Annotated in this window: 46 protein-coding genes and 1 other RNA gene (1 of these 47 running past the window's edge); 30 read left to right on the top strand and 17 right to left on the bottom strand. The window is 48.8% G+C overall.

Annotated elements, in window-relative coordinates; all coding sequences use genetic code 11:
• The 8 genes from B160_RS0118900 to B160_RS0118865 all read left to right on the top strand — a co-directional run.
• A protein-coding gene (locus B160_RS0118900) for a Smr/MutS family protein (RefSeq protein ID WP_018629493.1) crosses the window boundary here: on the top strand, positions 1-972 show its 3' portion. 51 nt of this gene lie to the left of the window's left edge; only the last 972 of its 1023 coding nucleotides appear in the window; its start codon lies beyond the left edge, outside the window; its stop codon occupies positions 970-972.
• 107 nt (positions 973-1079) lie between these two features.
• Positions 1080-1506: RNase P RNA component class A (gene rnpB / locus B160_RS30800), an RNA gene on the top strand.
• Between the two features lie 326 nt (positions 1507-1832).
• Positions 1833-2990, top strand: a complete 1158-nt coding sequence (locus tag B160_RS0118890; protein WP_026309867.1) for an esterase-like activity of phytase family protein — start codon at positions 1833-1835, stop codon at positions 2988-2990.
• A 5-nt stretch (positions 2991-2995) separates the two neighbouring features.
• The gene (locus tag B160_RS0118885; protein ID WP_018629490.1) at positions 2996-3817 is read left to right on the top strand and encodes an SGNH/GDSL hydrolase family protein; all 822 of its coding nucleotides are present in this window, start codon (positions 2996-2998) and stop codon (positions 3815-3817) included.
• A gap of 79 nt (positions 3818-3896) precedes the next feature.
• Positions 3897-4757 carry an SPFH domain-containing protein gene (locus tag B160_RS0118880; RefSeq protein WP_018629489.1) on the top strand — a complete coding sequence of 287 codons (861 nt, stop codon included), beginning with the start codon at positions 3897-3899 and terminating at the stop codon, positions 4755-4757.
• A 10-nt stretch (positions 4758-4767) separates the two neighbouring features.
• Positions 4768-4959: a type II toxin-antitoxin system antitoxin gene (locus B160_RS0118875; RefSeq protein WP_018629488.1), complete on the top strand. Its 192-nt coding sequence runs from the start codon at positions 4768-4770 to the stop codon at positions 4957-4959.
• A 234-nt stretch (positions 4960-5193) separates the two neighbouring features.
• Positions 5194-7644, top strand: coding sequence for a penicillin acylase family protein (locus B160_RS0118870; RefSeq protein ID WP_018629487.1), 2451 nt, complete (start codon positions 5194-5196; stop codon positions 7642-7644).
• Positions 7645-7703: 59 nt separating this feature from the next.
• Positions 7704-8048, top strand: a complete 345-nt coding sequence (locus B160_RS0118865; RefSeq protein WP_018629486.1) for a hypothetical protein — start codon at positions 7704-7706, stop codon at positions 8046-8048.
• A 171-nt stretch (positions 8049-8219) separates the two neighbouring features.
• Here B160_RS0118865 and B160_RS30785 read toward each other — a convergent pair whose 3' ends face one another.
• From B160_RS30785 to B160_RS0118850, 3 genes are read right to left on the bottom strand one after another with little or no spacing between them, the layout of a single operon-like run.
• On the bottom strand, positions 8220-9650 hold the full coding sequence (locus tag B160_RS30785) for a M56 family metallopeptidase (RefSeq protein WP_018629485.1): 1431 nt from the start codon (positions 9648-9650) through the stop codon (positions 8220-8222).
• Positions 9651-9661: 11 nt separating this feature from the next.
• Entirely contained in the window at positions 9662-11656 is a 1995-nt protein-coding gene (locus tag B160_RS0118855) for a M56 family metallopeptidase (protein WP_018629484.1), read from the bottom strand.
• A 3-nt stretch (positions 11657-11659) separates the two neighbouring features.
• Complete coding sequence (locus tag B160_RS0118850) at positions 11660-12031, bottom strand: BlaI/MecI/CopY family transcriptional regulator (protein ID WP_018629483.1); 372 nt, start codon at positions 12029-12031, stop codon at positions 11660-11662.
• Positions 12032-12275: 244 nt separating this feature from the next.
• Between B160_RS0118850 and trhO the strand changes: the two genes are divergently transcribed.
• Both trhO and B160_RS31790 read left to right on the top strand, forming a co-directional pair.
• Complete coding sequence (gene trhO, locus B160_RS0118845; protein WP_018629482.1) at positions 12276-13304, top strand: oxygen-dependent tRNA uridine(34) hydroxylase TrhO; 1029 nt, start codon at positions 12276-12278, stop codon at positions 13302-13304.
• Positions 13305-13395: 91 nt separating this feature from the next.
• Positions 13396-13581 carry a hypothetical protein gene (locus B160_RS31790; protein ID WP_157558131.1) on the top strand — a complete coding sequence of 62 codons (186 nt, stop codon included), beginning with the start codon at positions 13396-13398 and terminating at the stop codon, positions 13579-13581.
• A 73-nt stretch (positions 13582-13654) separates the two neighbouring features.
• Here the strand turns inward: B160_RS31790 and B160_RS0118840 are convergent, their stop codons facing one another.
• A complete protein-coding gene (locus B160_RS0118840) occupies positions 13655-14071 on the bottom strand; it encodes a nucleoside-diphosphate kinase (RefSeq protein WP_026309866.1) in 417 nt (138 codons plus the stop codon).
• A gap of 132 nt (positions 14072-14203) precedes the next feature.
• Here B160_RS0118840 and B160_RS0118835 point away from each other — a divergent pair, with 132 nt between their 5' ends.
• The 4 genes from B160_RS0118835 to trxA all read left to right on the top strand — a co-directional run bounded on the left by B160_RS0118835 (position 14204) and on the right by trxA (position 17694).
• Positions 14204-15163 carry a DHH family phosphoesterase gene (locus B160_RS0118835; RefSeq protein ID WP_281163378.1) on the top strand — a complete coding sequence of 320 codons (960 nt, stop codon included), beginning with the start codon at positions 14204-14206 and terminating at the stop codon, positions 15161-15163.
• An 18-nt stretch (positions 15164-15181) separates the two neighbouring features.
• The gene (locus tag B160_RS0118830; RefSeq protein ID WP_018629479.1) at positions 15182-16156 is read left to right on the top strand and encodes an FKBP-type peptidyl-prolyl cis-trans isomerase; all 975 of its coding nucleotides are present in this window, start codon (positions 15182-15184) and stop codon (positions 16154-16156) included.
• A gap of 116 nt (positions 16157-16272) precedes the next feature.
• Positions 16273-17292, top strand: a complete 1020-nt coding sequence (locus B160_RS0118825; protein WP_018629478.1) for an FKBP-type peptidyl-prolyl cis-trans isomerase — start codon at positions 16273-16275, stop codon at positions 17290-17292.
• A 102-nt stretch (positions 17293-17394) separates the two neighbouring features.
• The gene (trxA, locus tag B160_RS0118820; RefSeq protein ID WP_018629477.1) at positions 17395-17694 is read left to right on the top strand and encodes a thioredoxin; all 300 of its coding nucleotides are present in this window, start codon (positions 17395-17397) and stop codon (positions 17692-17694) included.
• Between the two features lie 156 nt (positions 17695-17850).
• Here trxA and folP read toward each other — a convergent pair whose 3' ends face one another.
• Positions 17851-18624, bottom strand: a complete 774-nt coding sequence (gene folP / locus B160_RS0118815) for a dihydropteroate synthase (RefSeq protein ID WP_245562243.1) — start codon at positions 18622-18624, stop codon at positions 17851-17853.
• A gap of 133 nt (positions 18625-18757) precedes the next feature.
• Between folP and B160_RS0118810 the strand changes: the two genes are divergently transcribed.
• Genes B160_RS0118810 through B160_RS0118795 form a run of 4 tightly spaced genes read left to right on the top strand, consistent with a single transcriptional unit; the run spans position 18758 to position 22631 of the window.
• Complete coding sequence (locus B160_RS0118810) at positions 18758-19321, top strand: DUF1599 domain-containing protein (RefSeq protein ID WP_018629475.1); 564 nt, start codon at positions 18758-18760, stop codon at positions 19319-19321.
• Positions 19318-20433 (top strand): BT_3928 family protein, encoded by a 1116-nt coding sequence (locus B160_RS0118805; RefSeq protein WP_018629474.1) that lies wholly within the window; start codon positions 19318-19320, stop codon positions 20431-20433. The genes B160_RS0118810 and B160_RS0118805 overlap by 4 nt, the downstream gene beginning before the upstream one ends.
• A 60-nt stretch (positions 20434-20493) precedes the next feature.
• Complete coding sequence (locus B160_RS0118800; RefSeq protein ID WP_018629473.1) at positions 20494-21540, top strand: ABC transporter permease; 1047 nt, start codon at positions 20494-20496, stop codon at positions 21538-21540.
• A gap of 44 nt (positions 21541-21584) precedes the next feature.
• The gene (locus B160_RS0118795) at positions 21585-22631 is read left to right on the top strand and encodes a hypothetical protein (RefSeq protein WP_018629472.1); all 1047 of its coding nucleotides are present in this window, start codon (positions 21585-21587) and stop codon (positions 22629-22631) included.
• A gap of 859 nt (positions 22632-23490) precedes the next feature.
• On the opposite strand, the gene B160_RS0118780 is transcribed toward B160_RS0118795, so the two are convergent.
• The gene (locus tag B160_RS0118780) at positions 23491-25668 is read right to left on the bottom strand and encodes a 2OG-Fe(II) oxygenase (protein WP_083927732.1); all 2178 of its coding nucleotides are present in this window, start codon (positions 25666-25668) and stop codon (positions 23491-23493) included.
• Between the two features lie 132 nt (positions 25669-25800).
• The gene (locus B160_RS0118775) at positions 25801-26370 is read right to left on the bottom strand and encodes an alpha/beta fold hydrolase (protein WP_018629468.1); all 570 of its coding nucleotides are present in this window, start codon (positions 26368-26370) and stop codon (positions 25801-25803) included.
• Between the two features lie 458 nt (positions 26371-26828).
• Between B160_RS0118775 and B160_RS0118765 the strand changes: the two genes are divergently transcribed.
• From B160_RS0118765 to B160_RS0118745, 5 genes are all read left to right on the top strand, one after another.
• On the top strand, positions 26829-30584 hold the full coding sequence (locus tag B160_RS0118765) for a DUF3857 domain-containing protein (protein ID WP_018629466.1): 3756 nt from the start codon (positions 26829-26831) through the stop codon (positions 30582-30584).
• 437 nt (positions 30585-31021) lie between these two features.
• On the top strand, positions 31022-31426 hold the full coding sequence (locus B160_RS0118760; RefSeq protein ID WP_018629465.1) for a VOC family protein: 405 nt from the start codon (positions 31022-31024) through the stop codon (positions 31424-31426).
• A gap of 110 nt (positions 31427-31536) precedes the next feature.
• Entirely contained in the window at positions 31537-31926 is a 390-nt protein-coding gene (locus B160_RS0118755) for a VOC family protein (RefSeq protein ID WP_018629464.1), read from the top strand.
• Between the two features lie 74 nt (positions 31927-32000).
• Entirely contained in the window at positions 32001-32939 is a 939-nt protein-coding gene (locus tag B160_RS0118750) for a helix-turn-helix domain-containing protein (RefSeq protein WP_018629463.1), read from the top strand.
• Between the two features lie 233 nt (positions 32940-33172).
• Positions 33173-33937: an SDR family NAD(P)-dependent oxidoreductase gene (locus B160_RS0118745; RefSeq protein WP_026309861.1), complete on the top strand. Its 765-nt coding sequence runs from the start codon at positions 33173-33175 to the stop codon at positions 33935-33937.
• Positions 33938-34131: 194 nt separating this feature from the next.
• Here B160_RS0118745 and B160_RS0118740 read toward each other — a convergent pair whose 3' ends face one another.
• The 4 genes from B160_RS0118740 to dcd form a co-directional block, all read right to left on the bottom strand.
• The gene (locus B160_RS0118740; protein ID WP_018629461.1) at positions 34132-36351 is read right to left on the bottom strand and encodes an alpha-L-fucosidase; all 2220 of its coding nucleotides are present in this window, start codon (positions 36349-36351) and stop codon (positions 34132-34134) included.
• Positions 36352-36455: 104 nt separating this feature from the next.
• Positions 36456-37280, bottom strand: coding sequence for a glycoside hydrolase family 16 protein (locus tag B160_RS0118735; RefSeq protein ID WP_018629460.1), 825 nt, complete (start codon positions 37278-37280; stop codon positions 36456-36458).
• 249 nt (positions 37281-37529) lie between these two features.
• Entirely contained in the window at positions 37530-38843 is a 1314-nt protein-coding gene (locus B160_RS0118730; RefSeq protein ID WP_018629459.1) for a dihydrolipoamide acetyltransferase family protein, read from the bottom strand.
• Between the two features lie 115 nt (positions 38844-38958).
• On the bottom strand, positions 38959-39495 hold the full coding sequence (dcd, locus tag B160_RS0118725; protein ID WP_018629458.1) for a dCTP deaminase: 537 nt from the start codon (positions 39493-39495) through the stop codon (positions 38959-38961).
• 196 nt (positions 39496-39691) lie between these two features.
• On the opposite strand from dcd, the gene B160_RS29680 reads away from it, so the two are divergent.
• Positions 39692-40300, top strand: a complete 609-nt coding sequence (locus B160_RS29680; RefSeq protein ID WP_018629457.1) for a 4'-phosphopantetheinyl transferase family protein — start codon at positions 39692-39694, stop codon at positions 40298-40300.
• A gap of 170 nt (positions 40301-40470) precedes the next feature.
• Here the strand turns inward: B160_RS29680 and recN are convergent, their stop codons facing one another.
• The 5 genes from recN to B160_RS0118685 all read right to left on the bottom strand — a co-directional run bounded on the left by recN (position 40471) and on the right by B160_RS0118685 (position 49496).
• Positions 40471-42126 carry a DNA repair protein RecN gene (gene recN / locus B160_RS0118715; RefSeq protein ID WP_026309859.1) on the bottom strand — a complete coding sequence of 552 codons (1656 nt, stop codon included), beginning with the start codon at positions 42124-42126 and terminating at the stop codon, positions 40471-40473.
• Between the two features lie 99 nt (positions 42127-42225).
• Complete coding sequence (locus B160_RS0118710) at positions 42226-42981, bottom strand: zinc ribbon domain-containing protein (protein WP_018629455.1); 756 nt, start codon at positions 42979-42981, stop codon at positions 42226-42228.
• 48 nt (positions 42982-43029) lie between these two features.
• Complete coding sequence (locus tag B160_RS0118705) at positions 43030-44124, bottom strand: Nif3-like dinuclear metal center hexameric protein (RefSeq protein WP_026309858.1); 1095 nt, start codon at positions 44122-44124, stop codon at positions 43030-43032.
• Between the two features lie 240 nt (positions 44125-44364).
• Complete coding sequence (locus tag B160_RS0118695; protein ID WP_018629452.1) at positions 44365-46749, bottom strand: hypothetical protein; 2385 nt, start codon at positions 46747-46749, stop codon at positions 44365-44367.
• Between the two features lie 347 nt (positions 46750-47096).
• Positions 47097-49496, bottom strand: a complete 2400-nt coding sequence (locus B160_RS0118685) for a hypothetical protein (RefSeq protein WP_018629450.1) — start codon at positions 49494-49496, stop codon at positions 47097-47099.
• A gap of 200 nt (positions 49497-49696) precedes the next feature.
• Here B160_RS0118685 and B160_RS0118675 point away from each other — a divergent pair, with 200 nt between their 5' ends.
• The 6 genes from B160_RS0118675 to B160_RS30780 all read left to right on the top strand — a co-directional run bounded on the left by B160_RS0118675 (position 49697) and on the right by B160_RS30780 (position 55936).
• Complete coding sequence (locus tag B160_RS0118675) at positions 49697-50251, top strand: nucleotide exchange factor GrpE (protein ID WP_018629448.1); 555 nt, start codon at positions 49697-49699, stop codon at positions 50249-50251.
• 1 nt (position 50252) lies between these two features.
• Positions 50253-51410, top strand: coding sequence for a molecular chaperone DnaJ (dnaJ, locus tag B160_RS0118670; RefSeq protein WP_018629447.1), 1158 nt, complete (start codon positions 50253-50255; stop codon positions 51408-51410).
• Between the two features lie 132 nt (positions 51411-51542).
• The gene (locus B160_RS0118665) at positions 51543-52394 is read left to right on the top strand and encodes a DUF1835 domain-containing protein (RefSeq protein WP_018629446.1); all 852 of its coding nucleotides are present in this window, start codon (positions 51543-51545) and stop codon (positions 52392-52394) included.
• 9 nt (positions 52395-52403) lie between these two features.
• Positions 52404-52586 carry a DUF4260 family protein gene (locus B160_RS31200; protein ID WP_071597053.1) on the top strand — a complete coding sequence of 61 codons (183 nt, stop codon included), beginning with the start codon at positions 52404-52406 and terminating at the stop codon, positions 52584-52586.
• The gene (locus B160_RS0118655; RefSeq protein ID WP_018629444.1) at positions 52573-55095 is read left to right on the top strand and encodes a DNA gyrase/topoisomerase IV subunit A; all 2523 of its coding nucleotides are present in this window, start codon (positions 52573-52575) and stop codon (positions 55093-55095) included. The genes B160_RS31200 and B160_RS0118655 overlap by 14 nt, the downstream gene beginning before the upstream one ends.
• 187 nt (positions 55096-55282) lie before the next feature.
• The gene (locus B160_RS30780; protein ID WP_018629443.1) at positions 55283-55936 is read left to right on the top strand and encodes an MgtC/SapB family protein; all 654 of its coding nucleotides are present in this window, start codon (positions 55283-55285) and stop codon (positions 55934-55936) included.
• Positions 55937-56302: 366 nt separating this feature from the next.
• On the opposite strand, the gene B160_RS0118645 is transcribed toward B160_RS30780, so the two are convergent.
• The gene (locus B160_RS0118645) at positions 56303-57661 is read right to left on the bottom strand and encodes a Gfo/Idh/MocA family protein (protein WP_018629442.1); all 1359 of its coding nucleotides are present in this window, start codon (positions 57659-57661) and stop codon (positions 56303-56305) included.
• Positions 57662-57671 lie beyond the last annotated feature (10 nt).

The raw sequence follows: 57671 nt of genomic DNA, 5'->3' as shown, positions 1-57671 counted from the left end.
GGTGTGATTGTTGATTTTATCAACGACAAAATGGTAATGGTGGATGTAAGAGGCGTGAAGTTTCCGGTGTACCTGGACCAGATCGATTTTCCCTATTTTAAGAACTTTACGCAGAAAAAGAAACGGCCGCCGGAAAAACCCCGCCGGTTTGTGGATGATCTCAAAAAGGAGAAAGCCACCCCTCCGCGGCAGGAAGACGGCGTGTGGCTGAGCTTTCTGCCGGTTTCAGATACGGATGAGTTTGGCGATGAGGTAGTAGAGTTGCTGAAGGTGCACCTGGTAAACAATACGCGCACCGGTTATCATTTTAAATATGCGCTCGGTTTTTTTGGCGATCCTGAATTTGAGCTGAAAAATACCGTTCTGCCGTTTCAGAACTTTTACATTCATGATGTTCCTTTTGAGGATATGAGCGACAGCCCGTCCTTTGAGCTGGAGTTCTCGCTTTCGCAACCCGATAAACAAAAGGCGACCCACTTTGAAACCTCCGTTAAAATAAAGCCTAAGCAGCTATTTGCGAAGATTGAGGAACTGCGGCAAAAAAACCAGGCTGCATTTTCTTATAAACTGTTTGATACGTACCCTGATAAAGCTCCGGAGGAAAACCCCATGGAGGCATCCCTCAGCAAATTGAGCGAAAAATTTAAAGTATACAATGCAAAGGAGGCCCGCCGGCATCTGGATCCGGCAAGGAGCGTAGTGGACCTGCACATCGAAAAACTGACGGATGATCCTTCAGTGATGAATAATTTTGAGATGCTGACATTGCAGCTGGATACCTTTGAAAAATTCTATAATCTTGCTGTAGCCCACATGCAGCCGATGCTCACCATCATCCACGGCGTGGGTACCGGCAAGCTGCGCAATGAGATCCACGATGCGCTGCGATTAAAAAAAGAGGTCAGCTATTTTGTAAACCAGTACCATCCTTCCTATGGATATGGGGCTACCGAGATTCATTTTAAATATTGACGTATTATGGATATGGCACTACCGGGATCCATTTCAAATAGGAATGTATTATGAATGAATCATTTATAATGAGTTTTTTCATTCTGTGTTTTAATTAACTTTGCAATGTTACAAGCCGGGTTATCGCCTTTCGCCTGGCGAAGGGAGGAAAGTCCGGACAGCGCAGAGCAATACACCGGTGAATAGCCGGGTACCGGTATTCCTGAAAAGGGAAAGCGGTAACAGACAGTGCCACAGAAAATAACTGTGGCGCCATTGGCGCCATGAGGGTGAAAACGTGAGGTAAGAGCTCACGGTGTCCCGTAGTAATACGAGACGCGGGTAAACCTTGTATGCTGAAATACCATGTAAATCCTGCTTTTTAAAACGGGAACCGTTTTAAAATGTGAGCGGCTCGTTCACAAGGGTATATCCTGGCGGGAAGGGTAGGTAGATGGATTCATTGAGGTAACTCTCTGAACAGATAAATGATAACCATTTTGTCATGCTGAGCATGGCAAAGTACAGAATCCGGCTTACAGGCTTGTAACTTTTTTATTCTTCTCTTTCGCCGCCTGATCTGCGCGGCTGCCGCGGGTATTCAGATAATCTGATCCGGTAATATCCGGATATTCAATCAGCCGGAGATTCGCTGATTATTTTCTTTTGCTGTATTCATCTGCGGATCTCGGCCCCGTATTCGGTGAATACGATCCGTCTGTATTTGGATATCAAATTAGCTACAGATTCGCTGATCGTCTTTAACAAATTTTCCCGATATCCGGGTACCGGTCCTGCCAAAAGCAGGCTCTTACTGTGATTAAAAAAAATTAGATTTGTGCCTGTTTCAGGATAATCAGCGAACTCCAAATGATGAATCGATGAAATTTAAGTTGTTGGCTGTTATGGCCTTGTTGTTAGTAGGGTGTGGAGCCTCAAAGAAAACCGGTTCTTCAAAGACCCGTTATGCGCCTTCCACATCCATATCCGGGTTAAAATTTCTGGATGTCTATGAGCTCCCTTTTGAGCTGAAGTATGAAAACACCTGGGTGGGCGGCTTATCCGGTATTGATTACGACCGGCTGAATAACCGGTACTTCATCATCAGCGACGAACGTTCGGCAACCACGCCTGCCCGCTTTTACACAGCCCGGATCCGCATTTCAGGGAATAAGATCGATACAATAGGGTTCACAGGAGTGCAAACGCTGAAAATGCCCGGTGGCAGATTGTTCCCTTCGTTGAAAGAGGGTGCTCTGGAAGCGGCAGATCCGGAGTCGATCCGTTTTAATCCCGGCACCAGCAAGCTGGTCTGGTCCAGCGAAGGCGACCGGGCAGAACGGAATGGCGTTGTCAATATCAAAGATCCCTGGATCTGGGAAATGGATCTGGAGGGAAATTACCTGGATAGTTTTGCATTACCGGCTAACATGCATGTACAGACGGTTGAAAAAGGTCCGCGGGTAAATGGCGTTTTTGAAGGGCTTGGCTTTGCCAGTGATTACCGCCACCTCTTTGTAAGTGTAGAGGAGCCTCTGTATGAGGACGGACCAAGAGCCGATGTGGATTACGCGGGTGCCCCGGTGCGTATTTTGAAGTACGATGCTGTTACCCGGAAGCCTATCGCGCAGTATGCTTATTTGTTAGACGCTGTGGCGCGGAAACCCAACCCGGGAACGGCTTTCCGTGTAAACGGTATCTCTGAGATCATGGCGCTCGATGATCATCGGTTGCTGGTCATGGAACGCTCTTTTTCAATGGGGAACTCGTATTGCACCATCAAGATTTATATCGCTGACCTGAAGCCTGCAACGGATGTGACGGATCTAAGCGGGTTGCATCAGGATAAGCACTACCGGCCGGCTTCAAAAAAGCTGCTGCTGAATATGAATGAACTGGGCCGTTATATCGATAATGTAGAGGGCATTACATTTGGGCCAAAACTGGCCAATGGTCATTACTCTCTGCTGCTGGTCGCAGACAATAATTTCAGCAGGGAAGAAAAGACCCAGTTTTTTTTATTTGAAATAATACCCTGATCGTTATGAAACGGATCCTTCTCCTGGGCATCGTCCTGCTGGCCGCTTACGGCTTCAGCAAAAAAGAATTGAAATGGGTGGCCATTGGCGACAGCATTACGTACCTGAATGACCATCTGAATGAGACCGGTAACCGCGTTACCAAAGGATACATGAGCAGGGTAACGGGAACCTTGCCTTTTGTGCACTATATCAATAAGGGATACAACGGCTGGACGGCAGGGCGGATCGCAGAAAATTTTGATTCGCTGTATGTACCCCGGGCCGATGTTTATACGGTCTTCCTGGGCACTAATGACTGGTGGCAGGGAAGACCCATTGGTACCCTAAAGGACTATGAAACCAATAGCGGTAATCAGACGGTTTTCGGGTCTTTCCGGATCATCATCGATAAATTGAGAACGACCAGCCGGAAGGCCCGCATCATCCTGATCACCCCTATGAAACGCGCCGATTTTGTATATCTGTTTGATCAGCGGAACCACGCGTGGGGCTCTTATAAAGCAAGGAAAGGGCAAACTCTGGCCCGGGTAGCCGCCGCTGTAGTGGCCGTTGGACGAGCGGGCCATACGGAGGTCATTGACCTGTATAACGATAGAGAACTGGCCGAAAAGGACCTGGTGCATTTTAAACGGCTGAAAAACCCGCATACCGGCGCCTACCAGGATTATACCTATCCCGGGTTTCAGCAGATACCGTTTAACCCCGAAACAGACGCTTACCCCTATCCGGCAGCCGCCGTCGATCTTACTTACGACGGATTGCATCCCTCCGACAAGGGTTGCCGGATCATCGCAGACCGGATCGTGACTTTATTGAAAAAATAAAGGAAGACAAAACAAATTTTGGAAGCTGGTGGTTTTCTGTGTAAATTTATGATATCATTTTAATATCAAAATAATAAATATGGAAAAAGTGCTGAAACCCATGTCCGGTTACGTGGCATTGATCATTGCGCTGGCCTCGATAGGCGGCGGTATCTACCTGCTTGTGAATGCTGATCAGCAGATCGCCTCGGTTATTGTAGGCATATTGATGGAATTGCTGGGCGTTTTTTTTATTAAAGGATTGATGATCATACAACCCAACCATTCACGGGTACTGAATTTTTTTGGAAAGTATGTCGGTTCTGTAAAGGAGAACGGATTGTTTTTTGTAAACCCGCTTTACTCCAGCCATAATATCAGTTTGCGGTATCAGAACTTCCAGGGGCAAACCCTGAAAGTGAACGACAAGATGGGAAACCCGATCGAGATCGGAGCGGTGATCGTCTGGCAGGTGGGCGATACCTATAAAGCGGCTTACCAGGTGGCCAATTATATGGATTATGTACGCACCCAAAGTGAAGCGGCCATCCGGCACCTGGCCGTAAGCTTTTCTTATGATAGTATGGAGGACGAGCAGGCGGAGATCACCTTGCGCGATGGCGGGGAGCGGGTGAACAAGATCCTGGAGCAGGAATTGGCAGACCGCCTGGAGCCGGCAGGGATCGTCATCCGGGAGGCGCGTATCAGTCACCTGGCATACGCACCGGAGATCGCCGGAGCCATGCTGCAACGGCAGCAGGCTGCGGCCATTGTGGCGGCCCGTATTAAAATCGTGGAAGGCGCAGTAGGTATGGTGGATCTTGCCTTAAAAAAATTGTCCTCTGAAAATATTGTGGAACTGGATGATGAGCGGAAAGCCGCTATGGTCAGCAACCTGATGGTGGTATTGTGTGGCGAAAAAGCCGCAACTCCTGTTTTGAACGCAGGAACATTGTATTAATAGAAAAGGCATGCCAAAAGACAAGAAGAGTTTTATATTGCGTATAGACCACGGCATTTATGCTTTACTGGAGAGGTGGGCGGCTGATGAATTCAGAAGCGTCAACGGGCAGATCGAATACCTGCTGCAGCGGGCGCTGATCGAATCCGGAAGGAAGAAATCAAAAGGGCATGAGGAAGAGCCGGCAACGGGTAAAAAATAACCGCCACAACAGGTCCGGGTAGCATTACGGCATCCGTGCGCAAACGATAATATCTCTGCCTGGTTATAAATGCAGCCCACAGGTTTCACGCATCTCGCAGAAAGGTTTGGGTGGTTTTGTGGCATCGGTGAGCAAATCATTAATAAAGAACCGCGATTCGTGGATCCATCCGGCCGGCAGGTCTGCTTTTGAAATTGCTTTTTAATGCTTAACTTGCTGATACAAGGTTGATTTATGAGAATAGTTCCTTTCCTGGCCACTGCGGCCATTACAGTGTTGCTGACCTATATGCTGAACAGGCCCCTGGGTGATAAAGTGCCCATGGCGGTAGGCGCCTTTTTGAGCCCGCAGGCCGGTTTTTGGCAAAATGCAGAGGATACGGCTGCCAGCTTTAATGCGTCGCTTTCATTCCCGGAGTTAAAAGGCAAGGTAAATGTGTACTTTGATGAGCGGCTGGTACCGCATGTGTTTGCAGAGAACGATGAAGACCTGTATTTCGTACAGGGCTATCTGCACGCGAAGTTCCGTTTATTCCAGATGGACCTTCAGACAAAAGCTGCGGAAGGCCGGGTGAGCGAGATCGCAGGACCAAAGGCGATCCCGTACGACCGGGAACAGCGAAGGCTGGGGATGAAATTTGCTGCGGAAAATTCGCTGCAGGTAATGGAGAAAGATCCCAGGACGCGTGCCGTGTATAGTGCTTATACGGCAGGGGTGAACGCCTATATCCATACGTTAAAAAAAAGCAGCCTTCCCCTGGAATACAAGATCCTCGGTTTTGAACCAGAAGAGTGGACGAACCTGAGAACGGCCTTGCTGCTGAAAATGATGGCCAAGATGCTGGCATCGGGAACGGAGAAAGATCTCGCATATACCCGGTTACACCAGGTTTTTTCGACCGGTCAGCTTCATGCCCTGTATCCCCAGGTTCCGGACTCTTTAAAGCCCATTGTACCTCCTGGAACCGGTTTTACGCAGCCGGCGGTAGTGCCGGTGGCCCCACAGGGAGCCGATACTGCGTATTTTAAAGATGCCGTTCCGGTGACCGCATTCGAGCAATATCCGCCAGAAAGGGATAACGGCAGCAATAACTGGGTAGTGGCAGGAAGTAAGACCGCAAGCAAAGCGCCGATCCTGGCAAACGACCCGCACCTCGACCTGTCCCTGCCCTCCATCTGGTATGAAATGCAGTTGAGCACACCGCAGAACAGTACTTATGGTGCCACATTGCCGGGCAGCCCCTATGTGATCATCGGTTTCAACGACAGTATTGCATGGGGCGTAACCAACGCGCAGCGGGACGTAAAGGACTACTACGCCATCCGGTTTAAAGACGGCGGGCGGAGCGCCTATTGGTATAATGGTCAGTGGAAGCCGGCACAGCAACGGATAGAAGCCATCCATGTAAAAGGCGGCCCCGTTGTATATGATACGGTTGCCTATACCGTGTTCGGACCGGTCATGTATGATGAAAGTTTCAGGGATACGGTCACAAAGAACGCCGGTATTGCGGTGAAATGGGTGGCTCATCACACCGGCGATGACGGCAATACCTTCTACCTGCTCAACCGTGCAAAAAACTACGAAGATTATGTAAATGCTATCCGGTTCTTTGAATGCCCGGGGCAGAACTTTGCTTTTGCATCAAAATCCGGTACCATTGCCCTCTGGCAGCAGGGCCGGTTTCCGGCGCGGTGGAATGATCAGGGCATGTATGTGATGCCGGGCGCGGACAACAGTTACGACTGGCAGGCCGATATTCCCCAGGCCGAAAATCCACATGCCGTAAACCCGGAACGAGGTTATCTGTTTAGTGCCAACCAACGCCCGGCAGACGCATCCTATCCGTATTATATTCCCGGAGCATACATTACACCCAGGGCCGGTGCTATTGACCATTATCTGGGCTCTATGAACCACATCACGGTTCAGGATATGATGGAGTTGCAAAACAATTACTACAATATTATGGCCCGGGACATGGTTCCCCAGCTTGTTGGTTATACGGCGGTTTCTGAACTCAGCCCCGGGGCACGCAAATATTTTGAGATCATAAAGGGCTGGGACCTTTTTGCAGATCCGGCCTCTCTGGGGCAAACCATTTACCAGACCTGGATGGATTCACTCTCCGCGGGGGTTTGGCGGGATGAAATAAGCGAGGCGGGATTCGGGGTGGAGCTGCCTGCTGAAGAGACGCTGATGGAGACGTTGAAGCACGACTCAACAATTATGGGCTTTGCGGACAACGTGCAGACACGGGAAATAGAGAACATCCGGACGATAGTCACTGCGGCATTAAACAAAACAGCTGCAGCGCTGGAGGCGGCAGAAAAAGAAGGCCGGCTGCAATGGGCGAAATATAAAGATGTAACGGTGTATCATTTGCTCAAAGAGGCGCTGCTGCCCTTTGCGCGCCGGGGGTTGAACGTAGGCGGCTGGGGCAACACGATCAATGCGGTTAAAAAAAGCCATGGGCCCAGCTGGCGTATGGTGGTGCAACTGGGCACACCTACCGAGGCCTACGGTGTTTATCCGGGCGGGCAGAGCGGCAACCCCGGCAGCCGGTTCTATGATAATGCCATTGATACCTGGGTAACCGGACAGTACTACCGGCTGTGGATGATGGACCGGCAGGAGCAGGGAGATGCCCGCATAAAATGGCGCATGGATTTTTCCGGTGGATGATCCCTGTATATTATTTACTGTAACCTGAATCTTAACGGCCCCGTTAATCTTTAAATAACATGAAGTTTTTTGTTAGCATCATAGCGATTGCCTTTTTAGCCTGCCTCTGTGGCGTTTATTTTCCGTGGTGGACCATTGCCCTTGCCGGTTTTCTTATCGGATCATTGTTGCAACAAAAACCGTCCAGCGCCTTTGGATCGGGTTTTATAGCGGTGTTCCTGCTCTGGATGGTACTGGCTTTGCGGATCAATGCCGCCAATGACAGCCTCCTGGCCGGCAGGGTTGCGCTGCTGCTGGGCATAGGGAAAAGTCCGGTGCTGCTGGCGGTCATTACGGGTATTATCGGGGGCCTCGTTACCGGTATGGCTGCGCTTTGCGCCACTTACCTGCGTCCGCGCTTATGAAGATGAAGATAAAGACCAATGGGTTTTATAGGCCGCACAGGTCTGCCGTAAAACTCCTGTTGCTGATGCGGAAGAGGGGCAAATAAATGTCTGCGAAGATCCCTAAAAAAGACCAGCGTCATCTGCGGGAAGTGCTCCTGCAGATGACGCTGGAAAATAAATAAACACCGGTCAGCCCTCCGTTACCTGGAAGGTGATCGGCTGCTTCCGGTAGGCTTTTACATTTTTGCCATTAACAATAGCCGGCTTCCATTTACCCGATTTTTTGATCACCCGCAGGGCCTCTTCGCCCATGCCAAAGCCGGGGTCTTTGATCAGTTTTACATCGCTTACATTTCCCTGAACATCTACGACGAACTGGGCAATCACCTGGTAATTGCCTGGCTTGGCACCATGCTCTACCGGAACTTCGCCGCGAAGGTTTTGCATAAGGTACCGCGCCCAGTCGCCGGGGAAGGAAGCATCCTTTTCTGTTTTGGTATAGATCCCTGGTTCATTTTTTGCGATCTTCGGCGGGGCAAGCCGCTTTACTTCGGGATCTTTTACAACCCTGGGCGGAGCTATTTTTAGCACTTCTGTTACCTGGGGGGAATCCGTTTGGGTATGCGGTTCTGTATTATTCACAGAATTGCTATCCGGTATCACAACATTCTGATCGGGTACAACAGTGGCCGGATCACTGGCTGCTGTATCCGGGTTTTGTTTGTTTTGCTGATCGGCCGACTGGCAGCTGATCATGAACAGAACGGCCGCAACTACAAAGAGCGGCAGGGTCATCCATTGCCTTAAAGAATGATGGCGATTGTTTTTGGCAGTTGTTAACATAGTGATTCTTCTTTTTAATTGGTTATTAAAGAAAGGATGGACCAGGAGCTGCTGTTTGCAGCTGATAGCTTCTGTAATGAGAAGCGTGGCATATTCCAGTTCGTCGGTATCGCCCGCAGCAAACGCGTCTGCAGAAAATTCATGAACGGCCTTGAGTTCGTTCTTCATCAGCCAGAAAAACGGGTTGACCCATACAAGCGCAGTAATGCTCTCTGAGAACAGGACGTCCGCACTGTGACACTGTCGCATGTGGAAGTATTCATGCTGTAATATTTGCCTGCCCCGATCGGAATATTCATCAACACTGCGGGTCCAGAACAGCCAGTTGAAAAAAGAGTAAGGCGCCGCCGGATCGCTGGTTTCAATAATGGTCAAGGAACGCCATTTCTGGATCTTGCTGCCGGTGCGTTTTTTTATAAGCGCCAGGATACTGGAAATGATGCGGGCAAGCAGGAATGCCGCTACACAGGCGTAAAGACCATAGAGAACGGTAATGGCAGCGACCGGCGTATTCTGCGATGAAGAGACCACCACTTCCGGCAACAGCAGTTCATTGTATTTTACCAGGGCCTGGAGGCCGGCCCCGGAATCCTTTGTAAGGGTAATATAATAGGGGATCTTGATAAACGGAACTGCAAGGCTGACAACAAAGCTTCCCAGCAGGTAGCAGCGGTTAAAGGCATGCAGCTTCCGGTCTTTTAAGAACAGCAGGTAGTAGCCATATAGCAGGCCGGAACAAAGCAGCATCTGCAAAAGATACAGGGTAATTGTTTTCATAAAATCGTTATTTATTTTACCTGGAAGGTGATGGGTTGTTTTACAAAGGCATTGATGTCACGCCCGTTTTGTTTTCCGGCGATCCATTTATCGGAAGCGGCTTTCACCACGCGCATGGCTTCTGCGCCCATTCCGTAGCCGGGGTCTTTAATGACTTTTACATTGTGCATGCCCCCTTTCCGGTCGATGATGAACTGAACAATGGCCTGGTAATTTCCGGTAGGTGCTCCGTGTTTCACCGCCACCGTTGCATCCAGGTGCTCAAACAGGAAGGGTACCCAATCGCCGTTAAATTTGGGAGGCACCTCCATCTTGGTAAAGATCTCTTCGTTTTGAGCAATACCCGGGATGGTATCGGCCGGTTTCTTCTCCAGATGGGAAGCGGCGGGGTAGGGCACGATCTTAAAATGGATATTCTGAATGTAGACGGAGCGTACAGCCTTTTTATTCTGCAGGGCCGGCTGCCATCTGCCGGATTTTTTCAGGATCCTCAGGCCTTCCGCCTCCATCCCGTAACCAATGTTGGTTAAGGGTTTTATATTGCTAAGGGTGCCATCTGGCTCTACCACAAACTGGTAAGCAGTACGGTAAGATCCGGGGTGTGCACCGTTCTGCACCGGTATTTCCCCGCGAACATTTTTAGCCAGGAATTGATTCCAGTCGGTATTGTAAACTGCCGGCTGCTCCGTTGAGGTAAAATAGTTGCCGCCGGTAATGCTCAGCGGATCCGGTTCGGGCTGAATAGACACGGGTGCCGCTACAGGCGTCGACCTGCTGTATGCAACCACCACCATTTCAAAGGATCTTATTTTCCCGGGGCTGTTGTTCCGGTCTGCTTCCGGAGATGGCATCAATGCCTCCAGCTTTTTGCTGTGGTATCCCTTTCCAAGGATAACGAGCGCACCCGCGGCCTTACTATGCCCGTATAGTTTTTGTGTGTTTGCTTTGGACAGCACCATTACGGTGGCGATCTTGCTGAATGGTACTTTTTCAAACGCTTCTTTGCTAACTATCTGATCATTGTAGATCCGCAGTGTATCGCCGGGGATGACGGATGATTTTCCTGAAAAGAGATTGGCAACTACTGTTTCTAAGTGCGTGTAGTTGAAGAAGCCGGGTGTATTGGAAAGAGATGCAGTAGCACGGTAAGTAAAGGCAAACAGGCCGGCCATAATAGTGAATAAAGGCAATACCATCACCCGGCGCAGGTATTGAAAAGCTGGTTTTTTTGTTTTCGTAAGCATGGCAATTCTTCTTTTGAGTTGATGAGTGAAAAAGGGATTAATGAGTTTAGGTTGTTTGTGTTGAATGGCCTGTGTGATCAGCAGGCGGGCATAATCGAAAGGATCATCCGGGCCAGCAGCGTGCTGGTCGGCCAGGAATTCGTGAATGGCTTTTATCTCTTTGCGGTACCAGTAAAAAACCGGATTGAACCAGAAAAAACAGAGGAGTATTTCCACCAGCACCAGATCCACACTGTGCCGCTTCTGGATGTGATAAAGCTCGTGCCGGAGTATCTGCTGCCCTTCAGCCGTATGCAGCCGGTTCCTTTTATGCCAGAAAAGCCAGTTGAAAAATGAGAACGGGGCGTACGCATGTTCGGTCACAATAAAAGTGATCTTTCCCATTTTTTCGTTTTTATCTGCGCCTTTGATGCGTTTTATGGTAAGCACGCTCCACAAAAACCGGCAAAGGAATAGAAGAGGCAATAGAAAGAACAGACCTGTTACAAGCTGCTCCCAGCTGAGGCCATAGGTGTTTTTTACAGCAACGGCTACCGCTATATTCCCCGGGGAGACCACAACCTGTTCAATTGTCTGGGTTATCTTATTTGCCCCGTCGACCGGTACGGGTATTTTGAGCAGCGGCAGGAAAAGGGACAGTCCTGCGGACAGCAGCAAATAGAACCGGTTGTACCGGTGGAACCGTTCATTTCTTAAAAAGAAATGATAATAGCCGTAAAAAGCTCCGGAGCAGAGCATCACCTGGATGAAATATCCGTACATGGCCTATCTTTTTGATTGTTGCTGCTGTTTTATTTGCTGCAGGAGCGTTTCGAGCTCTTCAATGCTTAGGTTGTTTTCCTTTAACATAAAGGACACTACGTTGCTGAAAGAGCCTTCAAAGTATCCTTTTACGATCTGCTTCATCGTTTTTTTGGAATAGTCCTCCTTACTTACGGCAGGTACGTACTGATGCTGGCGCCCGAATACATTTACGGTAACGAATTCCTTTTCTACCAGGATCTTCAGGATGGTGGCCACGGTATTCTGATGGGGCTTGGGCAAGGGCAGTACTTCCAGGATCTCTCTTAAAAACATCGGGCCCTGCCGCCACAATGCCTGCATGATCTGCTCTTCCGCTTTTGTCAGTTGTTTCATGAAATTACATTTTTCAAGCAAGTTAAAACTAAATAATTAGTTTAACAACTATTTTTTTAGTTTTATTTGAACTGTCGCCGGATTTCAAATGAGCTTCAGGACTATAGGAGCGCGCCCGGTGATACCGGATTTGCCCCGAAGGCCGAAAACCCCTATCTTTGCGGCGAAATTTGGTGCAGCCTGCAACTGTCCAATTAATGAATTTAATTATCACATGGTCGTGTGATTCAAATTTCAGAATACTATGGCACTACACAACCGGATATCGCGCAAAGAGCTTAAAGAGCTTATTTTAAAAGATACGACACCGCGTACCACGATCTCCTTCTATTGTTATTTCCGGATTGAAGATCCGGTTGCTTACCGCAACAGCCTGTACAAGGCATTTTCCGCGATCGGCGTACTGGGGCGTATATACATTGCGGCTGAAGGAATGAATGCCCAGATAAGTGTGCCCACAGACAACCTGGAGCGGCTCCGGCTCGTCTTGCACGAAACGCCCGCATTAAACAGCCTCCGGCTGAATATTGCTGTGGATGATGATGGGAAATCCTTTTATGTCCTGGATATAAAAGTGCGTGAAAAAATTGTTGCGGACGGGATCGATGACCCCGGTTTTGACATGACAAAGAAGGGCAAATATGTAGACGCCGCTGAATTTAACAATTTAACAAATGACCCCGAAACGATAGTGATTGACATGCGGAATCATTATGAATTTGAGGTAGGACATTTTGAAAATGCTGTTGAAATTCCCAGCGACACATTCCGGGATCAGCTGCCCATGACCGTGGATATGATGCAGGAACATATGGGTAAGAATATTATTATGTACTGCACCGGGGGAGTCCGTTGTGAAAAGGCTTCGGCTTATATGTTGCACCGGGGATTTAAGAATGTGTATCACCTGGAAGGCGGCATTATTAACTATGTAAACCAGGTTAAGGAAGGGAAGCTGCCCAACAAATTTCATGGCAAGAATTTTGTTTTTGATCAACGCCTGGGTGAGCGGGTAACTGATGAAATTGTCGCCTGCTGCCACCAGTGCGGCAAACCGGCAGATACGCATGTGAACTGTATCAATGATGCCTGTCATCTGTTGTTTATACAGTGTGCGGAATGCGGGGAAAAATATGATGGCTGTTGCAGTACCGACTGTCAGGAGTTCATTCATCTTCCCGAAGAGCAGCAGAAGGAAATGCGGAAAGGGGTGGATCTGGGAAGGAATGTTTTTAATAAATCCCGGTCGCGCCTGAAGGATTTAATAAAATAATAATCATGTAAAACGGCCACCGCAGCAGTTTTTTTATTACCTTGCTGCTCAGCCTTTTATTCCAACGTTAACTATATTAAAAACCAGTTTTATGAAACGCTTTCTATCTATTCTTTTACTGATCTTTCTTACATCAGTGCCCTCTCTTTTATTCATCGCCAATTACCAGGTACAAGAAGAGGAAAAAATGGCAAATTATCATCCAGGCCATCACAGGACACCGTCTGAGAATGTGGTCCTGTCTTCGCATCTTATTTCCGTACCGGGAGTGCGGTAACACCATGCATCTGGATCTAAAAAAGCCGGCTTGGATCAAGCCGGCTTTTTTTAAGTCGATAACGGTTAGCTGCTCAAACTCTTTCTAAACCACTAAAGAAGAAATCGCCCTCGATTTTGGCATTCTCATCGCTGTCGCTGCCATGAACCGCATTTTCTCCCAGCGAAGTGGCATATAATTGCCGGATGGTGCCTGCTGCAGCCTTTGCAGGATCGGTAGCGCCGATCAGCTCACGGAAAGCGGCCACCGCGTTCTCCTTTTCTAAGATAGCCGCTACAATGGGTCCGCTGCTCATGAATTGCACCAGCTCCCCGTAAAAAGGACGTTCCTTGTGCACTGCATAGAATTCACCGGCTTTTTCCGCGGAAAGCCGGGTAACTTTTAATGCAACAATTTTATAGCCTTCTTTGATAAAACGGTCAATAATTACGCCGGCGTGCCCGTTTTTCATAGCATCAGGCTTGATCATGGTAAAAGTGCGATTACTCATTTTAAAGTTTAATTTAATATTGGCCGGCAAATTTAGGAAAAATCCTCCACTCCAAATCATAGATTTACCTATTTTTGCGCCTCATTGAAACCAATAGCAGATATATTTCCGATTTTAAGGCAACCGGCTAAAGTGGTGATTACCATGCATCAAAAGCCGGATGCTGACGCCATGGGCTCTTCCCTGGGGCTTTGTCTTTACCTGAATAAGCTGGGGCATTCGATCACCGTAATATCGCCTACGAATTGGGCTCCCTGGCTCAACTGGATGCCGGGCGCCGGAAGCGTGCTCAATTACGATAAAGAAAGGGAGAAGGCGCGTACCGCGCTGGCAGCGGCAGATCTTCTTTTTTGCCTGGACTTTAATATTTTTCATCGTACCAAGAACTTTGAGCAGGATCTGTACCAGGCCCGGTGCCTGAAGGTGCTGGTAGACCATCACCGAGAACCGGATGCAGCCTCTTTTGATTTTGGGATCAGCAATACCGCAAAGAGTTCCACCTGCGAAATGATCTATGACCTGATCCTTGCAGCCGGCGACGAAAAGATGCTGGACAAAGATATCAGCGGTTGTCTTTACGCCGGTCTTATAGCAGATACCGGTTCTTTCCGTTTTGATGCTACCACACCGGCCGTGCACCGGATGGCGGCCCGGCTGATGGAACAGGGAATACGGCATACAGAGATCCATAGCCTGCTATTTGATAATTTCCTGGAGAACCGATTGCGCTTTATGGGACATGTGTTCACACACCGGCTGGAGTTCTTTTATGAATACAATACAGCACTGATCGCTATACCCAAGTACGACCTGCTTAAATATGAAATAAAAACCGGAGATACAGAAGGATTGGTTAACTTTCCCCTTTCGGTACAGGGCATTAAGCTGGCAGCCCTGGTGATCGACCGCGAAGAAGAGCGCAAGTGGAGTTTCCGGAGCAAGGATGATTTTGACTGCAATACATTTGCCCGGACCTATTTTAACGGAGGGGGCCATTTTAACGCCTCGGGGGGCGGGTCAAAAGACAGCCTGCCGGAAACGGTAACCAAATTTAAAGAGGCTTTAAAGGAGAACGAACATTTATTACAATAAAACAATATAAAAACGAAAATGAAACGATTAAAAACGGCAGGGCTATTTCTGTTTACGGCGATTGCCTTTACGGCTTGCAAGAATACGGAATTTAAAACTTCGCCCAATGGTCTCAAGTATAAGATTATCGGAAGCAATGGCAAAGATAGTTCTAAGGATGGGACTGTTTTAAAAATGCAGATGACAGTAAGGGTCAGCGGACATAAGGATACTGTTCTGGCAGATACATACGGAAAACTTCCTTTTTATACTGGAATACGTCCTTTTCCTCCGGGTCAGCCTATATATGATCCGGCGGAAGTGTTCAAGTATCTTAAGAAAGGTGATAGCCTGATAGCGATCGTCTATATTGATTCTGCAATTAAGAAGGGAATGTTACCGGAAACGCAAATGCCTCCTTATTTTAAAAAGGGCGACCGGATAACTTCCACGTATAAAGTACTGGAAATATTTAGTTCAGACAGTCTTGCCCGCGCTGATTACCAGGCTGAGATCGAAAAAGTGCAAAAGAACGAAGAAGTGGCACTGGAAAAGTCGGGAGAAAAAGCAAAGCAGACCGCTGTGGTTGAGAACTACCTAAAGACTAAAAATATCAGCGCTGTAAAAACACCCCTCGGCGCTTTTGTGAAAGTGGAAAATCCCGGGTCTGGTGCGCCGGTTGCCGACAAAAAATTTGTTACCGTAAAATATACCGGTAAAAAAGTGTTGAACGACAGCACTTTTGAAGGCCCGAATTCCTTTACGACCCAGATCGGTGTTGGTGGTGCAATTCGTGGATTTGAGGATGGCTTAAGGCAATTTAAACAAGGCGGTAAAGGAGTGGTGTATATTCCCGGCTTTCTTGCTTACGGCAAAACGCCTCCTCCGGGTTCTCCGTTTAAAGAATACGAACCCCTGTATTTTGAGATTGAAATAGCCAATGTAAGCGATAGCATGCCGGCGCCGCAAATATCGGTGCCGCCACCACCTGCAAAGAAAGGAAATAAAAAATAGCAAAATATAAAGACTGTTTAAACTGGCTGTCTTCTGTTAGAGGCGGCCATTTTAGTGCAACGGCTCTGGTTACAAACGAATCAACATCTGAATAAAAAATAACACAAAAACAAAAAATGAAACATTTAAAAACAATGGGGTTGTTGCTGTTTGCGGCAACCGCTTTTACAGCGTGTAAGAATGCGGATTACAAGACAACTTCCAGTGGTCTTAAGTATAAAATCTATGAGGGAGGAAGTAAGGATTCTACCAAGGTGGGGGATGTTCTGAAAATGAATCAATCGCTCCGTCTTGTGGGATCAAAAGATACCCTCCTGGGGCAGACCTATGGGGAAATGCCCTTTTTTACCAAGGTACAGGATCTTAAACCAATGCCCGGGCAGCCGATTTACGCACCCGATGAAATCTATAAATTCCTGAAAAAAGGCGATAGCGCTGTGGTGGTGATGTTTGTTGATTCCCTGCTGAAAAAAGGAGTTGCGCAGGAAGCACAGCTGCCGGCCTTCTTTAAGAAAGGAGATAAGATTCTGTTTACATTTAAAGTACTGGAGGTGTTTAAAAGCGACAGCCTGGCACAGATGGACTATCAAAAAGAGGGAGAAGCTTACCAGAAAAGAGAAGAGGCCAAACAAAAAGCGATCGTAGATGCGTTTGAAAAGGCCGGTGGAAAAGACAAGCAGATCAAGGATATGGAAGCCTACCTGAAAAAGAAGAATATCACTGCCGTAAAATCGCCCCTGGGCACGTTTGTGAAAGTAGACAACCCGGGCACCGGTGCCCAGGTGACCGATGGTAAATACGTGACCCTGAAATATTCCGGTAAAACGGTAGAAGGGGATAAGGCATTTGATGCCAATACGATGACCGCCCAGGTAGGTTCCGGCGGTGCCATCCCCGGTTTTGAAGACGGTTTAAAACAATTCAAAGAAGGCGGTAAAGGCGTGGTTTATATCCCCGGCTTCCTGGCCTACACCCAGGGTGTGCCTCCGGGAGCTCCGTTCAAAGCATACGATGCTTTGTATTTTGAGGTAGAGATCACGCATGTGGGAGATGCTCCTCCGCAGCAGCAGGCTCCCATGGTACTTCCGCAGGAAGCACCTAAGGCAGACACTGCAAAAGCAGGCGGTAAAAAATAGACGTGATATCCAATATGGATTTATGAGTGGCCATCCTTAAAACGGGATGGCCATTTTGATTAAGAATGGTGTGATTGTTGATACTTTTGTAAAAACAATAAGATGGCAGCTACTTTTCAGACATTGATCAATGGCGAAAAACCGGTGCTGGTCGATTTTACGGCTACCTGGTGCGGACCGTGTAAGATGATGAAACCGATCCTGGAAGAAGTAAAATCAAAGATCGGCGAAAAAGCAACGATCATTAAAATAGATATCGATGAAAGCCCGCAGGCGGCATCCTTTTATCAGGTACAGAGTGTGCCCACTCTTATATTGTTCAAAGGCGGGCAGGTCGTATGGCGGCAAAGCGGCGTGATACCTGCTGCGCAGCTTACGGGGATTCTTGAATCGGCTGTTTGATCCCGGATGCTGCAAAATAAAACGGACCGTATAAAAGCTTTGTGACGGGTGTTTGCAAAAGATGAGAAGAGAAGCAGGGAATGCGTTTCCAGGCAGACTTTGTGACAGGAAACGGAACATAGCCGGAACCGGTTATGCCGGCAGGGATACAGCAGCTTATTGCCGGCACTGCTCAATGAGAAGGATGGCCTCCATTGCTTCCTTTACATCGTGTGCCCGCAGGATGTTCGCTCCATTCATCAGGCCGATCGTATGCAGCACCGTAGTGCCGTTCAGCGCACCCTCTGCAGTAGTTCCCAGCGCCCGGTAAATGCTTCCCTTACGGCTTACACCCAGCAACAGGGGGCAGCCCAGGATCGAGAATTGCTGCAGGTTTTTCAGAAGGATAAAGTTATGTACACTGGTTTTCCCGAACCCGAAGCCGGGGTCGATGATAATGTCCCGCACCCCTGCCTTTTTTAAAGCGGCTGTTTTTTCAATAAAAAAGTCCAGGACTTCCAGGGTCACATCTGCATAATGCGGGTGTTGCTGCATGGTATCCGGCCGGCCCTGCATATGCATCAGTACATAGGGAACATTAAGGGCGGCAACGGTGGAGAACATGGCCGGATCGATCACCCCGGCACTGATATCGTTTACAACGGAAGCGCCCGCGCAAACGGCGTCTTTGGCAACGGCACTGTAAAAAGTATCTACAGAGATGATCGCTTCCGGAAATCGTTCATGCAGGGCGGTAATGGCTGGTACAACAACGGCGGCTTCCTGTTCTGCCGGCAGCAGGGTACTTCCGGGCCTGGTGCTTTGCCCGCCGATGTCCAGTATCGACGCGCCTGCCGCTAGCATCTGTTCTGCGGCCGCAAGCAATGGATCGATGGCCTGGTGACGGCTGGCGGCATAAAATGAATCGCTGGTCAGATTTAAAATGCCCATGACAACCGGCTTTTGGAGCGGAAGCAACTTTCCCCGGCAATTAAGCGTAAACATCCCGATTTGTTTGTTATTTTTGGGCGTAAAGATAATACCTTGTTGCAGGTTTCATGTTTAAAGTTTGACAGGCACTGTTATGGATAAGACAAATGAACAATACGAAGCGGTGATTCACGAATGCAAAGATGTGTTTTTGAAGAAGAACAAAGATTATGGTACCGCCTGGAGAGTGCTCCGGACCATCTCGATCGTGGACCAGATCTACATTAAGGCCCAGCGGATACGTACGATACAGGATCTGAAACAGCAAAAGGTGGCCGATGATATTGCCGGCGAGTTCAGGGGTATTATTAACTACGGGGTGATCGGGTTGATACAACTCGATCTGTCAAAGGAGGCACCGGCAGACCTGCCGGAAGACACTGTAAGGACCTATTACGACCAATACACCGGGGCGGCCCAAAAACTGATGCGGGATAAGAACCATGATTATGGCGAAGCCTGGAGGGCGATGAGCCAGGAAAGTTTTGTAGACCTTATCCTGATGAAGCTGCAGCGCATTCGTCAGATTCTCGATAATGATTATAAAACACTGATCAGTGAGGGAATCGACGCAAACTATAACGATATTATTAACTATGCTGTTTTTGCATTGATCCTGCAAAAAGAAGCGAACGGCAAAAAACAGGGAACAGCATGAAAATACTGGTTACAATTGTCCGGATTATCGTAGGGGTTCTGTTTATTTTTTCGGGCCTGATCAAAGCCAATGACCCGATAGGGCTCAGCTATAAGATGCAGGAGTTTTTTGATCTCTGGAAGATGAGCGCATGGAACGGTATCACGCTTACCTTATCGGTATTGATGATCGCCTTTGAGATCATTGCCGGAGCGGCCCTGCTATTGGGATGGAAAAAGAAACTGATCGCCTGGCTGCTGCTGCTGCTGATCGTGTTCTTTACCTTTTTAACCGGCTATGCGTATTTTTCCGGTAAATTTACCAATTGTGGTTGTTTTGGAGATTGCATTCCCATTACCTCAAAAACCTCGTTTATCAAGGATGTGGTCCTGCTCATACTGATCCTGTTCCTGTTTTTCAATTTAAAATACATCCGGCCGGTCTTCTCAAAAAACACGACCATGGTACTGCTGGTATTGAGCACGGTTCTCTCCTTTGGATTCCAATGGTACACACTGAAGTACCTGCCGGTGCTGGATTGCCTGCCTTTTAAACAGGGAAGCTTTATACCGGATAAACTCAAAGTGCCGGCCAATGCTGTGCCGGACAGTACAGAAATTACTTTTGTATATGAAAAAGAAGGGAAAAAAGTAGAGTTCAATGCCGAGCAGTTCCCGGCAGATTTTAACGATAGTACCTATAAATTTATCAGCCGGTATGACAAGTTGATAAAAGCAGGCTCAAACAATATTCCGGAGATCCGGGGGTTTGATTTTGATGATGCATCCGGTAATCGGGTTACGCAAAGCATCCTGGATGCGCCGGGCATCCTGCTGCTGTTTGCTGAAGATCTGTCTCATCCCGTGCAAGACTGGGCGGGAGCGTTTGCCCCCGTTTATAAAAGGGCACTTGAACGGCATCTGCCCGTTTATATAATCAGCAGTACGGCCATACCGGTTCAGCAGAGTATTGCCGCTACGCCATTTAAAAGTGTACCGGTACTGAGCGGCGACCGTGTGATGATCCGAATGGCGGCCCGTACCAACCCGACGCTGTACCTGCTGAAAAAAGGAACGGTGGCGGGAAAATGGAGCTACAAGAATTTTGATGATGCCCTGGAGGAATTGCGATGAACCTGCGGAACTCAGGGCCTCACGTTTCATGCTTAAGGTTCAAAGTTTAATGTTTAACGAGTGCTTCAATACATTATAAAGAAGATCGGATACGGCATACTGGTAATGGCGGGGGTGGTCATGCTCGTATTCTTCTTATTCCAGGGTTTTGGTGATCCATCCCGCCTGGTGATGGGGCAGACCGGCGATCGGAAAACGCAGGAGAACATCCGCAAAGAACTGTACCTGGACCAGCCTAAATGGAAGCAGTTCCTGCTCTACATGAACGATGTATCACCCGTTGCCATCCATGGCAAGGAAGAGATCGCTTCTAAAAAACTGAAAGGATTTTTTATTGGCGGGGAAAAAAAACTGGCCTTGAAGATCCCCTATCTGCGTCGTTCTTACCAAACAAAAAGAGAGGTGACGGGTGTTCTGATGGAAGCGCTGCCCGGAACCATCATGCTTACAATGGCAGCAATGGTGCTGGCCATAGTAGTGGGGATCCCACTGGGTGTGGTTGCAGCGGTGCGGCAAAACTCGTGGCTGGACACCGGCGCGATCTTTTCGAGCATCATCGGAATTTCGGCGCCCTCGTTCTTTATGGGGATCATTATTGCTTACGTTTTTGGCTTTGTACTTACCCGGTACACCGGTTTGCACATTACCGGCAACTGGTTCGATATGGATGCAACAACCGGTCAGCGGGTCTTTTCGCTAAAGAACATGATCCTTCCTGCAATAACGCTCGGCATCCGTCCGCTAGCCATCATCACACAGCTTACAAGGAGCGCTATGCTGGATGTGCTGGACCAGGATTATATCCGCACGGCCTATGCCAAAGGGTTGCGCAAGCGGGCGGTGATCTGGAAGCATGGATTAAAGAATGCGCTTAACCCGGTCATTACTGCGGTTACCGGCTGGTTTGCGGAATTGCTTGCGGGTGCTTTCTTTGTCGAATATATATTTGGCTGGCAGGGGATCGGAAAGGTGACTGTGGACGCGCTGGAGAAACTGGACTACCCCGTGGTAATGGGGTCTGTACTGATTTCTGCGGCGTTCTTTGTGATCATGAATATTGTTGCCGATATCCTGTACGGCGTGTTTGACCCACGGGTTCGGATCTGACCTAATGCTGAACGGTTGATTTTTGTTTACGCTTAATGATAAAAATGAAAAGATACGGTCTACTGCTGCTTGTTGCTTTACTGCTTAACGGGCTTGTTTCCGCTCAGGAAGATACTTCAAAAACGGCACTTCGCAAGAAGTACGAAAATTCAGATATCCATAAGGAATTAAAGAAAAAAATGACGACGGATCGCAGCTACCCGGACAGTATCATATTGGCGCCGCTGCATTTCATCAATACCACCATTACGCTGGATACTCCGGCAGTATTGTTTGAACGTTTTTCTGTAGATGTGCATATTGCAACCCCTATACCAGATGATTACCGTTTTTATATTTCCCCTTTCAATGGTACGTTGAACGGGATGCAGTTTTATGGAGGGATCCAGACTGCGTCGGATGGAAAACCGGTAGATGGCGGCAACAGCAGGGGGATCGGCCGTGGAGGCATCTTTTCGCGATGGATGGAGCGGAACAGGAACGCGTTAAAAACAGATGGCTACTATGCCAGCAGTGATGCCGAGGGGGATTTTATCAGTGTGCGCAATAAAGTGATCTGGGATAAAGGACACTACCGGCTTACATTATATAAGTCGGGATATGTTCCCGGGAAAGCGGTTCCGGATTCGTTCCTGAAAAAAAAGATCATCTTTTCCTGGGGCGAGTATGAGCACAGCTGGGTGACCATGGAAGTGGAGGACCTCGACCGGCATCAAAAATTTGTTATTGGCTCCCTGGCTTTTCCGGGCAAGCACCTGCGGTTTGGCGGTTGGGAAGGGATCTTCCTGGAGCAATACGGGACCATCATAAATTTTGCAGCGCAAAAGCCTGCTATCGGTGGAAGGGTGACCAACTATAAAGAGCTGCCTGTAGTGCGCCTGAGCATTAGCAATATACAACTGAACGGGAAGCGGATCCATCCGCTGAAGGTGCAGACCTATCACAACCGCACCCACCACCCGGAACAGTCCAAAATACCAATGCCGCTCCCGCTGCTGTCAAAGTCATCTTATAATGCAAAAACAGGAGTGATCGAATATGAGGCAGGAGCCTTTCAAAGCTGGCAAACACCCGCCAAACCGGATCTTTAGCCCGGCCGTTACTTTTGAAAGTGATTGAATGGCCTGTTTCTATCCTGCCGGCCCAGCTTCAATTTCTGTATCGCCTGCTGCAACGTAGTTTTCCGGTTTTGTGAATGTATGTTGATTAGGGAAATCTTTGAAATGCAAAGAAGTAAGTATAAACCTCTGATCCGATTGCTGGAGAATGCGTATATACGAGACAGTTTCTTGCATAAAGAGCAAATGCCTAATAAAAAATCTGGTAGTCGACGGCGCAAACGCCCGGTTAAGATAAAATACAGCGATACTTAAAAAAAATATATTGTAAACTAAGCTTGGCTCTTTTGATTTCTGCATTTTGTGAGCAGCACCTGTAAGGGTTCTTCAAGTAGCTCAGAGTTTAAGATCAGTGTCTTTAAATCAACGCTTGCTACATATTTAGGTGAGAACTGATCGATTGAATACCACGTAGAATAAGCCATAGCACTAAAAAAAGCATTGACTTCCTTGTGTTGCTCGTTGTTTGGAGGATCATATCCAATCTTTTATTCCGAAACGGCTCCGTTGTTCTACCTTTGAGATTATCCGTCAAACAGGTTACTTTCTCAATAAAATCATTTTCGAAATGATTCAAAGACAAAAGGAAGTCAGCTTAATAATCGGGCGTTTCCAGGATCTTAGAAATATGAGCCTTGTCTTTTATCTTGATTACCGTATGGGTACTATACTCATAAAAACCCAGTACTTCCCGGACACGCTCCATGTTGAAAGGTCCTGTTTGCATTTAGTACCAAAAAGGGACCGAACTGGTCAGTATGCGGAAAAACAAAAGTGCATGTAAGGTCTGAATAGAAAGAAGGCCTAAATTGTATGTTTCGTCTCTCGCTTTTTATTTATTCAACTTTTCCAATAAAGTCACATCTTCCTTCCAATCCTTCATCTGGCGCTGGTAGGTTGCCTTGGTTTTCGTGATCCGAAGGGTATGCGGTGAACCTGTTTTTATGGTTTCTGTTTTTAAATCGATGATTACATTTTCGATGGCATTCTCTAAAGCGGATCTTTCGGCCTGGTTCTTCCGGAAATCAAAGATATGCTCTGTTGGAGAGGCTAAAAAGGCGTTTAATAACTGCCACTCTTTGGAGTTTTGTTTGGTATCGGGCAGCGGGCGACTCCAATCCGGTGGCGGCTGTGGTTGTTGATCTGCCCTTTGCTGTAAATAATCCCGGCAGGATTGCAGCAGCCCGTTCGTAAGCTTTGAGCTGTCTTTTACCTGCAGCAGCAAGGGTGCCAAAACTTTGTGTACATACGATCGCTGAAGGTCCTTTGTAAGAATTGGTATGATTTCCTGTATCCATGCAGCGACAGGTGACGCATTTTTCGCCATCCAAAGTAGGTGATGAAGTGTTCCGGCATCTACACGGCCAGGATCCCTGCTATACACGCTTTTAAAATAACCGGGTAAATCACCAGTTTGTGCCGCTGCAAGGGAGTGCAACTTCTTATCGCCAGCCATTTCCTGCAGCACAGCTACCAGCTGCTTCAGCACGGGAAGTGTGATGATTTCTGTAAGTTTTTCAAAAGTTCCGGCTGTTACGTCCGCGGGGATATTGTTAAAAATGCTGATCCATTTTACCGGATCGATCTTTATAAAATACGATTGCAAAATAGCTGTATTTAACTCCGGCAGGAAGGTCTTATCACTCCGGGTTACCAGCCAGTCTGCAAGGACATTATAATTGGCTGCTTTTTCAGTCTGGCGATCACTATTGAATCCCGTCGACACAATAAACTCCACGGAGGTGGCCTCCGCAGCTGTTATTTGTTTGGTGCGATTGAAATGACTGATCCAGTTCAGCTGGCTCGCTGCACCTTGCGTCAGCAGCAGGCGAGCGTTAACGTCCGGAGACCAGATCATTACCGCGCCATAATGATACCAATGCATCAGATCCGGACCGTAGTTGCCCATATAGCCGGTTGATTCTTTTACAATAGGTTCACCCTCATCCAATGCAAAGGAAGTGATGAGCTCGTGCTCTTCAAAGGATACATTATCCAGGGGTGGCAAGTCGTTTTTTGCCCAATGCTCAATGCTGAGCGACTGATCGTACACTTCATCCATCTCCGCATCACTATCGTCCTCCTCGTCGTCATAATAACCACCATAAGCAGGAGCTCCGGAAAGAAAGGAGGTTACCAGGCACAGCCGGGCATAATAGCCCGATTTTTGTGCCGCCTGCAGCAAGGTCTCGGCTTTAGCCCGGTCATTTAGCTTGAGTGTGTCATAGGAAAAATTTTCGGGCGTATACTGGTGCCCCAGTAAAACAATCGCCGGTTGCGGATTTTCCTGTGCCTGATGTTGGATCAGCAGCTCTGCCAGCCGGGCTGCATGTGTTTGTACCGATTGCAAGGCTATTTTTTTGCCTGCCTTCTCCTGTACCAGATTATATACCAGGCAAACCCTGTAACCCGAGCCAAGGGGTTTTACTTCATGATCACAATCGGCATAGAAAGCAGCATAATTAATGGCATAAGGATCCGCGCTGCGGGCAAAGTCTGCTGTTTCCTTTACTCCCTCAAAATGAATGACCAGTTCCCCGCCGGTATGGGAGGAGGGAAGCCCGATGACTAGGGAGCCAAACATGCCCTTTTCTTTTTCAGTGTCCTTATGGGGCAGAAAAAAATCGCCCTCTTTATAGACAAGTAATTTATAAAGATGCGCAGCAATGGTATAGTCTTCCAGCCCAAGATCCGATTTTACATTTGTGAGGGTTTTTTTCATTAACTTTTCCCATGCGGGGTTTTTGAAGGAAATCTTGACAGCATCTATCTCCCGGGCGCTTCTTACTTTATCATCGTAGATCGTGTTCCGGCCCTGGCCGAAAGGTGCTTTTTGTGCTGCTCCGATCAGGGCAAGTGCCTGGATCTTATTTATGGGAAAAGCAATTTCCCCCAAACCTTCTACTATAAGTCCCGGGAAGGCAAAATCAGTTGTACCGATACTGGCGAACCGGCCACTACCTTTTAATTGTCTGAGTGTCTCAAGTATGTTCTGTTTGATCCGAGGCATAGAATACATGTAAAGATTCCTGCGCAATTTAGCTCTTAAACCCTGAAAAATAGTAGAAGCCATCTATGATATTCAAAGCTCTTTGTGGGGCAGATGGATATTAAGGGCAGAAGCCTGGTTGATAAAATGGTCTTATTCGTTTTTGTACACTGTGAGTTCTTTTATATCCGCCGCAACTACCGACAGATCATCATTCAACTGGTGCCCACCGCTGGCCAGCTCCCGGAAAACGGCCCGGGGCAGCTGTTGCCGGTAGCGGGTGAAATGATCAAACGGCACCACTTCATCATCCCGGCACTGATAGAAAAACAGGGGGATGTCCCCGGGCAGGCGCTCCGCAAAACCTTCCTGTAACTTTAGCGGCTGTACCCAGTCTGCATCGCCATTCCAAAAGGGTGGGGCCACCAGGAATACTCCGGCAATGCGTGTTTTAACGGTATTTTCTGAAAGGTATTTAATCAGCAGGGATGCACCCAGGGAGTGACCCGCCAATATTAATCCGTCTTTAGCTGCAGCAACCTGTTCGCTGATCTGGCGAAGCCATTGCGGCGCGAAGTCCGGCGCGGTTTCATCAGCTAGCATTTGCGGGTAATGCACCTGGTAACCGGTACTCAGTGCGGCCTGTAGGGAGGTCACCATTTGTACATCGGCTTTGTAGCCGCCGTTGCCACCGCCCTGTATAAAAAGTACCCGTTTGCTCATATGAATTTATATATTGATGGAATTGAACAAATACTGTTGCGGAAGGATGCTTCTCATGGTATCCGCATGTGATCGATTCAGGTTTAAGGATAAAGATATTTGCTGTATGAAGATATGTAAAATAGGTTTTGCGCGTATGCGAACCCGGTGTTCCCGGCAGATCCCGCTTACATTTCTGCAGAAGATCTACGTTATCCGTGGAGCATCATTGCTGCTGATTTTTGCCGATCTGCAAAGCCTTCAAGAAGCCAGGCGATTAACCGTAATGCGTAATTTATTGGCCGCGAGGCCATTATTGCTGTAGGGGGTTTTGGTCCCGTTCCGCCTACGGCGAAGTGGCCTCCGTAAAATATTTATAACCCAAACGATCAGATAATTTCATATATTGTTGCGATTTTTGGGCTATTGAAAAACCTGTAAAACATAGAAGCCTGAACCTGTATAAAACTACGAGGAGAATGAGAAAATATACACTGCTTATGGTGGTGTGCCTGGCAACCGGTATTGCTGCCCTTGCACAAAACAATTATCAAAAAGCATGGACCGCATTGAACAGCAACGACCGCGCTGCAGCCGCCGGCTTTTTAAAAGAAGCGCAAAAAGACCCCCAGACACATGGGCAGGCATTTATTACCGATTTATTGCTCCAAACCTTTAACCGCAATGAAGAAAGCATTAAGCGGTTTGCAGATTCTGTTTATGAACAAATAGATGATCCCTACCCCTATATTTATGCCCTTTGGTTTAACAAGGCCGTTACGGGGGCGCATGGGGTTAAAAAAAAGCCGTACCAGGCCGGTATGGCGCAAAAGCTTATAGCAGACAGGAACGCCCCTGTGTTGTTAAGAACATCTGCCAGCTATATACTGGCGGGTAACGCAATCCTATCCGGCCATTTTGCTGCTGGCGCGCCCTATATACAAGCGATAAACTCCATACGCAACTGGCAACTGGCCGGGCCGTTTGAGAACCTTTCCGGAAGCGGCTTTTATAATGAATATGACCCGCTGAAGCACCCGGAACCCAGCGCCGTTTTTACGAACGCATCGGGCAATAGCATCAAATGGTTTACCCCCGCATTTGAAAATAACGATGGCTGGATCCAAACCGGATTTTCAATACCGGGCAGTGCCGGCATTGTTTATGCCCAGACCTTTGTGGAGGCGCCTGAAGAAAAAGCCGTTATACTGGGTATGGGGTTTGGAGGAAACCTGAAGCTTTGGCTGAACGACCAGCTGATGATCTCAGAACCGAGGGAGCGACTTACCGACTTTGATTCCTATTGCGTAAAGGGGGTATTGAAAAAGGGTACCAACCGGGTGCTGGTGCAGCTGGGATATTCCAATAACCTGTACCCCAACTTTGCCCTCCGGATCATGGATGAAGGGGGGAAGCCTGTGGGCGTAAACGGCTCTACGGTATATAAGGCGTATGCCCAACAGGATGCAACAGTGCCGCCACCGGCGCTGTTGCATCATTTTGCAGAACAATATTTTGAAAGCCGGCTGGCAAAAGATTCCGCAGACCTGCTTAACTATGTGTTGCTGACCAATTGCTACCTGCGCAGTAAAAAAACAGAACAGGCAAAACGGATCATTAACCAGGCCCTGGTAAAAGCTCCGGGTAATTCCTTATTAAGATCCATATACATTGATGTTCTTTCTGCCGAAGGAAATAATACGCTTCTGAAAACAGAGAACGAGCGCCTGATGCGCCTGGACAGTAACAGTGAAATGGCCATGAACCTGTACATGCAGCAACTGAATAAAGACCAGAAATATACCGAACTGGAAAATAAACGGAACCGGTATATACAATTATATGGGGAGAATGAACTGACAGACGGGCATTATGTTTTGCTGAAGGCAAAGGATGAAAAACTGGAGGAGATGGTAGACATTGCAGAAAAGATGTACCAGCGTTATCCGGATAACCCTGAAATACAAGCCGGCATTTATAAATTAAGAAAATCGATCGGGAAGGCACCGGACAGCGCGCTGGGAGTGTACCGGCAGTTTTTTAAAAATAACTATCACTACAATGTGTTTTACCAATATCTAGCTGCGCTTCTGGATAACGGTAAAAAAAAGGACTACCAGTTATTATTGGAAGAGCAGATAAAGAAATTTCCGCATGTTGCTCCATTTTACATTACGCTGTCTGAATTTTATCTGACGGAAAAGCAGTATGACCGGTCCGAAAAATATGCGCTTGCCGCATTGGCCATCAACCCTTATTCTGATGCTTACTGGAAACTGCTGGGCGATATACGGAACCAAAAAAATGAGACCGCCGCTGCACTGGAAGCTTATCATACCTCGCTGAAGTACAACCCCAGCCAATACGAGCTGATAGCTGTAATAAGAAAACTGGAAGGGAAGAGCGAGGCCTATAAATTACTGCCTGTTGTTGATGAAGATAAGATTATCAGCAGCGATGATTATAAGGGAGCCGATAAGGAGAAGGCCGGTTATTATTTTTTACTGGATCAAAGGGATATGATCCTGTACCCGGACGGGGGAAATGAGCAATATGTTACCTCGCTGATAAAAATTGTTAATGAAAGCGGTATTGAAGGGTATAAAGAGGTATCGCTAAGGCGTGAAAGCAATCAATCCCTGCTGATTGAAAAGGCTGAAGTGATCAAAAAAGACAAACGGATACAGGGTGAAAAAAACGGAACAGACATTGTGTTTACGAACCTGGAAGCCGGGGACGTCGTTTTTATCCGGTACCGGCTGCAACGGTTTGCAGAAGGGCATTTTGCCAGGGAGATTACAGACCGGTATTTCTTTACAGGAAATGTGTACTGCTACGCTTCAAGATATACATTGCTGGCCCCGCCGGAAGCGCCGGTCCAGTACCGGTTTAGCAGGGACAGCATCCGCCCCCGAAAAAGCAGCGCGGAAGATTTTACAAAATATTCCTGGGAGGTGCTTCATGCATCTCCCGAAAAAGATGAGCCATTGATGCCCGGCCTTACGGATGTAGCCAATGTCCTGCATATTTCTACCATACCCGATTGGGGCAAAATAACCACCTGGTATGCAGATGTGACCAATTATAACGAAATTGAACCGGAAGTAACGGATGCCTATAATACTTTGTTTTTGGCCGGTGCAAAGCCGGAAAGCCAGTTTGCCAAAGCAAAGCGCATTTATAATTACATTGAGAATAATATTCATTACAGCTCGGTGGCCTTCCGGCAAAGCGGGTACATTCCACAAAAACCTTCAGTGACCCTTAATACACAGCTGGGCGATTGTAAGGATCTATCCCGGCTGTTTGTAGCCTTGTGCCATCAAGCAGGGATCACTGCGAATATGGTGCTGATCGATACACGTAACAACGGAACGAAGGATATGCTGCTGCCGGGGATGGATTTTAACCATTGTATTGCCAAAGCCACGCTGGATCACAAAGACTATTTTATTGAACTGACCGATAACAATCTGCCTTTTGCGGCATTACCCAACAGTCTTAGCGGTGCGCTGATGCTGGACATCCCGGTATACCCGGCTTTGCCTTCCTCCGGGGCAGCATACCTGCATACCCAAAACAGGTTGAAGGATAAAGTGGTGCGGACCATTGAGATCCACCCCCAGGGATCCAACCTGCTGTACACTAACAAAGTGATCAAATCAGGACATTTGGCAGCAGATCTGCGTGCGGATTTCCGGCACAAAGATGAACAGCAGCAGCTCCGGGATATGGAAGCGTCTGTAGCAAGGGGATACTCTACAGGAGTGAAACTGAAGGAACTCCGGTTTTCCGGACTGGATGATCCGGCGGATTCCGCACAATACGCGTTTTCCTATGTGGTAAATGACCAGGTTTCAGAGGTAGGGGCAATGAATGTATTTAAGATCAATTATCATGATGTGGTGGCAACCATGGACAAGTTTCCTGCGGAAAAAAGAACGCAACCCATTGAATACTGGAACTATGAAAATACAGATGCATATGAAACAAGGGTAACCATTTATGCACCAAAGGGGATGAAGTTTACGACCCCTCCGGCTTCCGTGTCCTTAACATATAAAGACCTGGCATATACCTTGCAGTTTCATCCGGCTTCACCCGGCAAACTGGAGGTTACCCGTAAGTTTACCAATAGCCGGCGGCAATTTTATGCGGCGGAAGATTATGATGGTTTGCGGTCTTTTTTTGAAAAAATTGTAAAAGCGGAGCAGAAGTTTATCGGGTACCAGTGATAATGAAGGTTTCCGGATAGTGAAAAGGGCTATTGTTGAAAAGAAGGGTAGGGTAATGTAAAAAAAAGCATAAGCCTTAAAAAATAAAACAGGTTCAGTGCGTTCTATTTTGGAACGTTCGGAAATCCAAGTTTATCAGGTCTATTTATTTAATTAGCATGTTTCCAGGAAACAACTTGTGCAGTTTCTGCACAAATTAAAAGACTGATGATCGCTGCAAGCAATATAAAATAACCATATGCGACGGCAATGCAACACTTTGTACAAAAGGCGTACTGCCAGTCAGGCATAATACGAAAAATATAGTTTTCGCCCCAACTATTTCCAAAATAGAAAATGTTCGGGTAGTTGTCGCAACAACCCATATATATTGTCGGATTGACAAACAATTCCTTTTTGGAGATTTACTAATTTAGCAGGAAACAAAAAATAAACAAATGAAACAGGTGTTTATCAATCTGGCCGTAAAGGATGTGAACCGGTCGATGGAGTTTTACGCAAAATTTGGATTTACCAATAATCCGCAGTTTTCTGATGATTCCGGAAAATGCATGGTATGGAGCGAACATATTTTCCTGATGATCCTGAGCCACGAGAAGTTTAGCAGTTTTGTGAACAAGCCCATTGCGGACACCAAAACGAATGTTGCCGGGTTATTTGCACTAAGCCTTGACAGTGTGGACCAGGTAAATGAAATGGCAGAGAACGGGCTGAAAGCGGGGGGTACAGAACCCGTACCGGCAAAGGATTATGGTTTTATGCAAACAAGGAATATTGAAGATTACGACGGCCATACCTGGGAGCTGTTTTTTATGGATATGAGCAAGTTTCCAAAAGAATAGGCGAAGGCAAAACCGGTGGTGCACCCTATTGATGACAGGGAAGGATCCGCGCCTGAGTAGCGCGGATCCTTTTGTTGTTATAAGCGCACTTTTTTGCTAAATTTATACCTATGAATAGCAGCATTTTCTTCGCTCCCGAACTCTTTATCCCCAACGGCGTACGTGATATTTCCTTTTATGAAAAAGCATTTGGAGCCATAGAGCTCCGGCGTTTTTCCAATGAAGACGGCAGCATTCATGTGTCTGAACTAAGCATCGACAGCGCTTTGTTTCATTTGCATGAAACGACTGCGAAGCCGTATTATTTTTCGCCCGGTGCGCATAAAGGCACCACTGTTTGCATTGGCCTTTTTGTGGCGGATGTAGATGGTACCATGAAACATGCCATCCTTGCAGGTGCTGAAGAAGTCAGCCCGGCGCAGGATTACGACTATGGATACCGGCAGGGCAGTATCAAAGACCCGTTTGGACACTACTGGCAGCTGCAACAACGGCTGTAAGCCGAGGGTATCTGGCCATGTGTTCAGCAATAGATCCATTTTTGTGTATCTTGCTGATTGAATTTTGCAATTTTATGACTGTGATGAAGCCTACTTCGCTGGAAGCGTTTTATGAAGAAGCGGCAGTGTGGACCGGTAAAGACGTGAACGCACTGTTGCCACCCGGCATTGGCAAAGAGATCGGGCATTTTAATGTTTTTGACATTGCCGCCACGATAGAAGCGGTGAAGCGGAAAAAAGCCATGCCCTATAACCGGAGGGCCTACTATAAGATCAGCCTGATCCGCGGGCGGAACCGGGCGGAGTATGCCGATAAGGTGATTGAGATCACCGGCAATGCCCTGCTGTTTGCCACGCCAAAAGTGCCCTATCACTGGATTCCCCAGGACCCGCACCAGGGCGGTCAGTTTTGTGTGTTTACAGATGCTTTCCTGATCAAAAATAAAAGCGGGGTAGTGCTGGAAGATCTTCCGATCTTTCAACCGGGCGGTTACCCGGTTTTTGAGATCACGGATGAGCAGGCGGTGGAAATAGGGCAGGTGTTTGCAAAAATGAAAATAGAGATCGCTTCGGATTATGCCTTTAAATATGACCTGCTGCGCAACTATGTACTGGAACTGATCCACTACGGACAAAAGCTGCAGCCGGTTACGGCCCTTGCCTCCAGTCCCAATGCGGCGGCCCGTGTCACCGCGCTGTTTGTCGAGCTGCTGGAGCGGCAATTTCCGATTGAATCGCCGCAGCAGCAACTGCAGTTGCGCACGGCCGGGGACTATGCCAGCCGCCTGGCAGTGCATGTGAACCACCTTAATAAAGTATTAAAAGAACATACCGGTAAGACCACCACAGCCCTGATCAGCAACCGGATATTGCAGGAGGCAAAGATCTTATTGAAGCAAACCGACTGGACGGTTTCGGAGATCGCCTGCAGCCTGGGTTTTGAAGAAGTGGCGCATTTTTCAAATTTCTTTAAAAAGCAAACTACGGTTACGCCGGCGACTTTTCGCATATGACCGCCTGGGCTCCCGGAACGGCGGCTTACCAGGTGTGCGGTGCCGGTCTGTTTGTTGGCAATTTATCATGACGACAGGGCTATGCGCAATACCAACAAAGAGGTAAGCACCATAATACCATCGATTTTTTGGGTCTGACGGATTTATTTGATTTTTGCAAAGAATGGATTGATGTTTGCAACAATCGTTATTACAGGTTGTTGCAATTTTGTGGTATTAAAAGGATCAAAAATATGAATGTAAAAAACAAAATTGCCCTTGTAACCGGTGGCAGCCGCGGCCTGGGCCGGAACATGGCCATCAGCCTTGCAAAAAAGGGCATCGATGTGGTACTAACCTATAACAGCAATAGAGCGGCAGCAGACGCCGTGGTTGCGGAGATACTGGCGCTGGGACAACAGGCAGCAGCCTTCCAGCTGGATACCAGTAGTACAGCTGCATTTGACGGATTTATCAAACAGGTAACGGACCATTTGCAGGAGCGCACGGGCAGCCCAAATATTGATTTCCTGATCAACAACGCCGGTACCGGGTTGTACGTGCTGGCTGCGGACACCACGGAGCAACAGCTGGACGCAATGATGAATATTCACTATAAAGGCGTCTTTTTTCTTACTCAAAAAGTGCTGCCTTTTATCAATGACGGTGGGGGTATCATCAATATCTCTTCGGGATTGGCACGGTTCACCATTCCCGGCTCTTCCGTATATGCCTCTATGAAGGCTGCTGTGGAAGTGCTGACCCGCTACCTGGCCAAGGAATTGGGTGGCCGGAAGATCCGTGTGAACGTCGTAGCGCCTGGTGCTATTGAAACCGATTTTGGCGGTGGCCGTACACGCGATAACAAGGAGATCAACGCACAGATAGCCGGTGTTACCGCCCTGGGGCGGGTGGGCCTGCCGGATGATATCGGCGGGGTGGTGGCATTCCTGTGCACGGAAGAAGCCCGCTGGATCACGGGGCAGCGGATTGAAGTGTCTGGCGGACAGGGGTTGTAAGCCCTCCGTTTTTTTACCGTGGTGTGTTATTTTCCATGCTGATTTTTTGCACGGACGTACGGGCAAACGAAAGCCGGTATATGGTTGATCGCCGTTCTGAACTTTTGCCCGGGCAGAAGTTCACCATAAGTGAGGTAGGTTTGGGCGGCCAGACGGCAAACGGCTCATTGAAGTTCAATGTAAGGCCTTCTCCATTACTCAAAAAAATCCAGCTCTGCGATGGATAGGCGGGCATCATCGGCAGCGGTTTCCGTAGCCGCTATACGGATGTACCGCGTTGTTAAGGGCCGCGGGAACGGATGGATGCGTGTAACCGGATCATTGATAAGGTTGCCAAACTCGAAGCTGTCCGCATCGGTCCAATTGCTGCCATCCGTGCTGATCTGTATCTTTCCTTTGCTCATGAGTCCCTCTTTGGTTTGGGTTTGCGGAGTATAAGAAAAACGTTTGAGGGTGTAGGCTTTTCCCAGGTCCAGCGCCATAAACCCATGACCGGATGCAGGGTTTGACTGCCACCAGGTTTTTTCATTGGCATCAAAAGCCAATGCAGTGCCATGTTTTTCCATGGTGCTGCCTGCGGCCAGCAGTTTCCAGTCCTGTTTTAAGATGCCGAATGTTTGGCTGGCCACAGGGCCGGTACCGTTCCTGCTGATGGCCACTGCTTTTACTTGCCCGTTGGCAAGGGGAAATGGACCGGTATATAGTGGAGAAATACGGTTGGGCGCTTTGCCGTTGGTCGTATAATGGAGCTCAAAACCGGTACCCAGGTTGTGCATCGCATTTTCTCCATGGGGCTTCCAGTTAAATTCCGGCTGGTAGGGGGCAATAGAGACCATGCCGGTTACACTCCGCGATAGTTGCAGCTGCGGCGGGCGCATTTTGTAATAGTGCGCGGTGATATTGCTGATCGCAGGTGTAGCTCTTGCGTGAAGGATCCGGATCCGGAATTGGTTGGAAGTGGTCTCGGGGAAACGCAGGATGCGTTTGTAACCAATATTGGTGGCCGCGGCAATTTCTTTCCATTGCCCGTTGATCCAGGCATCCACGGCATGTTGCTCCACACGTTCGCCCTGTGTAGTAATGGCTTCCTGCAGCACCAGGCGGTTGATGGTAACGGGACGGGGAGTGTGGATGATGATCACAGGCCGGCTTCCCTTTAGCGATGCGAAACTCAACGGATCTGCGTCCAGCACGGGTTTGGGACCTGTTGCGTTTTTAAACAGGTTGACGCCATAGGTTTTGCGGATGCGATTGCCGGCTTCGTTTAATACGGCTACGTCTTCATTGGAAAACCGTCCCTCCCGGTTAGGGGGAATATTGAGCAGGAAGGTGGAATTGCCACCCACCGCGCGTTCATAAATATCAAACACATCATCGGCGCTGCGTACTTTTTGAGCTGTTTCATCGCGGTAGAACCAGCCCTCCCGTATAGAGGTATTGGTTTCTGCCTGCTGGTAATGCAGGTAACGGGCTTTGTACAGCTGTTCCCGGCTGCCCAGGTCGTTGGCCGTAAGATCCGGGTAGCTGTTCATCTGATCGGGATTGTTCTTGAAGGGGATCACATTCCATTCCGTACTTCTTGTTTTGCCAGCCTCATTGCCACACCAGCGGATGTCCTGTTTGCCAAAGATGACCGCCTTTGGAGCCAGGGTGTGGATGAGTTTTTTCCAGGCGGCATAGTTGTATTGCTGGCCGCCCTTGGTTTTGGGATGGGCGCCGTCGAACCATACCTCGTCCACCGGTCCGTATTCAGTAAGCAGCTCAAACAGCTGGTTCATAAAATATTCATTGTAGTCATCCACTTCGAACTGAAAGGTGGTTTTATTCTTAAACGGGCGACCGGCTACCGGGCGGGGAATGGTGCGCCTGGTGTATTTGCTCAGGTTGCCATAGAGCCCGTTGGGACTTTCGATCTGGAACAGGTCGGCCGGGGAAAGATAGATGCCCAGCTTTAGCCCGTATTTTTTGCAGGAAGCGCTGAGATCCTTTAAGATATCGCCTTTACCATTGCGAAAACCGGTAGACATGATGCCATGCGTGGTGTAACGGCTTTGCCAGAGCACAAATCCGTCGTGGTGTTTTACAGTAAGGATCACCATCTTCATACCCGCGGCCTTCATGGCAGTGCACCACTGGTCGGTATCCAGCGTTTTCAGATCAAAGACCTTCGGATCTTCCATTCCGTTGCCCCATTCCTTACGGGTAAAGGTATTGGGCCCCAGGTGCACAAAGGCGATGAACTCATTGCGAAGGGCCGCATATTGATTGGCGGTGGGCACTACCTGCGCTGCCTTGCTGATGATGGTTGCTTTGGAATCACCCCGGAGAATCGGAATCGTGTTGGCCGGTTGAATGGTTTGCGAAAAAACCGGTACCGGAAAGATCAGCAGGAAGAAAAGAGTTTTGATATTCATGAGGCCGTTATCGGGGTTGTTTGAATTTTTGAAATAATATTTATTGAAAGATCAACTTGTCCGGATTTGATCGTGTAAGGCAATACGTCGTATCTTAAAGAACCTTATTGATATACTTTTACCCAATCAACGATCATTTGCACGGGTAACTGTTGCGGATCTACCTTGCCTGCCCAGTTGCCACCCAGCTGCTGATCTACCAGCAGGTAAAACGGCTGATCATAAGGCCACTGACTGGCATCCACGCCGGTAATGCGCGGATAGGTAAAGGTTTCTTTTCCATTTACTGTAAATACGATCTTATCCGGGAACCACTTTATACCAAATGTATTAAACCCCTCCCGGTCAAAGGCAGCTGTTCCGGAATGCGGCGGGTTCTTTGTCTGCTTCAGGTTGAGCGTATAGTAGGAGTGAGTGGTTTGATAAACCTTGTGCTCATAATTGAGGTGCTCCATAATATCGATCTCCCCGTTTTTGGGATAGGTACCATACTTATTTTGCTCCGCCAGCATCCACATCGCCGGCCAGGCACCCGTGGCACATTCCAGCTTTGCCCTTATTTCGATTTTTCCGTACTGAAAAGCAAATTTTCCTTTTGTGTAAATACCTCCGGTAATAAAGGGACGCGGATCAGCTGTCGTATCAGGGTTGCGAATGCCACGGAGGCAAATATACCCGCTATCGATCCGGAAGCAGTCCTCGCGGACGCTCATGTGTTTGTTCCAATCGGACTTGCCGGGCGGGATCCGGGTCCATTTGCTCGTATCCAGGGTGCGTTGACTGAAATCGTCCTTCCAGACCAGCTTCCACTTTTTTTCGGAGCGCCCGTCCTTTTGAATATATATATACCCGGCAGAGCGCAAGAATGGCCTGCTGCAGGACGCGAGCAACACAAGGAGTACCGGGGTTAAAAAAATGATTGATTTCATGTGTGAATAGCTACCGCAGGTGACTGAATCATAGCCGCAAGATAACCACTCAGGGGCACAAATGACCCGGATGCGCAAACGGATGCGCAGGCGCGAGGGCAGTTTAGAGTTCAATGTTCCAGGTTGGATCCAGTCTGACACTCATAATATCCGGACGGAATCAGAAACAGTAAAACCTACATTCAGGAATCGGTGATTTTATGCCGGATATAACACCGGCCGGGCTTGAAACGTTGAACCTGGAACCTCTTAAACCTCTACGGGAACAAAACTCTCCAGCTCTTTGGCAACGGCGCTGAGGAAGGTTGCTCCCAGGGCACCGTCTACCACGCGGTGATCGTAGCTCATACTCAGCACCATCATGTGCCGGATGGCAATGCTGTCGCCCTGCGGTGTTTCTATTACAACCGGCCGCTTTTTAATGGCACCTACCGCCAGGATGGCCACCTGCGGCTGGTTGATGATGGGTGTGCCGGCCAAACTGCCGAAGGTGCCCACATTGGTAAGGGTAAAGGTACCGCCCTGTGTATCTTCTGCCTTAAGCTTATTGTTACGCGCTGCATCGGCCAGGCCGTTTACGCGTTTGGCCAGCCCGGTCAGGTTGAGCTGGTCGGCATTTTTGATAACGGGAACGATCAGGTTGCCGCTGGGCAGGGCGGTTGCCATCCCGATGTTGATGTCTTTTTTGATGATGATCTTATCGCCTTCCACCGAACTGTTGATCAGCGGGAAGCGCTTGATGCATCGCGTAATGGCTTCGATGAACAGGGGCATAAAGGTGATCCTGGTGCCTTCCCGCTTTTCGAAGTCTTTTTTTACTTTCTCCCGCCACATCACCATATTGGTTACATCGGCTTCGGAAAAGCTGGTCACGTGCGGACTGGTCTGTTTGCTGCGTACCATATGTTCCGCGATCAGCTTGCGCATACGGTCCATTTCAATGATCTCCACGTTACCGCTATAGCGGCTGATCTCCAGGCTGCTGTTTTGTGGTGGTTCTTTTGCGGGCGCGGCGGGTGGTGTAACGCCTGCTGCCGGTGTCTGCTGGTGGGAGCGGGTGGCTACATAAGCAAGGATGTCATTTTTTGTTACGCGTCCTTCTTTGCCGGTACCGGGTATCTTTTCCAGCTCGCTCATGGATATCCCTTCACTGGCGGCAATATTCAATACAAGCGGAGAGTAAAATTTAGCAGCGGCCGTGCCCCCTGGTTCTGGTTTGATGGTGGAAGAAACCACTTCGGCTTCCTGCTCCTGCTCCGGAGCAACCGGTTCCGGCTGCCGGGCGGATAAAGGCCTGGGCGCAGCGGTTTCACCGTCCGATTCTTCGGTGCGGATGCGGGCAATAACGGTACCGATGGGCACCACATCGTTTTCATTAAAAAGAATGGCTTCAATAACACCGCTGGCAGTACTGGGTACTTCACTGTCGACCTTATCGGTTGCGATCTCCAGAACGGTTTCATCCATTTCCACGGCATCGCCTATCTGCTTTAACCATTTTAGAATGGTTGCTTCCATGATGCTTTCTCCTAACTTGGGCATTACCAGATCCTCTAAAGCCATAGAACAATTGTATTTATTGAATAAATTTAGTTTAAAATGATCAGCCGGCGCAAAAATAGTGATTTAGCATCTAACATTCGTTTGTTAGTTGCGTAAGTAGCCTGAAGTGAAGGGGTTAAAATTTATTCTTCCACATCATGCTTTCTATGGGGCGGTTGGGCTGGCTGCTGTATTTGGCGTTTTTCTTCTGGTTGTATTTTACTTCGATCTCTCCCTCAACCGGGAAATAGATCAGCTGACCGATGGGCATGCCCTTGTAGATCTTTACCGGTTGTTTTACGGAGATCTCCAGGGTCCAGTGCCCGCAAAAACCCACATCGCCTTTGCCGGCAGTGGCATGTATGTCGATGCCCAGGCGGCCGGTGGAAGATTTGCCTTCGAGAAACGGCACATGCGCATGGGATTCTGTATATTCCAGGGTAACGCCCAGGTAAAAAATATGAGGATAGAGTACAAAGCCTTCTCCGGGAATTTCAAAATAAGCGATCTCGTTGTGCTGCCTGGCATCCAGCTGGTGATTTTTATAGGTTGCCAGCCAGGCCCCGAGGTGCACATCGTAGGAGTTGCTACCCAGGCAGTCCCGGTCGTAGGGTTCAATGCGGATGGTTCCTTTCTCTATTTCTTCCAGTATGCGCAGGTCCGATAAGATCATGATTCATGCTTTGAAAAGGGAAGGAGCTATCTGAAATGGTACGCTGTCATGCAGAACAGGCAGCTGCTGAATAGCAGCTGAAACCGGTTTAGTCCGGCATTGTTCGGCATGATCGTGTAGGATAAACAGCCTTTCAGGAACTCCCGCCCCCGTTTGAAATCCTTAACTTGCACAAATTAAGTGAATCCGATTATTTATGTCTGTTATTTTTCAAGAAGAAATTAACAATTCCACGAGGCTGGGGATCTGGAAGATCGAGGAGGAGCCGGGTTTTTTTAAGGAGAAAGTGCCGGTACACCGCGCGGTGACCCATCCGCATAAAATGCTGCAGCACCTTGCCGGCCGTTTTTTGCTGCAATACCTCTTTCCAGGTTTTCCATACCACCTGATACAGATCGCTGAAACACGGAAACCATACCTCCCGGATGAAGCCTTTCATTTTTCGATTTCGCATTGCGGCGATTACGCGGCTGCCATCGTGAGCCGGGAGCAGCGGGTGGGCATTGATATTGAAATTCCCGTGGAAAAGGTGGTTTCCATCCGCCATAAATTTATGAGCCCTTCTGAAATGGAATTGCTGAACCCCCTTTCGATGGAGGAGTACACCCAGGTTTGGTCTGCCAAGGAGGCAGTATATAAATGGTATGGTTTGGGCAAAGTGGATTTCCGGGAGCATATCCGGTTTACCGGTTATAATGAGGTGCGGTCTGCATTTGATTGCCATTTTATGCTTACGGATAGCTGGCTAAATGTGCGTCTGCAGCAGTTGGCGGGACTTTGTTTGAGCTATGTAGAGTCGGAGTAATTTGAAAATCTGAAGATGTGGAGATTTGGAAATGAAACCCCTGATATATTCGATGATCTTTTCTCAGGTGAAGAATCTCGCGCCAGGTATCAAACCCTCCCTCCCCAAGTCTCTTTGTTCCTTTGACGTCCGGCTGGAGAATTTTAAACCTGGAACATGGAACAAAAAATTTACGCCTGCACCATCTCCCTTGCATTTTCTAACGCCGCGGCCGTGGGTTTTTCGCCGCTGAGCATTTTTGCAATGGCAGTGATCCGCTCTTCGGTATTCAGCTGCCGCATGCCGGTACGTACCTGTTTTCCGGATGCTTCCTTGTATACAAAATAGTGCGCATCTGCACGACCGGCAATCTGCGGCTGATGGGTGATGCAGATCACCTGCCGGCTGGCTGCCAGGTCCTTCATAATGATGCCTACCTGTTTTGCCGCTTCGCCGGAGATGCCGGTGTCAATTTCATCAAAGATAAGGGTAGGGAGGTTCATGCGCTGGGCTACCAGGCTTTTGATGCAAAGCATCAGCCGGCTTAACTCCCCGCCGCTCGCTACTTTGTGCACGGGTTTGAACTGGCCGCTTTTGTTGGCATCAAATAAAAAGTCCACGGCATCGGCGCCCTGGGGTCCCGGTGCTCTTTTTTCAAAAGAAACACGCAGCGCCGCATTGGGCATGCCCACCTGGGTAAGCAGTGCGTCTACTTTTTTCTCAAACGGTGCGATCTGCTTTTTGCGTGCGTCCGAAATTTTTTGTGCGATGGCTGCTACCGACTGGCGGTGCTGTTCGGTAGCGGCTTCCAGGGTGGCGATGTCTTCCTGGATATGCGCCACACCCTGTAGCTTTTCTTCCAGCTGCTGCTGCAGCGCCAGCAGTTCGTTTGTAGACTGCATCCCGTGTTTTTTCTGCAACTTATATCCCATGGAAAGCCGGTCGCTCAGGGCTTCTATTTTTTCCGGATCGTAATGAATGCCGTTGCTGATGTGCTCCAGCTCTGCAGCAATATCCTGCAGCTCCACCTGCGCGCTGTTCAGCCGGTTCACCAGGTCCGGGAGGTCCTTATGAAAATTGCTGTAATTGCCCAGCAGGTGGGCAATGCTTTTTAATTGCTGTACCAATGGCTGCTCGCCTTCTTCCAGCTCGTTATAGGCCTTGGCCAGCGCTCCTTTGATGTCTTCGGAATTAGACAAGAGCTTTAGCGTTTCGTCGATCTCTTCCAGCTCGTTTTCTTTAAGGTTAGCCTCGGCCAGTTCATCGTATTGAAACTGGTTGTAGTCGCTTTCCTTATCCAGCTGCGCCTGTTGTTCTTTTAGCTGTTCCAGCTTTTTTTTGTGCTGCTGCCATCCGGCAAAGGCCAGGCGATACTCGCTGACGGATTTTGCATTGTTGGCCAGGGCATCCAGTACATGCACCTGGAAATCGGTGTTGCCCAGCTGCAGGGTATCAAATTGCTGGTGCAGGTCTACCAGCAGTGAGCTCAGCTGTTGCAGCTGCGTCAGGTTTACAGGGGTGTCATTGATAAAAGCGCGGCTTTTGCCACTACTGCTGATCTCCCGCCGGATGGTGATTTCCGGCGAAGGGTCCAGGTCGTTGGTCTCCAGGAATTGTGTGATCTCGCTTACCGTTCCGGGAGCGAACAACCCTTCGATAATGCATTTCTTTTCTTTGTCTACCAGGGCGGCCGTATCTGCCCTTTCTCCCAGTATCAGCGACAACGCGCCCAGGATGATCGATTTTCCTGCACCGGTTTCCCCCGTCACGATATTCATACCATTGGAGAAATGGATCTCCAGCGCATCGATGATCACATAGTTCCGGATATGTAGTTGCTTCAGCATGGGAAGGCAAATTAAGAAAAAGACCGAAAGAAAAACCCCCATTCTTTCAAATGGGGGAAAATAAAAAAGCCTGTCTGCAGGCAGACAGAAAAAAAGAATTTATTTTACGTCAACGTTGTTGTGCAGCTCTTCGTCTACGAGGATGCGGCCGCAGTTTTCACACGCGATGATTTTTTTGTGTTGTTTGATCTCGCTCTGTTTTTGCGGAGGAATAGCATAAAAGCATCCGCCACAGGCATCACGCACTACCGGCACCACAGCCAGACCATTCCGGAAGTTACCGCGGATCTTTTCATAGCTGGCCAGCAGGCGGGGTTCCACACCCTCTTTTGCCGCCTCAGAAAGCTTTTGATATTCCTTTTCTTCTTTTTCGTTGGCAGAGATGATCTTTTCGAGTTCGGTTTTCTTTAATTCCAGAACACTTTCCTTGGCACTGAGGTTTTTCTTGGCTTTTTCCAGAAGAACGACTTTGTCCGCAATTTCCTCATTGGCATCCTTGATGTGCTTTTCTGCCAGCTTTACCTCCAGCTGCTGCATCTCAACTTCTTTATTGATGGCTTCAAACTCACGGTTGTTCTTTACATTCTCGCTGTCCTTCTCATATTTCTTGATCAGTTCTTCAGATTCTTTGATTGCCGCTTTCCGTTCTTCAATGAATTCGGTAACACCATTGATCTCTTCTTCGATGCGTGTCTGACGGGAATGCAGTCCGTGGATCTCATCTTCAAGGTCAGCTACTTCCATGGGAAGTTCGCCTTTTAAAATTTTGATCTCATCCATCTTGCTGTCGATCTTTTGCAAGTTGATCAGGGAGCCCAGTTTTTCTTCAATTGAAAACTCTTTAATTTGTGGCATATGTTTCTTACTGTTTGAATATTTTAAAAATCAGACGGTAACACCGCGCTACAGATAATGTACCGGGTTGGTATTTACTGCTGTTTTAAGGACGGCAAAGTTAGGGATTTTTTCCTGTAAAATATGATGCAGCAATTCTATGGTGAACTGCTCGCTTTCGTGGTGCCCGATATCTGCCAGCAGGAGCTGACCGTCGGCATCGAAGAATTCGTGGTATTTGATGTCTGATGTTACGTATGCATCTGATCCTGAGTTTATTGCGGCTTTTGTCAGGAAGCTGCCGGCGCCGCCGCAGATACTTACCTGCCTGATTTTTTTACCCAGGAGCGCGGTATGCCGGAGTGCGGACAGTTGAAACACTGCCTGGAGTTTTTGAAGAAAAACGGATTCTTCCAGGGCTTCCGGAAGCTCCCCGGTAATACCGGCGCCCAGCTCCTGATGGAGGTTATTTAAAGCAATGGTTTCATAAGCAACTTCCTCGTAAGGATGGTTTTCACGCAGGGTTGCAAGTATTTTGTTTCTGAGGTAGGAGGGATAAAGGATCTCTATTTTCAGCTCTTCGGCTTCATGCCGCCTGCCGATCTCCCCGGTGAACGGCCGGGCATTATTTCCGGGCAGGAAACTGCCTTTGCCGGTAGTGCTGAAACTGCATTCCCGGTAATTACCGATCTCACCGCCCCCGGCCGTAAAAATAGCCGTCATCACTTTGTCTGCATGCTCTGTGGGTACAAAGAAATAAAGCTTTTCCAACTGACGCTCTTTCGGTGCCAGTATCCGGAGATTGATCAATCCCAGTTTTTCAGCGATCTTTCCGTTTACGCCATGCAATACATTATCCAGGTTGGTGTGGATGGCATAGATGGCAATGTCATGCTTGATGGCCCGGATAAGGGTGCGCTCCACGTAATTCTTGCCGTTGATCCTTTTCAGTCCTGAAAAAACGATGGGGTGATGTGCCACCACCAGGTTGCAGTTTTTTTCAATAGCCTCATCCACCACGGCTTCGATCGCATCCAGGCAACAGAGGATGCCGGTACACGGCCAGTTTTGCTGGCCCGTAAGCAATCCTGCATTGTCGTAGCTTTCCTGCAGGGCAGGAGGAGCAATGGTCTCAAGGATATCTGTAACTGAACGGATGGTCATATCAGGATGTTTGGCGATAAAGATAAGCAATATTACCGCCGCGCTGCGGCTCTGTACAACGGTTGTGGGTTTTTGTTATATGGCATATAAGTGCTCCGTACCTCAGCAACCGTTGGAAAATTGGTGCGGCAGATAAGAATGCTGTTAGCCGCATTAGCGGCGTTAATAACGATAGCTATGAGCATCAAAGCCGATCCGGAGGTGCAGCCCACCGGTAATATATTTTGCGGATGCCCCTGCTTATTTTCCCGGCTCCACATATTGCTCCAGCATCAGTAATTTTCCCGTACTCGTAATGCCTTCGGCTACCACTTTAAACCGTTTGGTACGGTCGTTATTGTAAAAGGTCACCGGTATGCGGGAGTCTTTCCCCGATATGAAGATCTCCGGTTTCCAGTCCAGTGTTAGCCGGTAATCATTATACGGGATCGCGGCCGGCCTGGAATAATCGGGCGCATAAAATTCTTTCAGGATACTGTACCCTTCATAGTCTACAATGGTTGCGGAGGATTCCATGGCGTAGTTGAGCTCATCACCGCGTTTGGTATATATGGCCAGCACCCCATTGGCGCCGCCTCCGGGAGCGCCCGCAAAACTGGGAAAAACTTTTACCAATGCAATATCGGAAGGCGGGATGGCCGCGATCATGTCGGCATCTGTGGGCACTTCGTCCAGGTACAGCTGCATGGGGCGGCGTGCACCGGATTGCCGGTAAAACAACCGGTAATTTCCAAATTGGCCTCCGCGCTCCACCGTAAGACTGGGAATTCTTCCCTGCAGGTAGTCAAAGATATTCAGTTGAGGAATGAATTCCCGGGTAAGGTCGATAGTACGCGCATTGATGCCCCCGCTAAAGAGCCCGCTCATATAGCGCTCCTCCAGCTTTTGCAGGCGTGTTTTGGTACCCAGCACCACCACGCTGTCCAGCATCACTCCTTCGCCGTGGGTATAGTCGGTATAAGCACTCATCATTTTTGCAGAAAGGGCACCGGTAGCTGCGGCCGCAGGACGGAAAGGGATGTTTAAGGGCGGCAGCGCATAGGAGCGGGTAAGCGAGTCGGTATTCAGTTTGATGGTCAGGAATTTGTTTTTCTTTCCCATCACATCGCTGAACAGCACACGAGCCTTATTAAAGAAGATCATGGAGTCCATTTTGAACCGGCCTTCTGCATCGGTTTTGACCATCTGGAGGCTGCGTCCCGAGTCAGTTGCTACCCAAACCAGCAGGTCGCGGTCGGCAAATGATTTTCCCGATCCCGCGATGGTCGCTTTTCCGGAAAGGCTGATGAATCCCGGGTCTGTATGCTGCGGAGCCGGCAGTGTACCGGCGGTTACATCCGTCCATTTGAACCGGCGCCAGCCATTGGTCAGCATGACCAGCTCTATATCGTCAGCGGCGCCGGGCGCGCCGGTAAAATAATAGCGGGGCATATGCACATATCCCGGTATATCGCTGGTAAGCAGGAAGGAGCTGTAGATATTCTGTGGCCGGTATTGGTCCGGTTCATAACCCGCATCGGTGACCGAAACAGAAAAGTTTCCCGTTACGCTGTCGGGTAATGTAATGCTGAAGTGGTTTTTTTTACGGGGGGCATTGTTCAGCGTATCGGCGCTGAATGTTGCCGGAAGCACGTACTCTTTATTATCGATAAACGTTAACCGTTCGGCAAGGGGTATTCCGTCTTTATTAAAGACCGTGACCTGCAATACACCCGAAGGAAGATTGCCGGTTTGGATGGTGCCGCTTATGTAATTGTTATCCGCCGGTGCAAGCGCCTGCTTGAATACGATGTGGTGCTGCATCTGCCCCACTATATAGGCCGGGGTGTGCCGGCTGCCCTGGTAACCGAGGGTAAAGGTTTTGGACTGGTTGCCGTTCTTCAATTTAAGCGCAACACCTTCGGGGCTGCTTTCTGGCAGATCGACGGGCTGTTGCTGCAGCCCGTGCAGCAGGGCGCGATACCGTACGCCGGCTCCGGGGGTTAAAGTGAACCGCCCCATACCATCATGGCTGCTGGAGAAGGAAACCACCGGATGGTCCTGTGCATCGCGGACTTCCCCGGACACTGTTACCGGCAGCCCATGCTGGTCTGTAGCCTTAAAAGCAATATTGTTGCTGATACCGGCAACGAGGTTACCGCCTTCTGGATAAAACCGGAGCTGAATGGTGGAAGCACTGCCGGCGGCCGGCCGGACCTTATTGCGCCCAAAGATCACAATGCGTTTTGAAAACAAATAGGCCTTGTCAAAATTCAGCATCAGCGGGGTATAGGCCCGCAACTGGTAGGAGCCGGTGGGTAATGAATCCGGCAGGTCGAGCTGCCCGTAGGAAAGCGCACCGAATACCGGAACCACTTTTTTTATGACGAGGGCAGACGCATTGTTCCGCAACTCCACAAACAATGTGGAGTTGGCTGCGGAGGGCAGGAAGCCGGATAAAAAATAGGCTTTGAACCAGACGGTCTGTCCCGAAAAATAGGCTTCCCGGTCCAGGTGGAGATATGTTTTTTGAATGGGATCTTTTTCGTTCCATGTTTCCATGCGGGCAACAAAGTCCTGACTGAATACCGGGGCAGCGCCGGTTATAGCAAACAGCACTGCAATGAATTTAAAAAAGCGCATCATTAGCTGATGTTTTATAAGAAAATTACAAAATAATCTGCAAATGGTTCCGGATCTGCAGATTTTGTTCCTGAAAGGCGCATTCTGTTTTGAATGCCGCTGACCTGCGGATGAGGCCGTAGCTGCCGGTTTGCCGGGGGATCCGGGATCAGCACGGCTGATGCATTTTTCCAGGGCATAACAGTGTATTCCTGAAGTGGCGCGTGAGTACATGCACCTGACCGGCCCCCTTGATACCTGACCTTAGGTTCCCAGCTATCCGGAACAGAAATGCGTGGGGCGCTCTTATTCCCTGATTTGATTGATAGATGCTTTTCTTAATGAAATTACATAACAGACAGACCGGAAGATCATTGCGTGGCCTCAAATGTTTTTTCGAGCATGAGCATTCTTCCATCGTTAGTAACGCCTTCCACTACTACTTTGAACCGTTTGGTACGGTCGTTATTGTAAAAAACGATGGGAACCTTCGGGCTCACATTAGCCAGGTAGATATCCGGAAGCCAGGCCAGTGTCAGCCGTTCGTCCGGTTTGGAAGTGTCTACATTCTTAAGGTCATAATCGGGTGCATAGAACTGTTTGATGATCGAATATCCTTTGTACATGACGATATCGGTAGCCGATGCGGTGGACGCCAGCCGATCCACCCCCTTTTTCAAATAGATGGCCAGAGCACTGCCACCGCCGCTGGCCCCTACAAAGTTGCCCATTACTTTTATGAATGCGATGTCGTTTACGGGTATGGATTCGATAAAAATAGGGTCGGTCTGCATCTCATCGAGATAGAGTGTCATGTTACTGCCTCCAAAACCGCCGTCCCTGTATTTTACCACGTACTGGCCGTCTGTCCTTGAAACGGTTACCCCGGGTATCCGCCCCTGTATGTATTCAAAGATGTTCATGCCGCCCCCGGGCTCATTCCGGAGGTCCAGGACCCTGGAATTAATGCCTCCGGAGAACAAACCACTGGTATATTCATCCTCTAATTTTTCGGTTTCGCTTTTCTGCCTGGCTTTTACCGTTACGTTTTTTAGTGTAAGGCCTTCTGCTTTTAAATAGTCGTCATAAGCGCTCAGCATTTTTTCTTCTGTCTGGGAATTGAGGGTATCCCGGTATGGCAATTGCAGCGGAGGCATATCATAGCTGCGGCTCAGCGAATCCGCATCCATTTTTACTTTGATGAATTTGCTTTTGGATCCTTTTATATCGGAAAACAGGAGGTGCATTCTGTCATAAAAGATCATGGAATCCATCCGAAAATTTCCCGTGGAGTCCGTATGGATCATTTTTGTAGGTCCGACTTTGCCATGGAGCGTGTCCACCGGCCGCATCATCAGGATCAGGTCTTTGTTGGCAAAGGCTTTCCGGGTGCCTTCTATATTTACCTTTCCTGCCAGGTGAATGTAACCCTGATCATGATACAGGGGGGCGGGAAGGGTGTTCCCCGTCACTTCGCTCCATTTAAAGCGGGTCCAGCCGTTGGTCATCATTACCAGGTCCAGGGCGTTCTTTACGGAGTCTGCATCCGACCGGAAATAGTAGGCAGGGTTATGAATGTATCCTTTGAGGTCGCTGTTCAGGAGAAAATAAGCATAGATATTCAGTGGGCGGTACGGATCGGTTTCGTAGTCCGCATCCGTTACGGAAACGCTGAAGTTTCCGATAATCGTATCTTTTAGATGAAAGTTGAACCGGTTCCGTTGATGGGCTGTTGTGTTGAGCGTGTCTGCCACCAGCTCCCCGGGAAGCTGGTATTCCTTATTGTTGACAAAGGAGATCCGTTCGGCCAGCGGCATATGGTCCTTGTTGAAAACCGTCAGATGGAGGATGCCGGATAACAGGTTGGTGGTCTGGATCACCCCGCCGATCAGGTCCTTTTCCTGCTGGAGGGGTTGTTTAAAAAGGACCTGGTTTTCCATTTGCCCGATCATGTAGGCGGCGCGGAACTCCTGGGGAACCCCCTTGGGGTGCTCGATCTTGAATTGTTTTCCCTTGGGCGAGTTGACAACCGTAAAGGTGATCCCTTTGGTGGTGGCAGCCGGCAGCGGATATTGTTTGGACGGTTCCTGGTCCAGGACCACATAGTAATTTTCGGAGGCCTGGGGCACCAGCGTAAACACCCCCATGCCGTCGTGCACGGCAGATAGGCGGGTAACTGTTTCTCCTTTATTGTTTTTGAGCAGCCCGGATACGCTGACCGGATAGCCGTTCTGGTCCACGGCTTTAAAGGCCACGTTGTTCAAAAGGGCCAGGATGAAGTTGCCCCCTTCCGGAAAGAATTGCAGGTCGATTGTATTGGCGGCTGTTGCCTTTGTCTTTGTTTCTTTGGCGGCCGCTCCAAAGATCTCGATCCGTTTGCTGTACACAAATCCCGGCTGATTGAGCATCAGGGGGCTGTAGGCTCTTATCTGGTAGGAGCCAGAAGGAAAATTTTCCGGTATCTCCAGCTGCCCCATCGAAACACCCAGGTAGGCGGGGAAGATCTGGCGCACCACCACGGCCGATTTATTGTTGAGCAGCTCCAGGTACACCGATGAGTTTTTGACACTGGGAGTGTAGTCAGACAAAAAATATCCTTTGAACCAGATCGATTGCCCGGCAATGTACGATTCGCGGTCCAGGTGAAGGTATAGTTTCTCGATCGTGCTTTTTTGTCCCCATTGATCAAGCTTTTGTTCCAGTGTTTGTGCTTTGGCGGCAAGCAGATTGCCAAGGGTGATGGCTAAAATGACCAGCTTTTTCAGACTCATTGAGATTAGTGTTATTTTTGGAAATTGAAACTACTGATTTTTTGACTTAAAAAAAGCATAAAAGCTTAAAACAGAGGCTGTTTTTTTTGAAAACCTCCGTTTTATTCGGGAAATGCTGAGAAGAACCGCCATTTTGTCTTTATAACAGTATTGGCAGTATTATTGACGGCATAGGTTTGCCAACTAAATAAGTAAAAAGTATGAATGAAAATACGCAACTTCCGGAGGAAGAGAACAATGGTTTGAATATCAATGCTGATGAAAATGTTAGCGGAACGGAACATCTGACAGACCCGTTGGTGGAGTCCGAGCAGGAAGCATTGGAGACCGAGTTACGTGAAAGCAAGGATAAATATGTACGCCTCGCAGCGGAGTTTGATAATTTCCGGAAAAGGACCGCAAAAGAGCGGGTAGAGCTGTTTCAGACCGCAGGCAGGGATGTGATCACAGACCTCCTGGATGTGCTCGATGATGCGGACCGCGCCCAGGCTGAATTTGAAAAATCCGATGATAATGTAGCATTAAAGGAAGGAGTAAAACTGGTATTCAATAAACTCAAAAATATTCTGCAGGCAAAAGGATTAAAACCGATGGAAGCCATTGGAAAAGATTTTGACCCGGATGTTTTTGAAGCCATTACCGAGATACCTGCCCCGGATGCAGGCCTGAAGGGTAAGGTGGTGGATGAAATAACCAAGGGCTATTATCTGAATGATAAAATTATCCGTCACGCAAAAGTTGTAGTAGGTAAATAAGATGTCAAAAAGAGATTATTACGAGGTACTGGGGGTTTCAAAATCTGCTTCCGCTGAGGAAATAAAAAAAGCCTACCGGAAGGTGGCTATGCAGTTTCACCCGGACCGTAACCCCGGTGATAAGGCTGCAGAAGAAAAATTTAAAGAGGCTGCGGAGGCTTACGAGATCCTGAGTGATGCGGACAAGCGCGCGCAGTATGACCGGTTTGGTCATGCCGGTGTAAGCGGTAACGGACGTGGTTTTGGTGGCGGCATGAATATGGATGATATCTTCAGCCAGTTTGGAGATGTATTTGGCGAGGATCTGTTCGGAAGCTTTTTCGGAGGCGGACGCAGCGGCCGTCAGGGCCAGCGGGCCAGAGGAGTGCGGGGCAGCAACCTGCGGGTAAAGCTGAAGCTGAGCTATGAGGAGATCGCCAAAGGCGTAACAAAGAACATCAAGGTTAAAAAATATGTAAGCTGTTCCACCTGCGGGGGTAGCGGTGCCAAGGATAAAGGGAGTGTGCAAACCTGTGCCACCTGCCAGGGTTCCGGCCAGGTGCGTCGTGTGCAGAATACGTTCCTCGGGCAGATGCAAACGGTTACGACCTGTCCGACCTGTAACGGTGAAGGAACCACCATCACCGCAAAATGCGGCAGCTGTAAAGGCGAAGGAAGGGTGTATGCAGAAGAGACCATTACTATTGATGTACCAGCAGGCGTTCAGGCGGGTATGCAGCTGAGCGTAAGCGGGAAGGGGAATGCGGGCGAGCGTGGCGGTATGGCCGGTGACCTGATCGTGCTGATCGAGGAAGAGGCACATAAAGAGCTGCACCGGGAAGGCCTGAATGTGGCGTATGACCTGCATATATCCTTTACGGATGCGGTTTTTGGCACCAGCCTGGAAGTGCCAACCATTGATGGGCGGGCAAAGATCAAGATCCCCCCCGGCACACAAAGCGGGAAGATCTTCCGGCTGAAGGGAAAAGGTTTTCCCAATGTACATGCCCATTATGAAAAGGGCGACCAGCTGATACAGGTGAATGTATGGACGCCCCAGCAATTAAACGAGGAAGAAAAAGAATTGCTGGAGAAGTTGTCCGGATCGGCCAACCTGAAACCACAACCGGAAAAGGCGGAAAAAGGCTTTTTTGATAAAATAAGAGATATATTCAGTTAATCCATATACTGCAGGGCGCGGCAATGGCGGCAGGGAACGCCGGCCGGGACCAGAAAACTTTATTTCAGCTTCAGACCGTCTTGGGTTTGAGGCTGTTTTGTTTTAGATTTGCGCCACTATAAAACACAAAAGATGATCCATATCGTATTTAACCAGGTAGAGGTGGACCTGATGAAAGAAGTAACGGCACTGGATGAAACCCTGCAGGGGCCTGTGGTACAGATCAGGGATGATTTTGCTGTGGGGCCTTTGGCTGGTTTGGATTCCGAAGAGGGCTGGCAGGCCCGGCTGGCCTGGTGGCAGGAACTGTCCGAAGGATCGCCCTACCCGGGGGACCTGGTGGGCAGCTTTGACGACCGTAAAACGGTTGCGGCATTAAAGGCCCAGCTCAACGCTGATCCGGAGGAAGTGCTCTGGATATGGATGGGGCAGAACCAGCATGATGTATCCGGTTATTACTGGCTCATCCCCCAGCTGAAAGAATTCCAGGGCCGCGTGATGGTGCTATACCTCAATAACCTCCCCTTCATTAATGAAAAAGGATTGATCTTTTATCCTTCCTGGCTGTGGGAGATCCGGCCGGCAGAGTTCCTCAAGGCTAAGAAGCTGGCCCGGCCGGTTACCCTGAGCGAATTTGAAATTGACCCGGATGAATGGAATAAGCTGGTACAGGAAAACAGCCCGGTGCGCATGCTGGAAGGCGGAAAGAAAATTGCCGGCAGGGAGGCTTCGTTTTATGACGACGAAATTTTAAAAAATCTTACCGGCGAATGGCAAAAAGCAACGCGGGTATTATCAAACACGCTGAACCGGATGAAGATCAAAACGGGCGATATTTTTATTATGTGGCGTTTGAAGGAGCTGGTAGCCTCCGGAAGAGTACAGGCAGAAGGGGATATAGATAAGGACTGGAAGAGCTTTGATGTACGGCTGGCGGGGAAAAAAGAAACAACAGAAGCACTGCCGGCGGAACCGGAAGGATAAACAAAAACAGTGGCTGTTTTGCTTTATCTTGCCGGGGTTGTATGGAAGGAGCCGGTCCTGATCTTTTCGGGGATCATCCTTTTTGGCCACGCTTCGCTGGACCGGGCACTGGGGTATGGACTGAAACGGAAAGAAGGATTTAAATACACGCATTTAGGAATTATTGGAAAGAAAGAATATGAAAGACGATAGCGCAACACAAGAGGGAACATTTGAAGAAAGTGAGGTGACGGGGCTCCAGGGGCAGTTTAAGACCTGGTTCCTGGATTATGCCTCCTATGTAATATTGGAACGGGCGGTACCCGCCATTGAAGACGGGCTGAAACCGGTGCAGCGCCGGATCCTTCACTCCATGAAACAGATGGATGACGGCCGCCTGCATAAAGTAGCCAACATCGTAGGGCAAACCATGTCGTACCACCCGCACGGGGATATGAGCATCCGCGATGCGCTGGTGAACCTGGGGCAAAAAGACCTGCTGATCGATACACAGGGTAACTGGGGAAATATTGAGACCGGCGATGACGCGGCCGCTTCGCGATACATTGAAGCACGCCTGAGCAAATTTGCGCTGGAAGTAGCATTCAACGCCAAAACGACCGACTGGCAGCTGAGCTACGACGGAAGGAACAATGAGCCTATAACGCTGCCGATGAAATTTCCGCTGCTGCTGGCCCAGGGAGCAGAAGGGATCGCAGTGGGGCTGTCGACCAAGATCCTGCCACACAATTTTATCGAGCTGATCGATGCTTCCATCAAATACCTGCGGGGAAAGAAGTTTGAGCTGTATCCCGATTTTCAGACCGGCGGCATGATCGATGTGGGGGATTATAACCAGGGAAAAAGAGGCGGAAAGGTAAAAGTGCGGGCGCATATTGAAGAGCTCGATAAAAAGACATTGCTGATCAAAAGCGTTCCCTACGGGGTAACCACCGATCAGCTGATCGAGTCCATTGTGAAGGCCAATGACCAGGGAAAAATAAAGATCAAAAAGGTTACCGATAATACGGCTGCAAACGTAGAAGTACAGGTGGACCTGGCGCCCGGCATCTCCCCGGACATTACGATGGATGCATTGTATAAATTTACTTCCTGCGAGATCTCCGTTTCTCCGAACGCCTGTGTGATCGTGAATAAGAAGCCTCAGTTCCTTTCCGTACCGGATCTGTTGAAGATCTCGGCAGACAATACCCGGGACCTGCTGCAGAAGGAGCTGGAAATAAAGCTGGCGGAACTGAATGAAAAGTGGCATTATACCTCACTTGAAAAAATATTCTTCGAAGAAAAGATCTACAAGGAGCTGGAAAAAAAGCACGAGACCTGGGACAAGGTGATCGGCGCAATTGATAAGGCCTTTGTACCGTTTAAAAAGCAACTGAAGCGCGATATTACCCGCGAAGACATCCTGAAGCTGACCGAAAAGCCCGTCCGCAGGATCTACCGACTGGATATTGATGAACTGAATGCGCAGATCAAAGGACTGGAAGCAGAGATCAGACAGGTGAAGCACGACCTGGAGCACCTGGTGGATTATGCCGTGGCCTACTTTGATAACCTGCTGAAAAAATTCGGCAAGGGACGGGAGCGCAAAACCGAGATCAAACAATTTGAAGTGATCGAAGCCCGGAACGTGGTTATTGCCAACGCCAAGTTGTATATGGACCGCTCCGGCGGGTTTATCGGTACCGGACTGAAGAAAGATGAGTTCCTTTTTGAATGCTCCGATCTGGACGACATCATCGTATTTACCAAGCGGGGCATCATGAAGGTGATCAAAGTATCGGACAAGGCATTTGTGGGCAAGGATATCCTGCACGCGGCCGTGTTCTTAAAAAATGATGAGCGTACGACCTATAATATGATCTACGTGGACGGGAAGACCGGGGTCAGCTACGCCAAGCGCTTTAATGTGACCGGCATTACGCGGGATAAAGTGTACGACCTTACCAAAGGCGATGATAAAAGTAAAGTACATTACTTTACGGTGAACCCCAATGGAGAGGCGGAAGTGGTGAAGATCACCCTGAGCCCGAACTCGACGGCCCGTATCAAGGAACTGGATTTTTACTTTGAAGAGCTGGGCATCAAAGGACGGAGCAGCATGGGCAACCAGGTGACCAAGTATTCCATTAAATCCGTTAAGTTCAAGGAAGCCGGCCGGGCCACGCTTAGCGGAAGAAAGCTTTGGTTTGACGATAAGTTTGGCCGGCTGAGTTCGGAAGAAAAAGGACAATACCTGGGTATGTTTGAGCCGGACGACCGCATACTGGTGCTTTATACAGACGGGCATTATGAAGTGACCGACCAGGAAATGATCCAGAAGTTTGATGCGGACAAGGTATTGCTGATCGAGCGGTTTGATCCGGAGCGGGTCATCACGGCGGTGTATGTAGATCAGAAAATGCTGCAGTTTAATGTAAAGCGGTTCAGGATTGAAACCTCAACGCTGAAAAATAAATTCCTGTTCATAAAGGAGGGGGATGGCAACTACCTGGAATGTGCTACTACCGCGGAAGAGCCCGTGCTGATGGTGCAGAGCGGGAAGGGCAGCCAGATCCGGAGCGCGAAGTTTAAGCTGGCGAAAATGACCGATGTAATGGGCTGGAAAGCTGTAGGCGCCAAGCTGACCGACTACAATAAATCCGTAGTGATGGAGTGGGTGCAAAATGAGAAGCCCACCAATCAGCAGGAATTGTTTTAACTTGTGCAAACGAAGCAAAGCAGGGGGCTGGCGGGGGAGCCGTGAACTAAAGATTAATTTGCCTGAAATCCGGAAAGAGAGTAAGTTTTTGTCTGTCAATCGTTCAAAACTTACCGTCTTACAGGCTTAACGGCCAAAGAAAGATCTTTTAATCATCCCCCGGAATGAATCGTTTAATCGTTACATCATGACGGATGTTTTTGAAATAACCGACCTGTACAAGGCCCTGCTGGCGCTGCTGGCGGGTTGTATCCTGGGCCTGGAGCGGGAACTGAAAGATAAAGCAGCGGGCCTGAAAACCATTTCTGTTATTTGCCTGGGCTCTGCCTTGTTTTCTATTTTATCCCTAAAGATCACCGGCCCCTATGCTGATGGAGCGCGCATTGCCTCCTATGTGGTCAGCGGGATCGGCTTTTTGGGCGCGGGGGTGATCTTTAAAGACGGGATCAATGTTTCCGGTCTTACCACGGCCAGTGTTATCTGGATGGCCGCCGCTGTAGGCATGTCGATTGGTTTTGGAAAGATCTACCTTGCTGCCATCTTTTTAGCCTCCTGTTTGCTGATCGTTTATACCGGCCGTTATCTGAACCGGACACTTTTTTCCGGAAAGACCAGCCGGACCCTGAGAATGGTGCTGCTGCATAACAATACCACGATCAAAAACGAGATCATTCAGCAGCTGAAACCCTATATTTCGCGGCTGGAGCAGGTAAAGCTGGAGTCCTTTCCTGAGAAGATGACCGTGTCGCTGAACCTGATGATCCCTACAAAGAAACTGCCGCGACTGGAAGAATACCTGGTGAATGAGCACCGGATCGAGAGTTTTGAATTGTGGGGCTGATGGCAGGTTTGCTGCCGGAGTATAAAATGGATACGGGAATGATGAACCGCAATAAATAGCATCCGGTAATTGGAGATCGGTTATTTGCCGTTGCACCACTGCATCGGACGCTGAATTTTCAGCTACAGATTTTTTTGATTTTAATGATTAATAGTGGGCCGGTATCAAAAAGGTTTTTATGAACTTATTGTCTGGTCAGCGAGGACATTGCCCATGGCGCGGGCCAGGGTTTGTTGAAACGCAAATCCTTTATGAGGATACCTATTTTAATAAAATAAATACCGGCCCATCATAAGCTACACCACAGATGATGGCTGCAGTCCATCAAGGCATGAGCACTGCCCGGCACTCCCTATAACGGGCTGTTTAATATTGAAACACCTTACCGCCGGCCATCACCTCCTGGTTTTTTTCGTCAAAGATGGCTTTCATTCCCGTCCGGGCAGCTGCCGTGGCCATAATATTGGCAACCGAGTGCATATATCCCGCTTCCACCGGCGCATTGGTCTGTTTGCGGCTGCGCACACACTCCATCCAGTTGAGCATGTGGCTGCTGGTCAGCGGATCGGCCCCGGTGTTGGCGGAGGTCTCTACCTTTTCTGCCTTTTCAGTCAGCGAGAATTCCGGCAGCAGGTTGGGCTTCATGCCCATGGGTTTGGCAAATTTTTCTTCCAGTCCGCCCCGGGGCGAAACCTTGTTGGTGATCAGGTTCAGCTCCCCGCCATTAGAATAATAGATCTCTGCGGGCCGCTCATCGCCATTGGTCATGCGGCTCATAAATACCACCTGGAATCCTTTTGAAGGGTCGTTTTCAGGTCCGTAATCAAATACGGCAGTGGTCGTATCCCAGTTCCTGCGGCCATCCTTCCACTGGTAAATGCCGCCATTGGCCGTTACGCTGCGCGGGTGTTTCAGACCGCTGAACCAGTGCACTGTATCGATCTGGTGACTCATCCACTGGCCGAAAGCCCCGGAGGAGTAGGGCCAGAACAGGCGATACTCAAGGTATTTACGGGGATCCCAGTCTTCATGCGGACGGTTCATCAGGAACCGTTCCCAGTCGGTATCTTCTTTCCTGAGTTTGGCAACCAACTCCGGACGGCGCCAGCGCCCCGGCTGGTTCACATTCCAGGTGAGCTCCACCATATTGATGTCGCCAAATTTTCCGGATTTAATAAATTGTTCAGCGGCCTTATAATTGGCCCCACTGCGCCGCTGGGAGCCGATCTGTATGACCTGTTTGGAGGCTTTGATGGCCTTTAATGCGGCCCGGTTGTCTGCCATGGTTTCCGCAAAGGGCTTTTCCACATAGGCGTCGCAGTGGGCACTTACCGCTTCAATGGCGCAAAGCGCATGTTGAAAATCTGCGGTGCTGATGATGACCGCATCTACATCTTTGGCCGCATAGAGCTCTTCATTGTTCCGGAACCCTTTTACGGGGTGTTGCAGTTTTTCAGATAAAAATGCCGTTCCCTGGTCGCGCCGGTAACTCCACAGGTCAGATACCCCGGTAATGTCGAAGTTCAGTTTCTTGTAATGGTTGCGGAAAGAAGGGAAGAGGGAGCTCCGGAACCGGTCGGAGAACCCGACAATCCCGACCCGTACGCGGTCGTTCGCACCCAGGATATTTCCATAACTTTTTGCAGAAAGGCCCATGGAAGCCAGGTAGGTACCCGTAGAGGCCAGTGCAGCTTTCTTAATAAAATTTCTTCTTGAATCGGACATATGGCTTTGT

It is taken from the genome of Niabella aurantiaca DSM 17617 (genome assembly GCF_000374125.1).
Classification (GTDB): Bacteria; Bacteroidota; Bacteroidia; order Chitinophagales; family Chitinophagaceae; genus Niabella; species Niabella aurantiaca.
Note: the sequence above shows the minus strand (reverse complement) of the source record. Positions and strands in the feature narration are given on the sequence as shown.

What these genes read in the sequence shown, in the direction of transcription:
- B160_RS0118890 (WP_026309867.1), top strand. Translation starts at nt 1,833, where the DNA reads ATGAAATTTAAGTTGTTGGCTGTTATGGCCTTGTTGTTAGTAGGGTGT.
- B160_RS0118885 (WP_018629490.1), top strand. Translation starts at nt 2,996, where the DNA reads ATGAAACGGATCCTTCTCCTGGGCATCGTCCTGCTGGCCGCTTACGGC.
- B160_RS0118880 (WP_018629489.1), top strand. Translation starts at nt 3,897, where the DNA reads ATGGAAAAAGTGCTGAAACCCATGTCCGGTTACGTGGCATTGATCATT.
- B160_RS0118875 (WP_018629488.1), top strand. Translation starts at nt 4,768, where the DNA reads ATGCCAAAAGACAAGAAGAGTTTTATATTGCGTATAGACCACGGCATT.
- B160_RS0118870 (WP_018629487.1), top strand. Translation starts at nt 5,194, where the DNA reads ATGAGAATAGTTCCTTTCCTGGCCACTGCGGCCATTACAGTGTTGCTG.
- B160_RS0118865 (WP_018629486.1), top strand. Translation starts at nt 7,704, where the DNA reads ATGAAGTTTTTTGTTAGCATCATAGCGATTGCCTTTTTAGCCTGCCTC.
- B160_RS30785 (WP_018629485.1), bottom strand. Translation starts at nt 9,650, where the DNA reads ATGAAAACAATTACCCTGTATCTTTTGCAGATGCTGCTTTGTTCCGGC.
- B160_RS0118855 (WP_018629484.1), bottom strand. Translation starts at nt 11,656, where the DNA reads ATGTACGGATATTTCATCCAGGTGATGCTCTGCTCCGGAGCTTTTTAC.
- B160_RS0118850 (WP_018629483.1), bottom strand. Translation starts at nt 12,031, where the DNA reads ATGAAACAACTGACAAAAGCGGAAGAGCAGATCATGCAGGCATTGTGG.
- trhO (WP_018629482.1), top strand. Translation starts at nt 12,276, where the DNA reads ATGGCACTACACAACCGGATATCGCGCAAAGAGCTTAAAGAGCTTATT.
- B160_RS31790 (WP_157558131.1), top strand. Translation starts at nt 13,396, where the DNA reads ATGAAACGCTTTCTATCTATTCTTTTACTGATCTTTCTTACATCAGTG.
- B160_RS0118840 (WP_026309866.1), bottom strand. Translation starts at nt 14,071, where the DNA reads ATGAGTAATCGCACTTTTACCATGATCAAGCCTGATGCTATGAAAAAC.
- B160_RS0118830 (WP_018629479.1), top strand. Translation starts at nt 15,182, where the DNA reads ATGAAACGATTAAAAACGGCAGGGCTATTTCTGTTTACGGCGATTGCC.
- B160_RS0118825 (WP_018629478.1), top strand. Translation starts at nt 16,273, where the DNA reads ATGAAACATTTAAAAACAATGGGGTTGTTGCTGTTTGCGGCAACCGCT.
- trxA (WP_018629477.1), top strand. Translation starts at nt 17,395, where the DNA reads ATGGCAGCTACTTTTCAGACATTGATCAATGGCGAAAAACCGGTGCTG.
- folP (WP_245562243.1), bottom strand. Translation starts at nt 18,624, where the DNA reads ATGGGCATTTTAAATCTGACCAGCGATTCATTTTATGCCGCCAGCCGT.
- B160_RS0118810 (WP_018629475.1), top strand. Translation starts at nt 18,758, where the DNA reads ATGGATAAGACAAATGAACAATACGAAGCGGTGATTCACGAATGCAAA.
- B160_RS0118805 (WP_018629474.1), top strand. Translation starts at nt 19,318, where the DNA reads ATGAAAATACTGGTTACAATTGTCCGGATTATCGTAGGGGTTCTGTTT.
- B160_RS0118795 (WP_018629472.1), top strand. Translation starts at nt 21,585, where the DNA reads ATGAAAAGATACGGTCTACTGCTGCTTGTTGCTTTACTGCTTAACGGG.
- B160_RS0118780 (WP_083927732.1), bottom strand. Translation starts at nt 25,668, where the DNA reads ATGCCTCGGATCAAACAGAACATACTTGAGACACTCAGACAATTAAAA.
- B160_RS0118775 (WP_018629468.1), bottom strand. Translation starts at nt 26,370, where the DNA reads ATGAGCAAACGGGTACTTTTTATACAGGGCGGTGGCAACGGCGGCTAC.
- B160_RS0118765 (WP_018629466.1), top strand. Translation starts at nt 26,829, where the DNA reads ATGAGAAAATATACACTGCTTATGGTGGTGTGCCTGGCAACCGGTATT.
- B160_RS0118760 (WP_018629465.1), top strand. Translation starts at nt 31,022, where the DNA reads ATGAAACAGGTGTTTATCAATCTGGCCGTAAAGGATGTGAACCGGTCG.
- B160_RS0118755 (WP_018629464.1), top strand. Translation starts at nt 31,537, where the DNA reads ATGAATAGCAGCATTTTCTTCGCTCCCGAACTCTTTATCCCCAACGGC.
- B160_RS0118750 (WP_018629463.1), top strand. Translation starts at nt 32,001, where the DNA reads ATGACTGTGATGAAGCCTACTTCGCTGGAAGCGTTTTATGAAGAAGCG.
- B160_RS0118745 (WP_026309861.1), top strand. Translation starts at nt 33,173, where the DNA reads ATGAATGTAAAAAACAAAATTGCCCTTGTAACCGGTGGCAGCCGCGGC.
- B160_RS0118740 (WP_018629461.1), bottom strand. Translation starts at nt 36,351, where the DNA reads ATGAATATCAAAACTCTTTTCTTCCTGCTGATCTTTCCGGTACCGGTT.
- B160_RS0118735 (WP_018629460.1), bottom strand. Translation starts at nt 37,280, where the DNA reads ATGAAATCAATCATTTTTTTAACCCCGGTACTCCTTGTGTTGCTCGCG.
- B160_RS0118730 (WP_018629459.1), bottom strand. Translation starts at nt 38,843, where the DNA reads ATGGCTTTAGAGGATCTGGTAATGCCCAAGTTAGGAGAAAGCATCATG.
- dcd (WP_018629458.1), bottom strand. Translation starts at nt 39,495, where the DNA reads ATGATCTTATCGGACCTGCGCATACTGGAAGAAATAGAGAAAGGAACC.
- B160_RS29680 (WP_018629457.1), top strand. Translation starts at nt 39,692, where the DNA reads ATGTCTGTTATTTTTCAAGAAGAAATTAACAATTCCACGAGGCTGGGG.
- recN (WP_026309859.1), bottom strand. Translation starts at nt 42,126, where the DNA reads ATGCTGAAGCAACTACATATCCGGAACTATGTGATCATCGATGCGCTG.
- B160_RS0118710 (WP_018629455.1), bottom strand. Translation starts at nt 42,981, where the DNA reads ATGCCACAAATTAAAGAGTTTTCAATTGAAGAAAAACTGGGCTCCCTG.
- B160_RS0118705 (WP_026309858.1), bottom strand. Translation starts at nt 44,124, where the DNA reads ATGACCATCCGTTCAGTTACAGATATCCTTGAGACCATTGCTCCTCCT.
- B160_RS0118695 (WP_018629452.1), bottom strand. Translation starts at nt 46,749, where the DNA reads ATGATGCGCTTTTTTAAATTCATTGCAGTGCTGTTTGCTATAACCGGC.
- B160_RS0118685 (WP_018629450.1), bottom strand. Translation starts at nt 49,496, where the DNA reads ATGAGTCTGAAAAAGCTGGTCATTTTAGCCATCACCCTTGGCAATCTG.
- B160_RS0118675 (WP_018629448.1), top strand. Translation starts at nt 49,697, where the DNA reads ATGAATGAAAATACGCAACTTCCGGAGGAAGAGAACAATGGTTTGAAT.
- dnaJ (WP_018629447.1), top strand. Translation starts at nt 50,253, where the DNA reads ATGTCAAAAAGAGATTATTACGAGGTACTGGGGGTTTCAAAATCTGCT.
- B160_RS0118665 (WP_018629446.1), top strand. Translation starts at nt 51,543, where the DNA reads ATGATCCATATCGTATTTAACCAGGTAGAGGTGGACCTGATGAAAGAA.
- B160_RS0118655 (WP_018629444.1), top strand. Translation starts at nt 52,573, where the DNA reads ATGAAAGACGATAGCGCAACACAAGAGGGAACATTTGAAGAAAGTGAG.
- B160_RS30780 (WP_018629443.1), top strand. Translation starts at nt 55,283, where the DNA reads ATGACGGATGTTTTTGAAATAACCGACCTGTACAAGGCCCTGCTGGCG.
- B160_RS0118645 (WP_018629442.1), bottom strand. Translation starts at nt 57,661, where the DNA reads ATGTCCGATTCAAGAAGAAATTTTATTAAGAAAGCTGCACTGGCCTCT.